Here is a 57,671-nt window from a genome sequence, read left to right on the forward strand (position 1 = left end):
TGGCAGGATTTCTGGCTGTATCAAGACTCCGCACTGCTCACTATAGGTCTAATTATCAATGAGCAGCATTACATCGAGAATCGTGTTGTTCAGAATCCGCACTACAAACAAACGGTCTTAGATACCGCACTGTTCAAAACACAAGCTTGGCTGCAGCTCAATCAAGTCGGATTCCCATTTCGTTCTTCATCCATGAATCCACCTCAGCCGCATCTTGCTGGCCTTATTCTTGAAAGCTTCACGAAGCTCACCGAGCGGATCGAATTCGGTAAAAGCTTATATGCCATCCTGTTTGGCGTCCCAGGTGTACTTCAAGGCGTCTTCGCCTTCGCCTCCGCTACACCGCATACGGGATCACGTTCCGACTACTGGCCTCATCTCTTCGCTCCCATACGAAAAGCCCCTCCTGATCGTAAGTATCAGGAGAGGCTCGATGGTTACAGCCTGAAGATAGGAGCTGCGCCGTTCTATAGTCCACCGCTTCACTCGGTATGGCCTGACAGGCCAATTGCACCCGTTGAGCGAAGTGATTGGTTTAAGCTCGAAGGAGAACCTTTACAGCATATTCGGAGCATAGAAGTTCCCAGCGCTTTTGATTTGACGCAGGATCTATGCCTAGGTTTAAGTAAACTGGAACTCGCTGTTGTAAGTGCACAAGCAATAAAGAATATCATTCGGTAACGTGTATGATACGGTTATGAACGTTTGAGTACACGACTCGCTTTCGCAATGAGCTTCTGGACAGGTGATGGGAAGTTCTTCACATCATCCTTCGTCACCACTCGCGTAATCATGAGCATAAGCGGATACATCGCTACGGTTAATCCGCAGATCAACACAGCTTGAATACCTTCATTCAAACGATACCAAGGCGTCGGTACCACATAGTTGTGCGTCAGCCATTCCGCTGCAAAGCCAACAACACCGATGACCAGAATCGTGATCATAAGGCCGCCGAAACGACGCCCCAGAATCGTGAACGATACTTCTTTACGGAGTGAACGTATGTTAAGCCATGACATCGCGATAAAGCAAAGTCCTGTAGAAATAATGATGCCATAAATACCAAACCATTGCCCTAATACATAGCTGCCAACCAGCTTAATCGCGATGCCTACACCTACATGAACCATCAACGGCTTCATCCGTCCCATGCCCATCAGAACGGCCCCTGAGGTCTGCATGACGATCTGGAACATTGCGCCTGCCGTCAGCAACGATATCATCGTAGGACCATGCGCAATGCCATAAGCGGAATCTTCATACCCAAACACGAAGAAATCGATCGGTCTAGCCGCAATACTAATCATAAGGACTGCAGGCAGACCAGATAAAATCGCGAGCTGCAAGACGCGCGTCGTCTGTTGTCCGACTTGTTTCAAATCTTTGCGTGAATACGCAGCCGAAATAATAGGGACAACGGATTGACTCAACGCGATGGCCAAAATAATAGGAATCCCCGCGAGCGATTGCGCGCGTCCACCAATGATCCCGACTAAACCTAAGGCTTCCGCGGCACCGATTTTATCTTCAAGCAATGGAATAATCATCGAGGTGTCGATCGCATACACCAGTGTGACGGTGACGGAGAAGACAACGATAGGAATAGAAAGCTTGAGCAAGCTGCGATAAATATCCCGATACCTGAACATTTCAGCCGGCTGATCCCCTGATCGAGTCGCTCCTATCTGTTCTGCCGCGGCTTGTGAAGCTGCCATGGCAGACTGACGCGATTGCGCATCACTTCGCTTTAGCTTCCTAGCGTAGTAGAGCATAACGGCTAGTGCCGCAATACCTCCAACAACGCCTCCGAAGGAAGCCCCCGCAACACCCCAGCCCAGCGAGATATTGAGCAAGAAGAAGGCAAGCAGAATCGAAGTGATCAATCGGAATATTTGTTCCACTACTTGTGAAATCCCGTTCGGCATCATATGTTGTCTGCCTTGGAAATAGCCGCGCATAATGGCAATGAGCGGGAAGAACAGCATCGCTGGAGCGATCGCTCTTGTTGCTAGCGTAGCATCTGGCCCACCATGCGAAATATTCTCAGCATAGATCGGTGCGAAGAAGTATAACAAGACGGTCATTGCAACACCTGCGACTACAGCAAACACGACTGCTGCCCGATAAATCCGTTGCGCTTCATGCGGTCGACCAATCGCGTTCTTCTCGGCAACCATTTTACTTAATGCACTCGGAATACCCGCCGTTGCGATAACGAGCAGGATCGAATATAGATTAAAAGCAATAGAATAGCTGCCCATTCCTTTTTCCTCAAGCAGATGCACCAGCGGAATACGCTGGAAAACGCCGAGAAACCGCGCTACAAGCGCGGCCACGGTGAGAATGAGCGTCCCTTTTACAAGGGAATCTTTGGTTACCTTCGTCAAGTCCGTTCCTTCTCTCTCTTACAGTTTTCTTATGTTCCTCTATGCCTCAAAAGATCCACAGGAAGAAAATAATGATCATAGCGAGCTGCAAAACAATTTTCACCACGGAGCTGGCAAAAAAGCCAAGCACAGACCCAATTCCTGCGCGAACAGCGTTCTGCCAGGAGGTTCCGGCAATTAATTCACCTACTACGGCGCCGATGAATGGGCCAAGAATGATCCCGAATGCTGGAATCACGAAAGGACCAATGATCAAACCAATGGTACTACCGACGATTGCCGGTTTCGAGCCGCCGAATTTTTTGACACCTAGTGCACTAACGGCATAATCTGCCACGATTATAATAACGACAATCAAGGTCTGAATTAACCAGAACCAGAAACCGAAGTGTTTCCAGGTGATCAGCCAGCCATAGATGAAAAAGGCAGCATAAATGGCCAGTACACCAGGCAGAATCGGATAGACGGCACCCACCATCCCGATGACAAATAAAAGAATAACGACAATCCAACCCAAGGTAATCATGCGCAGTTCATTCCTCCATTAAGCGTGAATGTGGAGCTTGGTCCTGGGCTAGGCAAGCAAGTAAGTTCGAATGATGTGTGCGACAGCATGTTCATCGTTCGTAACTGTCGTGATATCAGCGACCCTTTTCACTTCATCCTGGGCATTTCCCATAGCCACACCTAGTCCTGCTTCACGAATCATCGCAATATCATTTTCGCTGTCACCCATTGCAATCACTTCGGACATCGTAATGCCGAGAAGTTGGCACACGGTTTCTACGCCTGTGGCTTTGGAGATGCCGAGCGGGTTCATTTCTAAGTTCGACGGATGTGAATTGGTGATTTCAAGCGTTCCCCAACTCGACACCACTTCACGAATGCGTTGCAATTTCTCGGCATTGTCCGTAAAATAACCGAATTTCAACCATTCCTGCTCATTGATCTCCAGCCCTTCACTTTCCCGATTGAACACGCCTGCTACGGAATACGCCCACCACCAACAATCATGATCTACGGCTAGCTGGTGCAAATCGCGTATCGTTTCAATCGGTACTAGCGTGCGTTTCAGCAATGTATCGGGTGATGCCCACACTTCACTACCGTTCACCACTACAAGCGGCGTCGAGAGCCCCAGCTCCTTAATGTAAGGCATAGCGCTGACGGCACCACGCCCGGTGGACATGATCACCACTTTACCTTGTGCAATGGCTTCGCGAATCGCTGCTTGATTCTCTGCAGATATTTTCTTGTCCTCGTTTAGTAACGTGCCATCCATATCAAGTGCGATTAATTTATAGGTTCCCATACCCGCCAACCCCCATCTCTATGCTGCCTTCAATTGTCTTCCTAGTAAGCGGTGAGCACTCTCTTCGGCAGCTCTTCCATGAACGTTTTGTGCCATAGTGCAAAAATATAGAGCGTCCACAAGCGTCGTGCGTAGTCTCCTTGACCAATACGATGCTTATGCAGCATTTTCTCCACTGCTTCAATATCGATGTAATCCTCAATCCCGCTGGTTTTGATTTGATCCATCACCATATCGCCCATCGCGCCTTTCATCCAATCCCGCAGGGGTACTGGGAAGCCAAGTTTCGGACGATTCAGAATTGGATCCGGAATGATTCCTTCCATCGCTTTACGGAAAATGTACTTCGTAGTCCCATTGGCAATGCGATACTTTGCTGGAATACGGCGTGCCACTTCGAACAACTCCTTGTCCAGAAAAGGAACGCGCAGCTCCAAGGAATGCGCCATCGTCATTTTGTCGGCTTTCATGAGAATATCGCCAGGCATCCACAGATTCATGTCGATATACTGCATTCGACTTACAGGATCTAAATGCTTCGTTTTGTTGTAATAATCGCCGGCGATTTGCACGGGATTCTTGTAGGCGCGCAGCATCTCGCTATCGAGACGGAGCACTTCCGCTTTCATATCCTCGGAGAAAATTTTGGCATTCCCGAGGAAGCGTTCCTCTAGTGGAGTCGTCCCCCGCAACACATAGTTGCGGCCTTTCACTCCGCTCGGCAATATGCGTGCGAAGCGGTTCAGCATGCGCTTCACCGATGGCGGCAGCCCATCCAGCGGTTTGAGCGACTGCGGCTCGCGATAAATGCGATAGCCGCCGAACAGCTCGTCCGCGCCTTCGCCGGAGAGCACGACCGTTACTTGCTCGCGCGCAAGCTGAGCGACGTGGTAGAGGGCAATGGCCGAAGGATCGGCGACAGGCTCGTCCTGGTGCCAGATCGCTTTCGGCATGGTCGCGAAGAAATCATCCTGCGTGATGATTTTGTCGTAGTGCTCTGTCCCGAGCGTCGCTGCGGTCTGAGCAGCGATCGGCGTCTCGTTGTTGGCGCCGTCGAAGCCAACGGAGAACGTGCGGATCGGTTCGATATTCCGCATATGCGTAGCAATTGCCGTCGAGTCGATCCCGCTCGACAGGAAGCATCCGCGTTCCACATCACTGACCATGTGGAGCTTGACGGACTCTTTCAACCCTTCACGAATTTGTTCCACATAGTGGTCGAATGGTTTCTCTTCTGGCTCAAACATCGGATCCCAATACTTATGTAGGGTCATTTTGCCTTCGAACGTAATGGTGACTGAATGCGCAGGAGGCAGCTTATAGATGCCTTGGAACATCGTATGCGGTTCTGGTACATACTGAAACGTCAAATAATTCAGCAAGCTGTCCGTATGGATCAACCGATTCATGCCTTCCGCCGCAAGCAAGCTCTTGATTTCCGAGCCGAACAAGAATTGACGGTCACTCACATGATAATAAAACGGCTTAATGCCGAAATGGTCCCTCGCACCGAACAGCTGCTTCTTCTTACGATCCCAAATCACAAATCCGAACATCCCCCGCATGTGTTTTACACAATCTTCGCCGAATTCCTCATAAAGATGGACGATGACCTCTGTGTCACTCTGCGTACGGAAAATATGACCGCGCTCCTTGAGCATCGTGCGCAGCTCTTTGTAATTATAAATTTCACCATTGAAAATAATCCAAACAGTTTCATCTTCATTCGCTAATGGCTGATGACCTTCTTTGATATCAATAACGGATAAGCGCCTAAACCCTAAGCCAATGCGATTCTCTGTCCAGAAGCCCTCATCATTCGGCCCCCGATGAACAATTACATCCGTCATTTGCTTCAAGCTTGCCTCAGTTGGTTCTCTATCTTCAAAATACATTACACCCGTAATACCACACATGGTGAGACTCACTCCTCCGTACTCTCATCATTCTTTCTCTTGGACAACCGATATATTAGTATACCATATCCGCCCGTCTTTCAGGAAATACCGTGAGTGTACGAGAATCGCTGTATCTTATAGAAAAATGATGGAAATGAGAAGTCGTTTTAGAGAAGCAGATAACCGGCTTTTTTTCATGGGATTCGACCACCTTTCCTCTGCGCACAAAAGTTGACCTCGGGCAACATTTGGGGTGAACCCTGTTCCTCTCAAGTTCTACCCTTGGAATAGGATATGCCATAGGTGAGCAGCTGGTGCATGTTGCTTCGGATTTCGAATTCCCAAGTCGATCCCAGTAATTTAAGCTACACTCGCCAAATTAGCCCCCACCCCACTGTTCACTCTCAATTAACTGGAAAATGTACAGCTATTTTGGGAAAATTCACCCTACAAATCATAATAGATGGAAAAAATGAAGCTAATTCTCTCCAAACCTGACTGTTTTTATATAATTATCTGAGATTAACTGTATAATTTCCATCTATTGTTCATTTGAACTCATGTTACGAGGAATTAACTACAGGAAATCCATCTCTTTGCAAAAATGAGCATTGGCGGTCAGTTGGAGGGTGGTTGGTGGCGGGGTTTGGAGCTAAGCTCTACGCACGAATAGGAGGCAAGTCCTATCACGACAAAAAAGAGCCCGCCGCAGCAAGCTCCCTCTCATTCTTATCTTCTTCTACTATCTTCTTCAGCATACTTTACCAAGGCCGTTTCCCGCCGCCAAGCTTCGTCAGAATACCATCATACGCCGCGTCATACGCTTCGAAGATTTTCGCCGCAATCGGGGATGCCCCGTAGCGTCCGAAACCACCTTCCGGTACAACGACTGCTACGGCCAGCTTGGGATTTTCTACTGGTGCAAAGGCGATCAGAACGGCATTCTCAACTCTTCCGCCAGCTACATCCTGCGTGGATGTTCCTGTTTTACGAGCGACGTTGAAAGGTAATTCGTCAATGCCTTGCGCACCGCTTTTCATTCCGTGGATGATCGCATTCCAGTCTCCTTGTGAGAACTCCTTGGACGAATCTTCTAGAACCTCAGGCTCAACGGTTTTCACGAGATTGCCCTGATAATCACGTATTTCTTCGACAAAGAGTGGTTTCATCCGTTTCCCGCGGCTAGCAAGCGTTGCCGTATATTGCGCAAGTTGCAACGTAGTCGTTTTCTCATTCTGTCCCCAGGATGCGTAAACCATCGCGGATTGATAACTGTCCTTCTCCGCATTTTTGATAAAATCGTTGGATCCTGCGAACTCGCCAGGCAATCCACTGCCCGTTGGCACACCCATCCCGAACTTAGCCAGATACTCGGCCCATTTGGCTGTCACCTTCGAATTTTCTCGACCGTATTTATTCCAGAAAGGGATACCTACCATCGCCGACATATACGTATTCGAAGAAACCTCAATAGCTGAAGATGCGTTCAAGCTGCCATAAGCGTGTTTGTCGGAGTTTGAGATGGCACTATTGCCATCCCTACCGAAGGTGAAAGTACCTGTGTCATTGTAGTTCTGTACTCCCGCTGTAAAGAACTTCTCTTTCAATCCAATTAATACAGACAACGGCTTAATCGTGGATCCCATGAAAACAATGGAAGAAGGATGCTTGGCATTCTCTTTGGCATCTGGATATTTGGCTTTGGCTGTTGTGATCGTGCCATTCTGTATATAAGTCTCGATTTCCTTGTAAGTAGCTGTTGCCATCCCACCTGTCCAAGCGTTCGCATCGTAATCCGGGTAATTCGCCATGGTGATGACACGTCCTGTGTCCACTTCCATCGCTACTGCGAAGCCTGAGGAGGCCTTCACGCCATATTTCAAGTACGCATCATTCGCATTAGACGGTGAACGGAGATATTGGATATGATCATGCAGCATTTTCTCCGTCGCCTTCTGAACGTCCTTATTGATCGACAGATACAGGTTATTCCCCTTAATTGGAGCTGTAACTTCGGCTCTTCCAATGATTTTCATCGCGGCATTCACGGGATATTTCTTACTGCCATTCTTGCCGCGCAGCTCATCCTGATACATCCGTTCGATCCCATCGAAGCCGACATTCTCATTACTTAAATATTCTTCACTATTCGGATTATCCTTATAGATTTTTTTCGCTGTCTCCGTTGAAAATGCATTCGTATACCCGACTAATTGCGTGGCAATTGTCGTTTTGTCGTCTTCCACCTCATAGGTGCGGATGCTTTCTTCCGTGACTTCCAGCCCTTTGAATTCATCCCGGTGCTCCAATAAATACGCAATTTCTGCATTTGATAAATCCGCTTTAATACGGCGTGGTACGGAATAGTAGCTAGGGTCTTTCACTGGTTTTTTATTAATGTCATAGCCCAAGTCCATTGCAAGGACAATCTCTTCCGTTGTAGGACTGACAGTATTCGGTTTCGCAAACTTGTCAAATATTTCGCTCTTAATGCGTTTAGCCAAATCAATATTAGTATCCTTATCCTGGCCTGGTTCAATACGGAAAAATAAGGACTGTACAGGAATGGTATAAGCAAGCGGGGACCTCGTAGCATCATAAATATTGCCGCGAATCGGGGCGATCTTGTTCGTTGTATTCGTATTGGTGTTCTCTGCAGCCTTCAGATCCTTGGCTTGAACGAATTGAAGAATCGCTAACCTCACGATTAGCACCGAAAACAATAAAAAGGTGACGAAGAAAAATATATTGATCCGAAACGAAAAGTGCCGTTTTTTAGTAATTTCTTTTTTCTTCGGATCATCCATAATGGATGACTTCATGCGGGTTCATATCCTTTCTTACTAACGCTTAGGTCGTACTTCACCGGCCACCAACAGGCGCTTGAAACAATTCAAGCAAGGAGCGTATGCCTTCTCCCGTGTGATACGGGTATCGAATAATACGAATGGCATCAATGCCAACTTGATTGGGGGCCCAAATATCATTCGTCTCATGATCCCCGATATACAGTACATCACTTGCCTCAACGTCTGCCATCTGTAATGCAAGCTGAAAAATAGCCGGATCCGGTTTTTCTAAACCAACTTCAGTGGATACGAGCACAGGGTCAAAATAATGTAATACCCCTTTGTCGGCGAGAATGGCTTTCAACGTAGGTGCAAAATTAGAAATAATGCCAATCCGGAAACCTCGTGATTTCAGCTCTTCCAGAAATGGTTTCACGTCATCAAATAAATCATAATACTCCGGTGCTGTGAAAATTTCATACAACTCATGACAGCAATTAAAAATTTCTTCCTCGGTCCAATCTTCATGAACGCCTAGCTTATGCAGAACATAGTGGTATAGGTTAACCCAAAATTCACGATCCGACTCAGGGCTGCACACCACGAAGTTATCTTTTTTCTCAACATAATAAAATAGACGAAATGCTTCTGTAAAAAGTTCATTAATATGCGCTTCATCACGATCAACCGCGCGCAGCTGCAAGTATTGTTTCAGTATCGTTTGAGCTGCAGGAATCGTGACTAACGTATCACCGGCATCTAAGTAAATCATTTTATACGTATGTAACTCTCTTGGCATATTCTCTCCTTTAAACGTCCCTCACATGTGTTTGATCAAAATTCGGCGGATTGAACCAATTGGCTCCACTTGCCACCCAAGTTGAATCCAAAGGTACCCACTTATTCGTTTCCTTCAGGTACACTTCATTCCAAGCATGCGGGCCATATCCGCCCTGTCCATCATATCCTAGACCTGTGACAACCTTCACATCAAGTCCAATGGATCTGGCCATTTGTGCGTATAACCTTGAATAGTCAATACAAACGCCTTCTTTGGTATTGAACGTATCCTCTGGGGTCTGTTCTTTCCAAATTCGTTGTTCTTCGTATAGCTTCACTTTATTCCAATCATATTGGACTCGGGTTCCGACCCAACTGTATAGCAATTTAGCTTTTTCTTCGTCCGTGGTCGCATTCGCCGTAATTTCTTTGGCCGCATCTGCAATGTTACCTGGGATTTTGGCATCAAGGACTTCATATTTTCGTTGCAAAATATTCGTGAATTCTTGTTCGACAGCACGCGTGAAAACAGGTGCCTTCTCCGCTATGAAATCACCTGTGAAGGGTGAAATCACTTCTTGAGCTCCTTTTTGATACATATGCGAGGATTCAATATAAGGGGTCAGCATCGAGTGAGGGAACAAGGAGACATATATAAATAAAATCGCGATCAGCATGAGCGCTCTTGCAAATCCAGCTACGGATCCAATAGCGCCGCCTGAAACCGAGCTCAAGACGGAATGACTCCGTTTGGGCATGGCAAAGCGTTCAGCTAACCAACGCCCTAACACTAAATCAACCAAGTGATTCAACAATTGTTTAATAATCACATAGCCAACAATAAATAAAACACCAAATCGGAGTAATGGAAAATCACGCAAGCTAGTAATGACGGTATAATAAGCTTGTTTTAACGCACTTATGTCTACCGTCGGAATCTGCACATTCTGATCTTTCAACCATATTTGAATCCAAGGTGAAATCAATTGCACACCTTTCCAAGCTAGAACCATGGAGAGGATGGCAAGTACCGCTTCCACCAACATAGCCACGAAATGCCTGGCTGAACCAGAGCCGCCACGGAAAAAACCTTGCAATACAGACGTTGCAATCGTGAGAACGATCAAGATGGATATAAAATTGATTGAGGTTGTTTGAAACCACGCGTTATCCGTCATGTGTACTCACCTTCCTTTGATAGGCTAGCCCAGCTAACGACTAGGCATTTTTCTTCGCTTGCTCGATGAACGCATTCACAGCAGCATTGGCATTCATCTTAAATGTTTTACCCAAAAAAGTGACCTGAACCTCATCGGATCCTGGTTTCCCTTCTACTTGCAAGCTTTTCGTCGTAATTAAAAAGGAGCCATCCGGGTTAGCTTTGAATTTCGCTTCTTTGGCTTCGGAAGTCAAGGCGCTAACTGTCTTATCCTTGATGTCATCGCTGACTTGCGAAATAACGGTTGCCCCAATATCTTTTATTTTATCCTTATAACTCGCTCCATAAACGATGAGCGCCCCAACGATGACAAGGACGACAACCCATTTCACCACCGTTTTTACAATACCAATCACAATAAATAAAACGATAATAGCTCCTACAATTAAATACCAACGATCCTGTGCAAACGTAATCCACTGATCCATCTATAACCCCTCCTCATAATCCAAAAGTCCCTTCCTATCATACTACATGGACTCCTTAATCTTCATCTCTTTTTTTCCTTAACTGTGCTAGCTTCTCCTCAATTTCTTTGGTCTTATCTATGTTTTTTCCAGTCCTGCGATACGATTGTCTTAATCGAAAAACGAGAAAAATGCCTACTGCTGCCAAAAGTATAAAAACGATAGGATCCATAGTTCCTCCCAGTTTCGAATTTGTGTCATTTGTCCCGAACGGTCATATCCTTGGGACGAGCGGCGTAAAACTTAAGAAGAGATGAAACTAAAGGACCGAGGTGGTAAAACCGTGAGAACAGCCATATGGTTGTACTTATTTATGTTTGTGGCATTTTTTGACCTACACGCGCAATACCCGATTTTGTCTCCATTCGCCTTGTCGCTGGGAGCTGCTCCTTCATTTATAGGGCTCATCATGGGTGTATATTCGCTCACTCATCTTCCAGGCAATCTCATTGCAGGCTATGGTGTAGACAAATACGGCAGTAAACTGTTTATTGTTTTTAGTTTAATTGTAGCAGGGATCATCTTACTATTTCAATCCAACGTGAGGGATCCGTGGCATCTACTTTACATTCGTTCCATCAGCGGATTTGTACTAGCTTTCCTATCCCCTGCTTGTTTAACTCTACTCGCACGCATTGCACGTGATCGCATTCATCAGAGCAAGCTTATGGCAGGAAACGGGCTCGTTCATACCCTAGCATCTGTGGTTTCACCTGCTGCAGGCGCTGTCTTAGTGGCCAAAATTGGCTTTACAACTGCTTTTTCCGTGTTGGGCTGGGTCCTGATTATCACAGGTATTCTTGCCATTTTCGGTGTCAAAGAGAAGGAAATGCTCTCTCACAAGGCGGACAAGTTGAGCTCTAAGGCCATCTTAGACTCGCACGGTCACCATGCCTCTCAGGAAATTAAAGAAGATGAGGGTGATGGTGTTTCTATTCCCTGGCTCTTCTTCCTCATTCCCATGGCCCTCTCTTGCTCACAAGGGATTTTGTTCTTCGAACTGCCCTTAATGAAATCAGCACGGGAATCCATTCTTACTTCCGGTGTATTCTTTACCTTAGTCAGTTTAGGCGCACTGCTTAGTATCTCTTTCTGGTTTTTGAATAAAATATCACCATTTCTACGGACAATTGGCGGAAGTATCGGACTTGCCGCAGTATTCTTCGGATTAGCCATCCAGTGGCCCATTCCATTAACCGTATCCCTCTTCTTAATCGGTATGGCCAAAGGTGTCATTTATCCCGCGCTTGCCGCTTTACTTGCCAGTATTACTAGCAGCGCTCGATATGGTCGTGTGTTCTCACTGCTTTCGATTTCTTATTCGGTCGGTGCCTTTATAGGTCCGATGATGGCTGGTCAGCTTCGCGATCATATTTCCTCTTATTTCATTGCATTCTTCATTCTCATGTTAGCCCTGTCACTATTGCCGCTTCGTACGTTCAAATCACCTATGTTAACTTCATAATTTCACTTCTTTAACAAAGGCTTGATGTTTTCAGGCCTTTTTCATATGTCATACGCTGTAAATCCTTGTCATTTCCCAGGAAATATAGCACCTTCGCATGACTTGGATCGCTGCTCCAAACGGGGTATACTACTCTAAAAGGAGTGAGGGTGAATCCATGTCCATTACCATAATTGTTGAGGGGAAAAATGATAGAAGTCGCTTGAAGCGAGTCGTGGATGATACCGTCATCATCCATTGCACCTTCGGCACGCCAAGTTCCCTTACACTTGACTCGTTGCGCAAAAAAGTAGGCGATCTGCCTGTATACATATTCACCGACAACGATGCATCGGGCAAAAAAATCCGTTATTTGCTGCGCGATACATTTCCAGACGCCGAACACATCTATACCCGTAAAGGCTATGCAGGTGTAGAAGGAACGCCTGAAGAATATCTCATCGCGCAATTAGAAAAAGCAGGACTGGACGCATATATTGTCTACCCTGCGCCCAACCCTGCTTATGAATAATCTGATATTACTTCCCTTTCGATAGGGTAACAACGTCCTTAACGATATGATCCGCATCCAACTCTGGATTGCTTGCATCATAGTAATTTCTTAATTGCCCCTTCGGATCCACTAGCAAGATGGCATTTGAATGTGAGAAATTGCCGTCTTTCTCTTTGATCACCATGATACCGAAGTCTTCAGCAAGCTTATGTACCTTCGCTTCCTCACCTCTGAGGAACGTCCACCCGCCTGGAATCGGCTTCGATTCGAAGCGATTACCGAATGCTTTTAACACTTCAGCTGTATCTCGTATTGGATCAACTGTAATGGATAGGATTTCTGCTTTGGATCCGAGCAGATCCTTTTTCTTAAGCTCATCTTGTACTTGTGAAATTAGAAAGCTTGTTGGTAAGCACACATCTGGACAGAAGGAATAGAAGAAATATACGAGCCTTACCTTGCCTTCCATATCTTGAGAGGTCACCGTTTTGCCATCTAAATCCTGAAGCTGAAACGAAGGCGCCGCCTTCATGGCTGTTAATCTTTCATCCGGCTTACTGCCGTTCGACACTAATTTATAAGCGAAGGATGCAATCATCGCAATTAAAATCGCAGCAAGCGCTAGCTTAAACCAGTTTTTCTCCAAAAACGTCCCCATCGTTTTCGTCCCCCAGACTAAAGTTTCGCTGTCGTATCAATGACCATCAAGAACGATAACAGCGTTAGATATAAAAGGGAGAACAAGAACATGCGCTTTGCCCATACAATCTCTGCTTCCCCATTTGCTTTGAACCCTTTGACACTCATGAAAACCCATGTTAATCCAAGTATTGTAGATACAATCAAGAAGATTGTTCCTACGTAACCATACGCCGTTAACATTACCGTAACTGGTACTAATAGAACGACATAACGAACCATACTAATTTTAGTAACAAAAGTCCCTTTGACTACCGGCAGTAACGGGAAGCCCGCTGCACGATACTCTTCCATACGGCGAATACCAAGCGCCCAGAAGTGCGGTGGCTGCCATAAGAATAAGAAGAGGAAGATCAAGATTGCTCCTAAATCTACCGTGCCACTTACTGCGCAATATCCGATGACCGGTGGTGTCGCACCTGAGAACGCACCAACGAATGTACTCCAAACGGAAGTTCTTTTGAACCATGCTGTATAGAGCCACACATATAAAAACAATCCAAGTAAACCGATCAATGTTGCGAGTGGTGATTGCGCTCCGAAATATAGAACGCCTAAACCAATAGTCCCCAGTATGATCCCGTAGCCAAGTACGAAATTCGCGGTGAGTCGTCCGCTAGGAAGCGCTCTATTCTGCGTGCGCTCCATCTTGGCATCCATCTCACGGTCCAAGTAATTGTTCAGTACTGTACCGCCAGCCATTACCAATGCTGTTCCCAACATGGTCATAATCAGATGAATCCAGTCTACATCCCATTTCGCAGCTAACCAGTAACCAGCAAAAGCTGTCATCAAATTGGAATAAATAATGCCTGGTTTAACCAATTTGTAAAACTCTTTCAGGGTCACAGGCTCTGCTGCACCTCTCGCAAGGTTAGCATCTATAGAATCAGTTCCGACAGACTCTTGTGACGAGCCTTTCGAAACAGTTTCGTAGGTGACTTGATTTTCCATGTTAATTGACCTCCTCTATGTTGAATTTCCGATCCTGCATCTAAACGAACATTCTCATCATACCAACCCCTACATCATTTGACAATGAACGATAGACAGTTGTCATCAGATTGTCGATTCTCCCTTCCAGTATGCGTGGAAAATGAACTTACCATTCGATTCCATTTCGGAATACGTGAAAAAGTTGTGGAAATTCCGGTATGGGGCACCTTCCCCGACCCTCACTACCTCCCATAAAGCTATCTATTGCCACTATCCCCTTCGCTCAGATTTGCAAAATCCGAGAATCCTGAGCCAACGGGATAGTGCCCATAAGCTTTGGCATGAGACTAGTAGCCCGTCCCCCCAGCCGCACGCCAATAAAATAGGAAGGGGAGACAGGTTATAACCTGCCTCCTCTTCCTATTTATTCACTAGCAATGGCGTTACATCAAATAAGCTCCGCCGGATTTGATGCCACGCCTTCGTCAGAACATCTTGCATCTCCCAAGCATGCTTGCCCATGACAGTCACCACGAGCCCATGCTTATACGTTAGACTCGCTCCCATTCGGACCCGGCCATCATGTTCCAGTTGGCCTAATTTGTCAACAATGGCTTCAAGATGGCGTGGACCAAGCCGATCTGAGAAGACAAACAGATTGCCCATATGCGTCTCTTCTTCCCAGCAACCTGGCGATGACAGCTTCATGATCGCAGGTTCAATGCGCTGGTTTTGGTAGAAGATCAGCTCGCCTTCATACCAAACCTTCATTCTATTCACATATCGTGTATAGTGAAATATTTCCCCCCGCTGCGTGCGGCCAGGACAGAGGATATCGGAGAAAATCAATGCCGATCCTCTCGATAGATACGCTTCCGTTTCTGCTAATAAAACTGCGTCCTTATATAACATTAAAGGTTCAGGCACATACTCTAGCAGCGCGTCGACTTCAAGTCGAAGTATCTGATGCTGCGTGCTTCCTTGAGCTTCAGTCGAAGGATGAACTTTCGTGAACGACTGGTTTGTTAGAAAAACACGTGCGCCCTCTTCAAGGCGCACGTTAATTTCATAATGATCACCGGCCATCAGGCCAGGTGAACAATCCATCATATAGACGCCGAGTTGATCCAAGGGGGCGGCGCCTTCTGTCAACGTTTCGTTCTCGTAACGAAACGTTTTGGCTATTTTGAGCGGGGAGGCATGATATTTGTGTACGAGCCGTGTGAATCCGCTGCGCACTGCAAATTGTGCAGATATCTCCCCAGTCAGCTTAGGCATGGCTGTACTCCGTCTCCACCCAGGTCACGATATCATCTAGCCCAGTACCTCCCATTAAGTTGGAGAAGATATAGGGACGCTCACCGCGCATCTTTTTCGTATCGGAATCCATGACTTCCAGAGAAGCACCGACATAAGGAGCTAGATCGATTTTGTTAATAATCAACATATCCGAACGCATGATGCCAGGCCCGCCTTTGCGAGGGATTTTCTCTCCTTGGGCCACGTCTATAATATAGATGAAGCGATCCACAAGCTCTGGGCTGAACGCAGCCGCCAAATTATCGCCGCCACTTTCGATGAAAATAATATCGAGATTCTCGAATCGCTGCTCCAGCTCCTCAATCGCTTCGAAATTCATTGAAGCATCCTCACGGATCGCTGTATGCGGACATCCACCTGTCTCTACACCGATGATTCTCTCCTCTGGCAGAGCCTCAGAACTAATTAGAATGCGTGCATCTTCCTTCGTATAAATATCGTTCGTAATCACTGCGATACTATAGCGGTCGTTCAGCTTTCTTGCCAAGCGCTCTACAAGCGCGGTTTTACCTGAACCTACGGGACCGCCGATCCCAATTCGCATAGGACGCGTCCGATCTACAGATGGTTTCTCCCATTGATGGTGATGATGATGACCGTTACCTTGACACATTGTCATTCCTCCTCAGATCTATTGAAATGTCATTAGGACATAAATAACCGTGAATATAATGTTTCATGCTGCATCATCGCAAGATCTGCCGACGGAGAATTCGTGTAAGCCTCCATGGGATCGAGCTGTGAAACGCGCTGCCATTCACTTCCTGTCAGTGGAACGAGCTTCGCAAGCAACATCTGACCTTGTGTTTGTCCAATGGACATCAGTCTGAGCGCACTATTGATGCACGTCATGATGCAGGTATATAGATAGCCTTCAGCAGCCTGGTTCAATGGAACGCCTAAATGGTAGCTCACCCAACCATGAACAACCGGGTGATTTGCGCTGCATCTCCCCGCACTTACCGCATCATCGAGCGGCTGCCAATTCAGCCCCGGATACAGCGAACGCGATAATTGGAGCAATCTGCGCCCCATTTTTTGAACGCCGCTCCGCGTCTCACTCCCTACCCGCTGCACATGCAGCATATGGTCGATTTCCCACAGCCGCCCTAGCTCCCCTTGAGGAATGTACAGATAAGCCGCTTTGATCACCATGGCATCTGAGGATGCCCAACTGCACGCAAGCATCGACCGAATATAAGCTTCCAGTTCGGAGATTGTCGTCAATCTCCCTTGTTGAACAAGGGTTTCCAATCCAAATGAATGTGAAAACCCACCAATGGGAAGCGCCGAATCCAACAGCTGCTGATAGGCTAACCAATGGAACGGAGGCTTTTCTGCTGCCCTCAATGCCCTCACCTCAATCGGGTCTTTCTTCTACGCTATCTAAAATAAAAAGTACAACTGAGCCATTGGCAATTCCGTCGCAGGCTCACAAGTCACGGCTTCCCCATCAACCTTAACCTCGTAGGTTTCCGGATTCACTTCTATAGAAGGTGTTTCATGGTTATGAATCATATCTCGTTTCGAAATGCTCCGGCATCCCTTCACCGGTTCAATCCGCTTCTGCAATCCGAATCGTTCACGAATTCCATTGTCATACGCCGCCTGAGAAACGAAGGTAATCGAACTTTGCGTTACTGCCTTCCCAAATGCAGCGAACATCGGTCTACCGAAGACAGGCTGCGGTGTTGGAATAGAGGCATTCGGGTCGCCCATTTGCGCATATGCGATGCTGCCACCTTTGAGAACGAGATCCGGCTTCACACCGAAGAACATCGGACTCCAAACGACCAAATCAGCAAACTTGCCTGGTTCAATCGACCCCACAAGATGCGAAATGCCATGGGTAATTGCTGGGTTGATGGTATATTTCGCGATATAGCGTTTGATTCGGAAATTATCATGTTCTTCCGTATCGGGGCCTAGCGATCCGCGTTGTTTTTTCATTTTATCCGCCGTTTGCCACGTTCGAATTATGACCTCGCCAACTCGCCCCATCGCTTGGGAATCGGAGCTCAGCATACTGAATACGCCAAGGTCATGCAAAATATCCTCTGCTGCAATCGTTTCAGGACGAATCCGAGAATCTGCGAAAGCGACATCCTCTGGAATTCGGCTATCCAAGTGATGGCACACCATCAACATATCCAAATGTTCTTCGATTGTATTAATCGTGTACGGACGAGTCGGATTGGTCGAGGAGGGTAAGACATTCATCTCGGCAGCCGCTCGAATAATATCCGGTGCATGACCGCCACCCGCTCCCTCGGTATGGTACGTATGAATGGTACGTCCCTTGATCGCGGCAAGCGTATCTTCAAGAAATCCCGCTTCATTTAATGTATCCGTATGAATCGCCACTTGCACATCATAACGATCTGCCGCTTCCAAACACATGTTAATCGCTGCAGGCGTTGTTCCCCAATCTTCATGAAGCTTTAAGCCAATAGCGCCTGCTTCAATTTGTTCCGTCAGAGGTTCCAAGAATGAAGCGTTCCCTTTGCCAGTAAAGCCCAGATTCATCGGAAATGCTTCAGCTGCTTCCAACATCCGCTGCATGTGCCATGCACCAGGTGTACAAGTTGTGGCATTGGTCCCCGTTGCCGGCCCCGTCCCCCCGCCGATCATCGTCGTCACACCAGAGGAAAGCGCAGTTTCAATTTGCTGCGGACAAATAAAATGGATATGCGCGTCGATGCCGCCAGCCGTTACGATTTTACCTTCACCCGCGATAACTTCAGTGCTTGCACCTACGATCATCTTCGGATGCACGCCATCCATAATATCGGGGTTACCTGCTTTGCCAATAGCAACAATATGACCGTCCCGAATACCGATATCGCCTTTGACAATGCCCCAATGGTCAATAATGACAGCATTCGTTATTAAGGTATCTAGTACACCCTGTGCACGAGTCGCTCCGCTGGATTGCCCCATGCCGTCACGGATAACTTTCCCCCCGCCAAATTTACATTCATCCCCATATACGGTGTAGTCATGTTCAATTTGCGCCCAGAGCTCCGTATCTGCTAATCGGATGGCATCACCCGTTGTGGGGCCGAACATGAGTGCATAATTCTTACGATCTATTCGACTCATCGAACATCCCCTCCCAGGCCTGCCATCTTGCTCTCGTTTCTTCCGGCATTTTATCTTTCTCTGCCAAACCTTGACTCAAATTATTCAGCCCATAAGATAGTTTCGCTCCACCTAATTCAACAAGTTGAACGGGTTTCTGCTCACCAGGCTCGAAACGGACAGCTGTTCCCGCTGGAATGTCCAGCCGCATCCCAAAGGCTAACTCTCGTTCGAAATCCAAACCCCGATTAACTTCAAAGAAATGAAAATGCGACCCCACTTGAACTGGTCGATCTCCTTTATTCGTAACAATGATTTCTATTGTCTGTCTGTTGGCGTTCATTTCTATATACCCTTTGGCTGTTCGATATTCACCGGGAACCATGGAAGCGCCCCTCTCATGATTAATTAAGTAATTGGTTCATGCACTGTAACTAATTTCGTGCCATCAGGAAACGTTGCTTCCACTTGCACCTCATGAATCATGTGAGGTACACCCTCCATTACCTGATCTGCCCTCAATATTGTGGTACCCAACGCCATGAGCTGTGCAACCGTCAAGCCATCCCTAGCTCCCTCCATAATTTCGGAAGTCAGCAACGCGATACTTTCTGGATAATTCAGCTTTAACCCTCTGGCGAGCCTTCGTCTAGCTAAGTCAGCAGCTACGGTGATGAGTAACTTCTCTTTCTCTCTTTCCGTTAAATGCACGAATCTCACCTCTTCGAAATCCGAATAATGGTTATCCTTTACACTCATTATATTCGTGTATTTCATGATTGTAAATCACTAATGTTATATTTAGTTACATAAAAAGTGAAAATTTGTACCTTATCCATCGTGATTTATGTGATTTTCACAATACCCTTGTTTGAATTTGTGCGTTTTTACCAAAAAAATCTATTTTAGTGTCACCTATATTGACATTAACTTGTATCGCCATTTATCATAAGCCGTGTAATCCAAATCTTGTAAGGCAAGGGAGTGGGACGTGAATGAGAGAGATAAGAAACAAGGGTAAGCTTACAGTTGCACTAAGTATGGCTTTGATGTTAGTAGCGGCCGGCTGTGCGAAGACAGAAACTACCACCTCAACAACGACTGCACCTGTAGCTGGGGCAACATCAGGCGACACCGTACCCGTGGGTATTCTTCACTCACTAACAGGTACAATGTCCATCAGCGAAGTATCCGTACGAGATGCTGAGCTTATGGCGATTGACGAGATTAATGCAGCTGGGGGACTATTAGGCAAAAAGATTAAACCCGTGATCGAAGACGGGGCATCGGATTGGCCAACTTTTGCAGAGAAGACAAAGAAGCTCCTGCAGAAGGACAGCGTAGTAACAATTTTCGGTTGTTGGACATCGGCTAGCCGTAAAGCCGTCCTACCGGTCGTCGAGCAAAACAAAGGATTATTGTGGTATCCGGTTCAGTATGAAGGCGTGGAATCCTCACCGAACATTTTCTACATCGGCGCAACAACGAATCAACAAATCATCCCCGCAGTCACATGGCTCCTGCAAAACAAAGGCAAGAAATTCTTCCTCCTTGGTTCTGATTATGTCTTCCCTAGAACAGCCAACAAAATCATTAAAGAACAGTTGAAAGCAGATGGGGGAACTTTGCTTGCGGAAGAATACACACCGCTTGGACACACCGACTACAATACAATCATCAGTAAGATCAAAAAGGAAAAGCCAGACGTCGTCTTCAACACATTGAACGGTGATAGTAACGTCGCCTTCTTTAAACAATTGAAAGATGCAGGTATCACATCCAAAGATTTAACAACTATGTCCGTGAGTATTGCCGAAGAAGAAGTACGCGGTATCGGCGCATCCGTTCTTGATGGTCACTACACAGCTTGGAACTACTACCAAACAACAGATACACCTGAAAACAAAAAATTCGTCGAGGCTTACAAAGCCAAATACGGCAAGGACCGCGTAACGGATGATCCCATCGAAGCAGGCTACACAGCTGTGTATCTATGGGCAGAAGCTGTGAAGAAAGCCGGTTCCTTTGACGTAGAGAAAGTAAAAGCAGCAGCCAAAGGCATCGAGTGGAATTCACCTGAAGGTAAAGTCACGATTGATGGTGAGAATCAACATATTTACAAGACAGCACGTATCGGCCAAATTGCAGCAGATGGTCAAATCAAAGAAATTTGGAATTCAGGCAAAGCGCTCAAGCCCGATCCATTCCTCAAAACATACCCTTGGGGCGCAGAAGTAACGAAATAATCCATACCGCTGCACGTTGGTACTCAGAAACCAGGACTGCCTCACCGCAGTCCTGGATTTCATCATTTTACTCCGGATTCTGAAAGGAGAGGTATTCATGAGTTTGCTGCTGCTTCAAATATTTAACGGACTCAGCTTAAGCTCCATCCTGCTTCTGATTGCCATCGGTCTCGCTATCACCTTTGGTCTCATGAACGTTATGAATATGGCGCATGGCGAATTTATTATGATCGGTGCTTATATGGCATACCTCGTACAGAAAGGATTCCAATCCTATTTGCCTGCCTCTGCCTTCGGCTGGTATTTCGTCGTTTCACTCGGCGTAGCCTTTGTCGTCGCATTCGCCATAGGCTGGCTGCTCGAAATTGTGCTCATCCGATTCATGTACGGCAGACCGTTAGACAGTTTATTAGCGACCTGGGGTGTCTCCCTTGCCTTGCAACAAATTGCGCGATCCATCTTCGGCGCTCCCAATGTCGCTGTGAAAGCACCGCAATGGTTAGAAGGCGGCTGGCATGTAACGGCAGACTTGATCCTTCCATATAAGAGACTGTTCATCCTTGGACTTGTAGCCTTATGCATCTTGATCATCTATCTATATCTCTACCACTCTGCTGGCGGAAGACGTATGAGAGCCGTTATGCAGAATCGCCAAATGGCTTCGTGTCTAGGAATATCCACGCGTAGAGTCGATGCGCAATCATTTGCTTTCGGTTCCGCTATGGCAGGCATCGCTGGTTGTGCGCTCTCTTTACTTGGACCCATCGGTCCCACCATTGGGACCTACTATATTGTAGATGCCTTCATGGTCGTCGTACTTGGCGGGATCGGCAAGCTAATCGGAACCGTAGCTGGGGCACTTGGCATCGGTGTTTTCAATACGGCATTGGAGTATACAACCAGTGCTACGCTCGGTAAGGTGCTTGTGTTTACGCTGATTATTGCCTTCCTACAATGGAAACCAATGGGACTTGTAACGATGCGTTCGAGATCCTTAGATTGAAGAAAGGATGTGACTTCCATCTATGCTTTTGGCTAAACAATCTAAGCTTAAATTGACGATCTATGGGATCTGTCTACTTCTCATTGCGCTTGCCCCCCTATTCTTGTCTGACTTTCGTTTATCCTTACTCGGCAAATTCCTGGCTTATGCCATTATCGCGATCGGAATAGATTTAATTTGGGGATATACCGGTATTCTAAGCCTGGGCCATGGTGTTTATTTCGGGCTCGGGGCCTATTGTATGGCCATGCACTTGAAGCTGGCTTCCACGCCTAATCAATTGCCTGATTTCATGTCCTGGAGTGGGGTCAAAAGCTTGCCATGGTTCTGGATGCCGTTCCACAGTCCAGCCGCCGCATTCCTATTAGCGCTCATTGTACCGATGATCGTCGCCTTCATCCTTGGCTATTTCACGTTCCGCAATCGGATCAAAGGCGCATTCTTCTCCATTTTGTCCCAAGCCTTAGTCATCATTACAGTGACACTCTTCGTTGGGCAGCAGGGGTATACAGGCGGAACGAATGGATTAACGAACTTCACGTCTTTTCTAGGTCTGAATCTGCAATTACAATCAACTAAGCTGTTGTTCTTCTACCTCACCCTAGCTGTTGTACTCGTTGTATTAATCCTAAGCACCATGCTCGTTAGCAGCCGCCTTGGCAACATTCTGACTGCTATTCGGGATGGTGAGAATCGGGTTCGCTTCATCGGTTATAATCCCGTTACGTATAAGGTGTTTATCTACTGCCTCTCCGCGGGGTTGGCTGGACTTGCCGGCGTACTCTTCGTACTTCAAGAGGGGATCATCTCCCCTGCACAAATGGGTATCGTACCGTCGATTGAAATGGTACTATGGGTGGCCATCGGCGGTCGTTCGACGATTGGCGGCGCTGTTCTTGGGGCGTTAATTACGAATGCAGCTAAAACAACCTTCAGCGAAGCCTATCCGGCTTGGTGGCCCATCATGATGGGCGCCATGTTTATCATCGTCGTCCTGCTGCTTCCAAAGGGAATCGTCGGCACATTGACCCCTTATTTCTCCAATTGGAAAAGAAACAGAACTAAGCTTCCGAAGCCCATCTCTGCCTCGCAAGAAGTTATAGAAACATGACTATGTAAACCGGAAAGGGGAACATTTCAATGCTAGGACAATTAGCGAAACAACAACCGACAACTGACGAGACCATCCTGAGCGTCAAAGGACTTGAGGTGAACTTCGACGGTTTCAAAGCCTTGCGTAACCTTGACTTCTCGCTACAACAAGGTGAACTTCGCTTCCTTATCGGTCCGAATGGTGCTGGTAAAACAACGCTGCTTGATGTCATTTGCGGCAAAGTAAAACCATCCCAAGGACACGTCATATTCAAGGATTCGATCGATCTCACCAAGCACCAGGAGCACCAAATTGCCCAGCTTGGAATTGGGCGCAAATTCCAAGCGCCGACCGTTTTCTCCACGTTAACCGTGTTTGAGAATTTGGCGCTGTCCATGAAACAACAGCGCGGCCTCCTCAGCGCACTATGGGCCAAAACGACAAATGAACAAAGAGAACGACTACACCTCAGACTCGACATGATTGGTCTGACAAGCAAACTCAACGAACGTGCAGGCTCCCTCTCCCATGGCGAGAAGCAGTGGCTTGAAATCGGCATGCTGCTGATGCAAGAGCCTGATCTCTTACTGCTCGACGAGCCTGCTGCTGGCATGACGGATAGGGAAACAGAGAAGACGGGCGAGCTCCTTCATGAAATAGCAGCCAATCAAACCATTATTGTCGTCGAGCACGACATGGCCTTCGTACGCCAATTCGCAAGAATGGTAACGGTTCTCCATGAAGGAACCGTCCTGCGCGAGGGCACTATGCAAGACATCCAAAATGACGACAAAGTAGCGGAAGTCTATCTCGGAAGGAGAGTTGAACGCGGTGCTTAAATTACGAGGCATAGAATCTGGCTATGGCGAAAGCATGGTCATCCGTAACGTCAACCTCGAAGTAAGACCAGGTCAAATCGTTTGCCTAATGGGGCGCAACGGGGTTGGGAAATCAACCCTAATGAAGAGTATCATGGGGCTCATTAAGCCTCGTTCTGGTTCCATCCACTACATGGATGCAGACCTCACTTCTTCTTCACCAGATCGCCGCGCCAAGTCAGGTATTGGCTATGTGCCGCAAGGCAGGGAAATTTTTCCCCAGCTCACTGTCGAGGAAAACCTTTTGTTAGGCTTAGAAGCTTCATCCGATCGCCGCAAGAAATTACCAGACACGATCTTCGACACGTTTCCTGTCCTTCGGCAAATGCTTCATCGCAAAGGCGGGGACCTCAGTGGCGGTCAGCAGCAGCAGTTAGCCATTGCAAGGGCATTGGCCCCAGGCCCCCAGCTGTTGCTTCTAGATGAACCTATGGAAGGGATACAGCCATCTATCGTCATGGAAATTGAGGCCATCATTGAAACGATTAAACGCAATCGTGAAATTGCCGTTCTTCTAGTAGAGCAAAGCTTAGAATTTGCTACGAGCATTGCTGATTACTACTATGTACTCGACCGCGGCACCATTGCAGCGGAAGGGAAAGATGCGCTTCTGAGCGAAGATCTCGTCCGTAAGCATTTGACAGTATGATCGTGCCCCTTCATATCCCCCTGATTGAAAGAAGCTGACTTCCTTGACCTGAGAAGAAAGGTTCAAGTAAGAATCAGCTTCTTTCTTCTGTTTGAAAAAAAAAGTTAAAACTGGACGTCACAAAATGGATAGGATAACATGTCATATAGATAGGATCGATTATTGCGGGAAGGCATATCGAGCACCTAGCCTTTTAAAGAAAAAGGAGGGGAACCTGTATGTCCAAAATTTTAATCATCGAAGACGATTTAAGTATCGGTGAAATGATGTCCATTTACTTATACGAAGATGGCTATGAAGTGAAGCGAGCAGAGAACGGCCGACAAGGCGAGGTCTTATTCCGGGATTTTCAACCTGATATGATTATTCTTGATCTCATGCTGCCTGATATGGACGGGATCCAGCTATGCACAGCAATTCGTCAAACCTCCACCATCCCCATCTTGATGGTATCCGCCAAGAACGAAGTTTCGGATCGTGTGAAGGGCCTTCAAACAGGCGCTGATGATTATATGTGCAAACCTTTTTCGATGAGAGAGCTATCGGCCAGAATACAAGCCTTATTTCGACGTTCCAACGCCTACCCACCACAGATCCCATCGCCATCTGACGCGCTTCCTCCAGAAGGTATCCACCTAGATTTAGAAAAGCGTTGTCTCTATGTAAGCGGCAAGAGTATCGAGACTACCTTCTCTGAATACGAAATCATGAAGCTTTTCTGGCAAAATCAAGGCAGGGTTTACAACCGAGAAGAGTTGTTAAATCGTGTTCGCGGCTTTGATTCCCAGGTAACAGAGCGTGCCATCGATGTACATATCGCCAACCTTCGCAAGAAAATCGAGGATGATCCTAAAGAACCCAAGCACATCAAGACCGTGTGGGGTGTCGGTTATAAATTTCTACTATGATAAAGCTCCTTCGGGAGCTTTTTTGTTTTGCAAAAATGCCCACAAAATTCGTCACCAAATAGGCAGAAGCACAATATGATGATTATGGAAAATGACCTTTTGGATCGTTACATCACATTAATATGAAGAAAGCTTTCTTATCGAAAGCTCAAGGAGGAAATGATCATTATGTTGAATAACCCTTACAAAATAGGTAATCAAGCAATGCCCCAAGGGCAATACGGCAACCCTTACCCGGCATTCCCTGTTCCAACCGCCATTACGAATAAAGTTGTTCCCCAAACCCCAGCTGGATCTGTGCTCACTCCACCAGGAAGCGGTCTACAAACAGGGGTGAACGTTCCAGGACTTCCAGCACTCGAGGAATCCTACATCGAAAATATTCTTCGTCTCAACCTTGGTAAAATGGCAACCATCTATATGACCTATGAGAACAACTCCGAGTGGAATGCCAAAATTTTCAAAGGAAGATTAGAAGCTGCAGGGCGAGACCATATCATTATCAGCGATCCTGTTACTGGCATGCGTTTCCTTCTACTTATGGTGAACTTGGATTACATTACATTTGATGAAGAACTCAATTACACCTACCCCTTCCGTGGCGGAGCATTCTCTAGATAATTTCTGAATCGCAAACAAAAAAACGTCGCTCTGATAGAGCAACGTTTTTTTTGTTTAAGTATACGTAACGGGTGAGAAATGCCACATGTGCAATTTGGAGATGCCACCTTTGATCCATTGCTCCCAATCGCCATGTTGCCCATCTCGTAATCGCTCAACATTCAGTCGTTCCTCCTTCATGCACAGATAGTCTTCATACGTTACATCATGCCAAATTTCTACATAAAGTCCTTCTTGATCGGTTCCCTCCAACAGCTCCAAACGCCCTTCCCGCAGCTGTTGGTTCTGCATATAGATGAGAAAAGAAGCTCGAAATTCGGATTTTATGGCATACTCTACAAAAACTTTAGACATTTTTAGATCTCCTTCTGATTTATTTTTTGCTCTAAAATGGTAAACTAAGAGTAAGTTGTAAATTTGCCCCTCAGATCAGATACTGAACAAACCATGTGTACAGAACACTTAGGAGGATAACCAGTTGGATACAGGCACTCATCTTGTCATTGGCTTAGGATTAGCAGGGCTCTCACAAATTGATCCTAGCATTTCCGCAAATTCTGCTGCAACAACTGCTGTTTTCATTGGAACTGTCGTCGGCTCTCAGATTCCCGATATTGACGGACTGCTGCGATTCAAGGGCAATGCCCTCTATATTCGCAATCATCGCGGTCGCTCTCACTCCTTGCCTGCCCTTCCCTTATGGACGTTGTTGATTACTGGTGCTCTTGCGCCATTTTTCCATGGCATATCTTTCCTACATCTCGCTATGTGGATCGGTATCGCGGTTTGCGTTCATGTATTCACTGACTGTTTCAACACCTATGGTACGCAGGCCATTCGACCCTTTTCGCAAAAATGGGTGTCCTGGAACATCATTCACATCTTCGATCCTTTCATATTTACAAGTCACATCGCCGCGATCTTCATGTGGTCCTTTCATCTAGCGAAGCCGCAGCTCATTTTCCCAACCTTATACGGCTTACTTGCGCTGTATTACATCTGGCGGACGCTAGACCATGCTATTATTGAAAAAGGTCTCTATCGCAAAGATGCCACTTACCAACCGGGTGATAAATATACCCTTATTGTAACATTCAATCTCTATGTCTGGAATGTCGTGAAAGAGCGCGCAGACGGGGCCTACCAGCTAGGCGAGCTCAAAAATGGCAAACTGAAATGGCTGGACACCGTCACCAGCTCTAACCACCCCGCCATCGAGGTTTCCAAACAGCACGAAGACATCCAAGCGCTGCTCTACTTTTCCTCTTTCACTTGTGCGGAAGTCAAAGAACATCGGTGGGGCTATGAAGTAAGATGGGCAGATGTCCGCTATCGCCATCGTAAACAGTACCCGTTCGTTGGCGTCATTCGGATGGATCGCAATTTTCAAACGCTTGATTCTTATGTAGGCTGGGTGAATGATACGAAGCTTGAGAAGAAGCTGAAGGTTGATCTATATTGAATATATTAGCGGAAATTGGCCCTTGCATAGCTGCAGGGGCCTTTATTCTATGCTTGGCGACACGCCTACCTAGCTGAACGCACCAAAACCCAGGAGCTATTTAGGCTCCTGGGCTTTATTATTACATAATTCGGTTATGCTAGTACGAAGACTAGTTTCTAATTAACGGAAATTAGAACCAGATTGTCCCGCTAGCGTTTGCTCGGCGATTTGTACCAACCGGCGAGTGATTGCTCCACCGATAGAACCAGTGTCGCGAGTTGCCATGTTTCCATAGTAACCATCTTGAGGAATTTGAATGCCCAGCTCTTGAGCTACCTCATATTTCAATTGATCTAGAGCTTGAGAGGATTGAGGAACGACTAGAGAGTTGCTGTTGTTGTTACGAGATGCCATCAGGATCGAACTCCTTTCAGTCAGCTATAATCTTTGATGTATTTGCAAGCTTGCAAAGATAGTATGTGGAGGAAATGAATTTATATGCACAGCGCTCAAAAAAGTTTAATATAAGAAGATGTCATGAACTTCAAGAAAGTAGGTCGCTGATATGAACAAACCACTTGCACTCCTATTCGCAGTTGTTGGTACGCTGCTGCTCGCTAGCATTTCCCTATTCATTGCTCTGCGCGAGCCTTGGATGGCACTCCTCTTTACCCTCATTTCATTAGGGTTTATCGGTTACGGATTCGCAATGAAAGCTAAAATGCGTCGGAAAAATAAGCCTTCCGAATGAACAAAAAGCTCAAATCCCCAAATAGTGGGATTTGAGCTTTTTGTATGTGTAGCCCTGTGCTTAGCGAACAATAAAGCCCATCCGCTTCTTGACTTCAAGCAGCGTTTGATTCGCCACTTCTGCAGCTTCGTCCGCACCCCTTTTCAAAATATCAAAAATGGCTCCCGAACTGCGAATCTCACGATAGCGCTGCTGAATCGGCTCCAGAACAGAAACAATCTGTTCAGCCAGTTCCTTTTTGAAAGGACCATAACCTTGCCCCTCATATCTCGCCTCTATCTCAGCTAAACTCATCTCCGCAAAGTGGGAGTAAATCGACATTAAGTTACTGACCTCAGGTTTATTCTGCGGGTCATACTTCACTTCACGTCCAGAATCCGTAACAGCACGACTTAGCTTCTTACGAATAACATCTGGCTCGTCAAGCATTGCGATGTAACTGCCGGCATTTGGACTGCTTTTGCTCATCTTCTTGGAAGCATCATCGAGTGACATAATGCGTGCGCCCACTTCAGGCATATACGGCTTCGGCATAACAAACATGTCACCGAAACGGTTATTAAAACGGTTAGCCAAATCTCGCGTGAGCTCCAAATGCTGCTTTTGATCGTCTCCAACCGGAATAAGATCTGCGTTATATAACAAAATGTCTGCAGCCATCAGAGATGGATACGTAAATAGCCCTGCACCTACGGATTCCTTACCTTCGGACTTATCTTTGAATTGCGTCATGCGCTCAAGCTCGCCCATATGCGTCAGCGTCGTCATAATCCAGCCTAGCTCTGCATGCGCGTGAACATGGGACTGCAAGAAGACAGAAGCCTTATTCGGGTCTAGACCCGAAGCGATGTATAACGATGCGATGGATTCGGTTTGTTCCCGCAGCGCGGCTGGATCCTGCGGTACTGTGATCGCATGCATATCGACTACCATGAAATAACAACGATGCAGTTCTTGCAGCTTCACAAAGTTGCGAAGCGCCCCAATATAATTGCCAATCGTCAGCTGACCGCTGGATTGCATACCTGATAATACACGTTTCATTCGAAAACCCTCCAATTCGTATAGGTAAAAAAAGACAACAAAAAGGCCTCCCTCCGCAAGGGACGAGAGACCGTGGTACCACCCTAATTTGTCTACCTGCCTAACATAAAATTAAGCGCATGTAAACCTTCAGGCTCTGATAACGGAGAGCTACCGTTTAGCATAATTAACTGTGGTTGGAGTCCGGCCTAGGTTCCGGTAATTCTATACACAGTGTTCAGCTTCAAGCTCAAGGATCCATTCGGTCTGCTTGTTTCACCGGTTCGCACCAACCACCGGCTCTCTGAGAAACGGGAGACAAACTTACTTGTTCCTGTCATCGCAATTGATTTCCTATTATTATACACCCTTAAGTATCAATGTCAATCAAGGACATTGTCCTAGATAGCCTAGCATGTACATAGGATAGTTACATACCAATTCCTTCGGCAAAGGGGTGTCAACGCATTGTCCTCAACTCTATACCGGTGGAGCCTTCCCGTCTCCACGGTGATTTGCGCTTTTCTCTTGTTTCTGATCGTCACAACAAGACAACTCCCCCCTATGGGGATAGTCATGGAACCTATCAAACATATTTTCCTGGCTTTTATGGACATCTTCTTAGATGCGCTTCCATTCATGATTCTCGGCGTACTGTTATCTACGATCGTTGAGAACTTCATTCCTGAAGGGGTTATTGCACGATTAACTCCCAAGCACCCTCTCGGCGGCATCCTATTCGCCTGTGTGCTGGGAATTATGTTCCCCCTCTGTGAGTGCGGTATGATTCCTTTCGTACGCAGACTGATGCGCAAAGGCATGCCGGTCTACATCGCTGTCATTTTCATCCTAGTGGGGCCTATCCTTAATCCTATCGTCTTTGCCTCGACTTGGATGGCTTTCCGCGGCAACCCAGCCATGGCTTACTCACGAATGGGGCTCACCTTCGGCGTGGCCCTAGTCATTGGCTTCCTGCTCACGCGTTTCCTCAAGAGTAACCCATTGCGGCATCCAATTGAACCCGCAGCAACAAGCTTAACACATACCCATAATCACACACTTGGAAATCAACCCATCGAACAACATGATCATCATCACAGCCACGATCATAAGCATGATCACAAACACGATCATAGTCACAATCACTCGCATGACCACCATGGACATGATCACCATGGTCACAATCACGTCCACGGAGGCAGCCGGCTCATGACCATGGTCAGCCATGGCTCCTCTGAATTGTTCGAGATGAGCAAGTATTTGATGCTAGGCGCCCTTTTGACCTCATTAATACAAACATTCGTCGCACAGGACAGCCTGAGCGCCATCGGTCAAGGCGCCTTCGTCTCTCATGTGTTCATGATGGGCTTCGCTTACCTGCTCTCATTATGCTCAACCACAGATGCCTTCGTCGCAGTCTCCTTTGCCAAGTCATTCTCGCCTGGCTCCCTACTCGCCTTCCTAGTGTTCGGCCCCATGATCGATGTAAAGAGCACACTGATGATGCTGTCAATCTTCAAAGCACGATTTGTATTATCACTTTCCATAGCTGTTGCGATAACAGTTTTGAGCGGATCTCTTCTGTTTATGCACTTTTTTCTAGCTTAAGTGGCGTGGATAGTCCGTCGAATTATTCTATGGCCACTATCCCCTTCGCTCAGTGTGTCGTCTCCAATGTGCTATACTGAGCTTAGGGGATAGTGATGTTAGAAATCTTTCTAACTCATAGACATTCGCCAAAAAAAGCCCTACCCGAACAAGTCGGATAGGGCTTTTATCTTGAAAGCAATTAGATTTTCAAAATAGCGCCAGCACTAGCGTTTGTTACCATTTTGGTATAACGAGCTAGGTACCCAGAAGTAATCTTCTGTTGGAATCCTGCCCATGACTCACGGCGTTTAGCAAACTCTTCCTCGCTGATTTGCAATTCGATTTTGCGTCCATCCATGTCTACATCGATGATGTCACCATCATGTACGAAAGCAAGTGGTCCGCCTTCGGCAGCTTCAGGGGACATGTGACCTAGTGAGATACCGCGGGAAGCTCCAGAGAAACGTCCATCCGTAATCAAGGCTACTTTCGCGCCTAGACCCATACCTACGATTTGGGATGTTGGTGCCAACATTTCTGGCATACCAGGTCCACCCTTCGGTCCTTCATAACGAATGACAACAACGTGTCCTTCTTTTACTTTACCGTTTGCGATACCGTATAGAGCTTCGTCCTGGGAGTCGAAACAGATCGCTGGCCCTACGTGACGTCCGCCAACGGACTTATCAACAGCACCAACTTTTACGATACTGCCTTCTGGCGCCAAATTACCGAATAGAACAGCTAATCCGCCGCGTTCACTGTGAGGGTTCGTAAGTGGACGAATCACGTCAAAGTTCTGAATTTCACGACCAGCCACGTTCTCGCGAAGTGTTTGTGCTGTAACGGATAGACAGTCACCATTGAAAGCACCTGGTTTTTTGAGCAACTCATTGATTACTGCACTCACACCACCAGCCAAATGAACATCTTCAATGTGGTAATCGGAAGCTGGAGCGATTTTCGCAAGGTGAGGAACGCGCTCTGCTACTTCATTAATACGAGCGATTGGGTACTCGATACCTGCTTCTGCCGCGATAGCCAATGTGTGAAGAACCGTGTTCGTGGATCCACCCATCGCCATATCCAAAGCAAATGCGTTATCAATCGCATCAATCGTTACGATATCACGCGGCTTGATGTCTTTCTCGATCAGAACCATCAATTGCTTCGCGCAATCTTTAACGAATTGCTTGCGCTCTTCTGCAACAGCAAGAATGGTTCCGTTACCTGGCATAGCAAGTCCAAGACCTTCAGCTAAACAGTTCATGGAGTTCGCCGTGAACATACCAGAGCATGATCCACATGTAGGACAACCATATTGTTCAAGCTCTTCCAGACCCGCTTCATCCAATTTGCCCGCTTGGAAAGCTCCAACGCCTTCAAATACGGAAGAAAGGGAAATGGATTTACCGTTTTTATCTTTACCGGCTTTCATCGGTCCACCACTTACTAACATCGTTGGGATGTTAACGCGGAGGGCACCCATGATCATACCCGGTGTAATTTTGTCACAGTTAGGAATACAAACCATGCCATCAAACCAGTGCGCGTTAACGACTGTTTCCAAGGAATCCGCAATAATCTCACGGCTTGGCAAGGAATAACGCATCCCGATATGACCCATGGCAATACCATCGTCAACCCCAATAGTATTGAACTCAAAAGGAACACCGCCAGCTTCGCGGATCGCTTCTTTCACGAGCTTACCAAATTCTTGTAAATGAACATGTCCAGGAATAATGTCTATATAAGAGTTACAAACCGCAATAAACGGCTTGCCGAAATCTTCCTCTTTAACGCCGGCTGCACGTAGTAAGCTACGGTGTGGAGCGCGGTCAAAACCTTTTTTAATCATGTCACTGCGCTGTTTTGGATGTGCCATATTATATTCCTCCTAGAATTCATATCTGTTATGAAAAGAATGAAACTATCATACCACACTTCTCGCAATTTTTCTCCCTTTAGTGTGATGACGCATCAACGTACGAGAAACACCGCGCACAACATCCTTTAAGCTTTTCGACGATTCAAATGAACGAATGTAATTGCTAGCGCCAAAACAAGCACGCCGCCCTTAACAATATCGAACCCGAAATATGGAACGTTGAGCATCGTGAGTCCATTCAAAAGTACCCCAATTAGTACAGCTCCAAAAAACGTACCAATTACATTAGGTTTCCCTGCTCCTAGAACAGAATACCCTACGAATACAGCGGCTACTGCTTCCATCAACAGCGGTGAACCGGCATCAATTTGCCCAGAACCTACACGAGATGCGTACAGAATACCGCCAATTGCTGCAAAAATACCAGAAAGCACATAAGCCGCAAATCGGATTTTGTTAACAGAAATACCGGATAAACGAGCCGCTTCGCGGTTCCCTCCTGTAATATACAGCTGGCGACCCCAACGTGTGTAAGTAAGGAACACATGCACCGCAATAACCGCAACAAGCATAATAACAACAGGAACAGGAACACCTAATAGCTTGCCTTGTCCAATCCATAGAAATTCGGAAGTAAATTTCCCTGGTGCCACCGTGCCATCTTGGAATCTCATATTGTTGTATATCGAGAAACCTTTGGTATACGTTTTTTGGATTCCACCAATGATATACATCATGGCTAGTGTGGCTAGTAGATCGGGAATACGCACTTTCACGATCAACACAGCGTTTAAGAATCCGATGATTGCACCGATAAGTAACGGCACTAGAATAACAAGATAGAACGGTTGGTCGTACCAAACCATCATGGCTGCCGCTGATACGGTAGCTAATGACACAGTTGACCCAGCGGATAAATCGAAACCATCGACAATCTGAGATAATGTAACACCGATCGCGACAAACATCACAATCGAGATCGAGCGTAAAATATCCGCGATATTGTCATACGTCATAAAGTTTTCATTGATAATGGAAAATATAATAAGAACAAGTGCAATAATAAACAAAGCACCATATTTAAATGAAAAATCCAAGCTTTTTTCCTTCAAACTATTCAGCCTCCCCCGCGCTCGCATACGTTAAAATGAGATCCTGCGTCGCTTCCGCGCGGGACAGCTCCTTCACCACAGACCCATAGCTCATCACGATGATGCGATCGGCAATTCCTATAATTTCATTCAGTTCACATGATAAATAAATAATTCCTTTACCTTCCGAAGCCAGCTGACCGATTAAGCGATAGATATCGCTTTTGGCGCCGACATCAACCCCTTTGGTCGGCTCATCAAACATGTACACGTCAGCGTTTGTCGGCAGCCATTTGCCTACCGCCACCTTCTGCTGATTCCCGCCGCTCAGGTGCTTCACCGTGCGATTGGGATCGCCTGGCTGTACGCCTAGCTGACTGACCATTTTCGCAGCGTACGCATTTTCCTCGCTGCGCTTCACGAAGCCAAGCGTGCTCAGCTTGCGCAAAATCGGCAGCGACAGATTGCGCTTCACTGTCTCTTCCACGAGGACGCCCTGTTTGCGACGCTCCTCAGGCACGAGCGCAATGCCGGCGCGCACGGCATCCTCCGGCTGGCGCAGCGCGAGCTTGCGCCCGTTCAGCCACACCTCGCCGCCGTCCGCGGCGTCGGCGCCAAAGATCAGTCGGCTTAACTCTGTTTTGCCGGCGCCGACTAGACCGACGACGCCGAGGATTTCCCCTCGGCGGAGGTCAAAGGAGACGCCGCGCACCTTGGTGCCGCGGCGCAAGCCCTTCACCTCGAGGAGGGTACTGCCAATGGGCACATTGGCTTTGGGAAATTCCTCGGTGAAGGTTTTACCCAACATCGCCTCGATGACGGAGGCGATGTCCATGCTTCTGGCCGCCTGTGTGAGCACATGTCGGCCGTCGCGCATAATCGTGATCCGATCAGCAACACGGAACACTTCTTGCAAGCGGTGGGAGATGAAAATAATTCCCACGCCTTCTTGCTTCAAGCTTTCCATAATGCGGAACAGCCGCTCAGACTCTTCCAAGCTCAGCGGTGCCGTCGGCTCATCGAAGATAATAATCTTTGCTTTATGCGCCATAGCTCTTGCAATTAACACTAACTGCTTCTGCGAAATGCTCAACTCATCAATTTTGCTCCGCACGGAGAACGTCGCGCCAATTTTCGCCAGTATTGCCTCAGCTTCCTTATGCAGCTTACGCCAGCTCACCCAAGCTTCTCCTTGGACGAGTTTATCGATCATGACATTTTCCGTAACCGTTAATTCCGATACTAAAGCTGTATCCACCTCTTGATAGACACAATAGACACCGTGATCCATAGCATCCTTTGGTGTACGAATGACCAACGGTTGATTATGAATAGATAGATGCCCCGTATCGTGCGTATAAGCACCGGATAATATTTTCATCAAGGTACTCTTACCTGCACCATTAGCCCCGAGCAAGGCATGAATTTCTCCCGCTTGCAGGTCGAAATCCACCTCCTGAAGTGCCTTCACACCTGGGAAGGATTTTGTAATCTCCTTCATTTGCAATAATGAAGTTAAGTCTTCCTGATCCTTCAGCATCTAATTTCACCTCGCTTCTTAATCTGAAAGTCCCACCGCAAAGTAGCGATGGGACTGCATAGAAAACCTTATTTTTTTTCTGCTGCTTTCATCCAGTCCGTATAGCCTTGTTGGCTTCCGCCCCATCCTTTTACGTACTCGCTAAGTTGAGTAGTGTTGATTTGTTTGTCTTTAGGCAGTTGGTCTCTGGATACATAAACAGGCTCCAAAACCACTTTCTCAGGCGTTTGATCGCCATGCAGCTTTTGATACAAATAACGAACTTGTACACGACCGATATCTTTTGGATCTACGGCTGAAGAAGCTACCCAAGGGCTTTTCGGATCTTGCAAAAGCTGTAGATCTTCGTCACTTAAGTCGATACCGTAAACTTTAATTTCGGTACGCCCTGCTTGTTGAATGGCTCGTGAAGCGCCTTTTGCGAACTCATCCCATGCCGCCCAAACCGCTGTAATATCACCTTTGTTCGGGTACTTTTTCAAAATCGCTTCCATTTGTGTTTGTGTATCTAATGCCGGATCTTTCGCTGTTCCGAAAGCGGCTACTTCTTTGATATCCGGATATTTCTTTTGGAAAGCTTGGTAAGCCAGTTGTCTGCGCTCCATTGGTGCGAAGCCAGCTACCCATACTTTAACGATATTCCCTTTGCCACCAGCATCTTTAGCAAGTTGCTCCAGCGTGGCATCCGCCATTTTTTGATCGCCTTGCTCCAGGGATGTCACATTAGGGACTGTTAGGATCGAGTCAAAGCTAACAACAGGAATTTTCTTCTCTACCGCTTTCTTCACACCAGCTTCAAGTGCTTCTGCTGTACCATGATCGATAAGGATTCCATCGAATTTCTGGTTAATCGCAGCATCTAAATTAGAAGCCATTTTTGCCAAATCTGTATCTGCTACGAAAACCGTAACCTTGCCGCCAAGTTTTTCAACTTGCTCTTTCACACCTTCAACATACTGTGAAGAAAACGTTCCTGTATTGAATTGCATAACAAGGGCAATTTTTTTACCTGATAAGTTCGATGCACTTGCACTTGCTGCAGGAGTTGCTGTTTCACTTGCACTATTTTTTTGTCCGCAAGCTGAAAGCACACTTCCTACTAATGCTAAACTAATGAAAACGTTAAGTAATTTGGTTCTTTTCATGAATTTCCCTCCCGATCATACTCTCACTATTTCCCACTGAATCTATCGGATTATTATACCGAGTCATCTACTAGGAATTTAGATTATAGTAGCATTAGAGGGAACTTCCGTCAATATAATTCTGTATCTTTTCGACAATATTCTACAAGAGGATTGTGTTTACTTACTTCCTCCCAAAATCCGCCTTGATCTCGCCCCATTTTTTCGTGTCCCACTTGACGATCTTATTGGTATACGTATTCGTATGCAGCCATTTTAAGGCGCGATCCACTAAGGTCCATATTTCCGCCGTAGACGCATCTCGCACCAAATTAGTAGATACTTCCTTCTTCCGAATCCAACTTAGTGCTGTAACCGAATCAGTATAAATGGTTTGTTTACTTCCTTTTTTTTGCAGGTAAGCCAGTCCATGTACGATGGCTAGGAACTCGCCAAGATTATTCGTTCCCTTCGATATCGGTCCTTGGTAAAAAATGATCTCACCTGTCCGTGTATCAACGCCCTTGTACTCCACAATTCCTGGATTTCCGGAACAGCCTACATCTACTGAAATACTGTCATAATCTACCTCAGGTGCCGACTCCGGAGTCGCTGACTTTTTAGCAGCCCCTTGCGCTCCGCCAGTTCCTTTTGCCGCAAAATTAAGTGACTTCTGCCACCCTTTCTCTAGTGCTTGTCGAGCTTCCCCTTCGGATTCATAAGACTTGAACTTGGCTTGTGGGTAGCCATTCGTTTGCGCTTGGCATTCTGCCCATGAACGATACACACCTGGCTTGTGCCCAACCCAAACCACATAAAATTTCGATGCAGCCATATTATTCACTCCGTAATGTAAGTTGTAATTGCTGAACCAACTCTTCGACGACCTTCACGGTATCCTGAAAATACGGACGGTAATCCAAATCTGCAACAAATCGCAAATAGGTTTCCCCAATGTCTACAAGTTGTTCCCGATATTCGCGAACTGGGATAACATGTGTCTCTAGCTCACGATACGAACCATTCGTTCGCTCTTCAACAGAAGAGAGCTCCAATTGCTCCCCAGGCAAATGCCTAACAACAAAGGAGAAGCCTCTGCACTCAGGGTCACCGCACCCGCACACAAAGAACGGCATCCGCTCCCATTGATCGGCAGGGGCGAAACGGTTCGGTGCTGTGTCATGCAGTGCGCTGTGTAACAAAGCAGGAAGACCAACATCAATGCATAAAGGTTCTTCAATAATCAGACTATCTTCCACAGACATATGAACATCCGCTTGAATGATTTGCAAATCTTTATCTAAGGACCAGCCCTTAATTGCTAGTTCAAACATGCATTCTCCCCGCTTTCCTGACGTCCATTTCTCCATTATAACAAAGTCGAAACATTCCTGCTTTTACGCTTTATAAAAAGGATTAAATTTCCAAAAAAAGTGTGAGTAATATTTACAAAATTGTTCATACTACCTATTACTGGAGGTGATATCAGATGGCTACAGGACAATCTCGCAGCAGTAACAACAATAGCAACAGTAACTCCCTTCTAGTTCCACAAGCATCATCAGCCCTAGACCAATTGAAGTATGAAGTTGCTCAAGAATTGGGCATCCAAATTCCTCAAGATGGTTACTATGGTTACATGACGTCTTATGACACAGGTTCTATCGGGGGCAGCATCACGCGTCGTCTCGTTCAAATTGCTGAGCAACAACTTGCTGGTTCAAGCAATACATTCAGCAGATAATTTCGCTCCAAAATACTTAGGTAACAAAAGGGCTCTCATCCGGGTAGATACTCGGAGAAAGCCCTTTTTTTCAACCTATTTAATGTCGTAGATTTTGTACAAGTCATCCAACATAATGTTAGCTGATCGAACGCCGCCACCCGTATTCCAAGTAGCATCATTTACCTTGACAAGTTTATTTTCTTTTACTACTTTTAGGTTTTTCCAAAGCGGATCATTCATCCACTCTTGCTCTTGTTTATTGCCTTTGCCATCGCCGATTTCATACGTAAAGTAGAATACGCGATCTGCGGCATCCAGCTCAGTTAAACGTTCTTTCGTAATATCTTCGAACGATTTTTCGCTACTTTTTGCATCCGAACGAGCAAAGCCTAGCTGTTTGAAGACAACACCTGAGAACATATCATCAAAGTAAAATCTCGTTTTACCACCCATAAACCGGACGACTGCTACTTTTTCCTTCAGCTTATCGCCTGCTTTGGCTTTGAAATCATTGATTCGTTTATCGAAATCAGCGATGACTTTATCGCCTTCTGCTTTCTTATTAATTGCGTCTGCATACAGGCTGAAATTATTTTTCCATTCGCCGCGCAGCGTTTCGGAGAAAACGGTTGGCGCAATGGCTTTCAATTGCTCGTATACTTTCTCTTGACGAAGCTTATTACCAATAATTAAATCAGGTTTCAATGATGCAATAACTTCCAAGTTCGGTTGACCTTCAACACCTAGCGTGGTCACGCCTTGCATGTCCGCTTTAAAATGATCATACCAAGGATTACCATAGAAGGATTCAACAGCGCCAACCGGCTTAATTCCTAGAGCAAGCAAAGCTTCTGTTCCTTCATTTGTTAAAATAACAACACGTTTAGGATTAGCAGGAACTGCTGTTTCTCCCATAGCGTGCTTAATTGTGCGAGGTGCATCCGATTTCGCTGTTTCTTGTGGTGCTGCGGATCCAGTCGTAGTCGACTCAGATTTCGCTCCACAAGCGGCTACAACCATGCTCAATACGAATAAACATGCAATAAGAGCCCAAGCTCTTCCTAGTGTGCGACGTTTTTTACTTACCATACTGTTCGTGTTCCCCCTTAGTTGACTATAAACATGATAACGATTCTCACTACTTTGCACATATTACTAGAATAATAGCAGGTTTGTCAATATATTTGATAATGATTCTCATAATCGTTGACTTCAACATCGGTAAACTTTAAAATAAACGAAGCGAGAAAGTAGGAAGGAAGCAGACAATCACCATGCGTACATCAACGACAGAACGGCTCTCTCATTTTTACAAAAGTATCGGTTTACTAGCGGCAGTATGTGTACTCATCGCATTAATGCTCAGCAGTGTCCGATTCGGCATCAAAACGTATACTTGGGATCAAATCACCACCTCCTTTGATCCTTCTGATAAACCCACGAATGAATCCATTATCATTCAAACAGTGCGAATACCTAGAGCCTTGATTGCTGCTCTTGTTGGCGGAAGCTTAGCCGTCGCAGGTGCCTTAATGCAAGCGATGACTCGAAATCCACTCGCTTCACCCAGTATTTTCGGAATCAACTCTGGTGCCGCATTTGCGATTGTTGTAGCTGTCAGCTTTTTCAATGTATCCAGCCTCACGCAATTCACTTGGATTGCTTTTCTAGGGGCTGCCGTGAGTGCTACATTGGTCTATGGGCTTGGGTCGCTAGGTCGCGACGGCTTAACACCGATGAAAATCACGCTGGCAGGTGCTGCGATGACGGCTTTTTTTGCTTCACTCACACAGGGCATATTGCTAGGTAATGGCAAAGCCTTCGAACAAGTACTCTACTGGCTTGTAGGCTCTGTCGAAGGGCGCACAATGGCTATGCTGCAATCCGTGTACCCATATATGCTGCTCGCTTGGATCGGAGCGCTCTTGCTATCCCCCCACATTAATGTCTTAGCCATGGGTGATGATATTGCCAAAGGATTAGGACAACAGACCGTGTACATCAAACTAATTACAGCACTTATCATTATTATTCTTGCTGGTGGATCTGTAGCTGTTGCGGGTCCGATTGTATTCGTCGGCTTGATGATTCCTCATATTGTTCGATTTCTTGTCGGGATTGACTACCGATGGGTTATTCCTTATTGCGCTGTGCTAGGCGGCATTCTGCTGGTTAGCGCCGATATTGGCGCTCGCTTCATTATTATGCCGAAAGAAGTTCATGTTGGTGTCATGACCGCAATCCTAGGTGTTCCATTCTTCATCTACATCGCACGCAAAGGGGGACTCCTGAAATGAGTACTTCTAAGCGAGATATTATGATTCGAAGTAAGCGTTACTCTTTTTTAATTAGCAAAAAAGCCATTATCATTACGTTAACTCTATTCCTTGCCCTCATCCTCATGATGATCATAAGCACAGGTGTCGGCAGTATTACAATCAAACCTATGGATGTCATAAAAGCTGTATTCGGCTATGGAGCGGACTCAAGTATGATGATCGTTCGCACATTGCGTTTGCCTCGTGTCATTGTAGCTGTCCTCATTGGTGCCTCATTAGGTGTTTCTGGTGCTATCCTACAAGGGATTGTACGAAACCCGCTTACATCACCAGACACGATTGGAACAACTGGAGGCGCAACGCTAGGCGCTGTATCGTTCTTCTTCTTTTTCTCAGATAAACTCAGTATTCATTGGCTGCCAGTCGCCGCTATCCTAGGGGCATTCCTTGCAACCCTGCTGGTTTACCTCTTCTCTTGGAAAAATGGCATCACACCGCTGCGACTTGTCCTCATTGGAACGGGACTAACTGCTGCAATGAGCGCAGTATCATATCTCATGATGCTTACTGGGCCAATTGTACTAGCTCAACAGTCTCTAACTTTCATGACTGGCAGCATCTATGGCGTATCATGGGCCAAAGCGGTTTATCCCCTGCTCCCTTGGGTTGCAGTATTAATTCCCGTTATCTTCTTCTATTCACGGCACATTACAATTCAATCACTTGGTGAAGATATTGCACAAAGTGTAGGAAGCCATGTACAGCGCCAACGGTTTCTATTAATTATGCTTAGTGTTGCATTAGCCGGAGCTGCTGTCGCCTTTGGCGGTGCGATTAGCTTCATTGGGCTTATGGCTCCACATATTTCACGTAAACTCGTCGGTCCTAGCTTCGGCTCCTTAATTCCTGTATCTGCACTCACTGGCTCTCTACTGTTGCTGGTCGCGGATTTATGTGGTCGTTCCCTATTCAAACCACACGATATCCCAGCAGGCGTTTTCACAGCAGCCATTGGCGCACCTATTTTCATCTACGTCCTATACCGCAGTAGAAATCGCGTATAATCAGCATTTGCACGACAAAGGAGAAGAAGCTAATGACAACCTCAGACCAAGCACTCGAAGCCCAGTCGCTTCAATTGACATATGGCGATTCAACCATTTTCCAAAGTTTAAATCTGACCATCCCGAAGGGTAAAATAACCGTATTTATCGGCAGTAATGGCTGTGGTAAATCCACGCTGCTACGCTCACTTGCTCGACTCATGAAGCCTACTTCGGGGAGCATATTATTGGACGGAAATGAGATCGCTAAGCTTTCCACCAAAGAAGTTGCAAGACGAATGGCGATCTTACCTCAAGGGCCAACAGCTCCGGAAGGTCTCACTGTCAGACAGCTTGTCAAACAAGGACGCTACCCATACCAAAGCTGGCTGCAGCAATGGTCTGAGGAAGATGAGAACAAAGTGATGAAGGCACTCGAGCTAACCGATATGAAAGAATTTGCTGATCGTACCGTGGATTCACTTTCTGGTGGGCAACGTCAGCGCGCTTGGATTGCCATGACCTTAGCGCAAGATACACCTACTCTACTGCTCGATGAACCGACCACCTATCTCGATCTTACCCATCAAATTGAAGTATTGGACTTATTATTTGAATTAAACGAGAGAGAACAGCGCACCATTGTCATGGTTTTGCATGACATTAATCTAGCTTGCCGCTATGCGCACCACATTGTAAGCATACAAAAAGGCACCGTATATGCCGAAGGCAAGCCAGAGGATATCGTCAATGCATCTTTGTTACGCGAAGTGTTCGCTATGGATTGCCAGGTTACAACTGATCCTATCTTTGGGACACCGATGTGCATCCCGTATGGCAAAGGTCGTATATTAGTAAGGAAAGAACCCCAATCACAAGCGTGATCGGGGTTCTTCTTCCACGAAATATGAAGGGTATGAGTGCTAAATCGTACGTGCGTAAGAGGCCATATTGTAATTGCTTTCAAACATGATGCTTATTGAAATCATATTCTTTCTTACCGCGAAGTCGAACATGATCTCTCCATGCGTCCAGCTCTTCTTGCGCTTCAGGGATTCAATAGCCATTTGACGAAAAGTTTGAAATTGTAATTCAGTCAACCCCGCGTTATCAACTGCTGACAATACACCATCTGAGCTTTCAAACGGCAAATGTTTAATCCCAAATTTGCCAATGTCATTGTTGCGGATATGAACAAAAACCGTGCCTGAATTCACATGAGAAAGCTCATCTTTAATCTTACGAAATACCACATCAATTTGTCTCGCGAGTGTCAACTGTTCCAATTTTGTATTACTCCTCCTTAAATTACGCTAATTTACTAATTATGTTAATTTTTGTGACTGTAGACCTATTATACCTAGTCATTTTACATAATTCAACAGTTTATTTCCAATATTTGAATAATTCTCTATATTCTTTATATTCACTTAATATAATTTCCAAATTTCTTGTAAATACCGAACGATTGTTGTCGAAAAACTGTAGAATGTTTCCATGTTCGGTGATATAATTTTCAAATACACCTATTATTTTTCTCCATAAGTAAACAAATTTTGCAGAGGAGTCGGTCTGATTGGAACAAATCTCATCCTTATCGTTCAGAAAGAAACTACAACTTGGTTGTTTTGCACTAATTGGTTTAAACTCGCTTTTCATGTTAATTGTAACTTTCGCCTCAGACTGGAACCGCTTACTTGGCATTATTTTCCTAGTTATCATTGTGGCTGGAAGCTTTCCCTTCATCCGCTGGTTTGAAGGTCAACTCACAGAACCCATCGATGGTATATCCCGGATTGCCCTTAACATTTCCAAAGGTGACTTCTCGCAAAAGGTGGAAATCACGACTGACGATTCACTCGGTCAACTGGGCCAATCCTTTAATAAAATGATTGACAAGCTCCGCGATATTTTACGTGATACGGGATCTATTTCCAAACAAGTTTTCCAAACAAGCCGTGATATCTATGTGAAGAATGAAAACTTTCGCAATGTTCTTGAGCAGGTGAGTATTTCGGCCCATGAGCTTGCAGCTGGTGCGGGGCAAATCTCCGAGGAAATTTCCGACGTATCCATCACTTCCAAGGATATTGAAGTGAAAATCGTCAATTATGCGGGATCAGCTAAAGAAATGAAAAACCGTTCCGATCTAATGATGACGCTTGTTGAAAAAGGACGCACGTCGGTTGAGAGCCAAGGCGTCGGTATGAAGCGAAATGTAGAGGTAACGAAACAAGTATCTGAAACCATCGACATGCTAGCTCGCCAAGCTGCAGGGATTACGAACGTTACGCGCTCCATTTCCGAGATTGCTGAACAAACCAACTTATTGTCGCTTAATGCTTCCATCGAGGCTGCTAGAGCTGGTGAACATGGCCGCGGTTTCGCTGTCGTAGCGCAAGAAGTTCGTAAGCTTGCCGAAGAGTCCACTTCCCTCACACGCGAAGTTTTCGGATTCGTTAAGAGTATTGAGCAAGGCATTCAAGATGCCATTCGCAGCATTGGGGTCAATGAAGATGTCGTTAAGAAACAAACGGTCCTCATCGATCAAACCGAAATTGTATTCGCTGAGATTGTTGGCAGCGTTGGCTTCATTTCTGAGGAAATTACACGCTTCGCCGAAGAAAGTGAAAGCATGCTTCAAAGCTCCGGACAAATCGCTGCAGCGATGGAGAATATATCTGCAATTACAGAAGAGTCCGCGGCTGGTACGCAAGAGGTATCCGCATCCATGAATGAGCAAATTTCAACGGTACAGGGCATCGTCTCGCAAGCGGAAGAAATGACGCGGGTCGTGACCCAGTTGCAACAAACGATTCAGATCTTTAAGCTATAATTTTTGATGTGGAACTGAAAAGGACAGTCAGGATGATCCTGACTGTCCTTTTCTTGTTTACGTGAAAATTGAATTACTTTTATTCAATCGGGATGTCTTGTAGGCGCCGTTCTACACCGAGATAGTCGAGTTTTTCGACTATCTCACCCTCGCGGGCGCCCACTTACGACTCACTCAGTACCTTTTTATTACACGCGCACCTTCGCTTCAGTTAACTCCATGAATTGCTTCACATCTTGTGCCGCCATGTCGACAGCGCTTTGCCAGAAATCCGGCTGCGTGAGATCCACACCCAGATGCTTCTGTGCGAGTTCCTCTACGTTCATGCTTCCTGTATCCCGAAGCAAAGAGATGTACTTGTCTTCGAAGGATGCACCTTCCTGCACAGCTCTTGCATAGATGCCAGCACTGAACATGTACCCGAACGTATAAGGGAAATTGTAGAACGGCACATCTGTCGCATAGAAGTGCAACTTAGCCGCCCAGAAATGCGGATGATAGCTGCTCAAGGCATCCTTGTATGCCAGTTTTTGCGCATCGACCATGAGCTCATTCAAGCGCTCCACACTAACTAAGCCTTGACTGCGTTCCGCGTAGAAGTTCGTCTCAAAAATAAACCGCGCATGAATGTTCATGAAGAACGCGATCGCTCTTTGGATTTTATCCTCGAGCAACACAATGCGCTCGTCATCCGTCGAGGCACTTTTCACAACTGCATCGGCAACGATCATTTCAGCAAACGTAGACGCCGTTTCCGCCACGTTCATCGCGTACTCCTGCGCAAGCGCCGGCATATCCGTCATCACGTGCTGGTGGTAACCATGTCCTAGCTCATGAGCGAGCGTAGAGACGTTATTCAGCGTCCCGCCGTACGTCATGAATATCCGTGTCTCACCTGCTAACGGGAATGAGGTACAGAAGCCGCCAGGGCGCTTGCCAGGGCGATCCTCCGCTTCGATCCAGCGCTTCTCGAAAGCTTCCTCAGAGAAGGCAGCAAGCTTCGGACTAAACTGCTTGAACTGCTCAATAATCAGACTCGCACCCTCGTCATAGGAAATCTTCTTCGACGTATCCCCTAGCGGTGCATCGACATCTACCCATGCCAGCTTATCGACGCCAAGCAGCTTCGCTTTTCGATTAAGGTACTCCACGAAAAGTCCCTTGTTGCGGTCAATAACGTCCCACATCACGTTCAGAGTCTTTTCTTCCATGCGGTTGATAGCTAGTGGTTCTTTATGTATGCTTTTCCAGCCTCTTGCCTTGTATACCTGAAGACGGAAGCCAGCCAAGTGATTTAATGCTTCTGCACAGTATTCTTCTTTAGCCGTCCATGCCTGTTCCCATTTATCAAATAGGTCTAAACGTTCTTCACGATTCTCAGTATGCAGTTTATTGAAAGCTTGACCTGCTGATAATTCTACCTGCTTACCGTCAACTTCAACGGCCATACTGAATTGACCTACGGTCGAATTATACAAATCGCTCCACCCATGATAACCGTCAACGGCCAAATCATTAATCAAAGCTTCTTGCTCTGGCGGAAGTTTCTCCTTCGCCAATGCGCGGCGTTCATCGAGCGAGAAAGCGATAGCTTGAAACGGCTCTTGTCGTAACACTGCTGCCCAAACCTGATCGGGAACCCCTGTCAGAATTTGATCAAAGTGAGTAAGGGAAGATAAATGCTCGGCATATAAGCTTTTGACTTGCCCGCTTAACACAGGTGCCTTCTTATCCTTCTGGTTGTCCGCTTGTAAACACCCCACGAATGAATCTGCCTCGTGAATATGCATCACATTATGCTGAAGCAATTCAATCAATTGTGCCAAAGCAGAGGTATCCTCTACAGTTTGCGGAGAAGCTGTTCGACGTACTTGCTCTTGAAAAGAGGCAATCGACTCCTGAAGCTCCTTCAAGTGTGCAGCGAATGCAGGAGAATCACTTCCTCCAGGGAAAAATGTTTCAAGATTCCATGTTTGATTGAGAGGTAATGTTAACAATGCGATCACCTTTCCTTTCCACTTTTAATTAAATCATATCCCACTGCCATTCGCCAACTATCCGCATCTTCCTCATTGCTTCTCTTCACAAAGTATGATTCAATTATGTATAGTTCCTTCGGACTAAATCGGAACAGGATGGGTGATTACTCAAATGAAACCGTTACAAATTTCTCCTGAAACAGCTGTTAAGTTAGCGGAGCAGCTTAAAGTACCTTTAGAACATCTCATGCATATGCCACAACATATTCTTCTTCAGAAATTAGCAGAGCTCGCGAAAAGCACATCGTCAGACACGAGCGATTCGGAATCGAAGTAACTCTTGATTCCTTTTGCCAACACTTGGCCTTACGACATTATCATGAAGGACATTTACGTGGCCCAATGTCCATTCTGTCTAAGCTCCAATGTCTTGCTGCCGCTCAGAATTCATGAACTTCAGTCCATACACGAGGGTAAGAAGAAACTGCTTGTCTTCCCTTGTTGTCATAACAAATTGACACTCGTGGATACAGATCGAGATTATTTACTAGCGGACACCGCGATACGAAATAAACATAATTCGTAGTTCATTGCAAGGAGCAAACGAACCTTTATGAATGAGTACCTCGTTCCTTTGACAAGCGCATGTACATTAGTGACTTTAAATTATTTGGCCTTGAAAGTGAATAGCAAGATGTTAATTGATTCACACGAACATCTATTCGCCTCGTTGCTTACGGGATTAGCCAGCATCATTATGATGCTGGTTCCTCTTCCAGAGACATTCGGCCTGATTGATCTGCGCTCGTTACCCATCTTCATGGCTGGACTGCGATATGGACTACCCGTAGCCCTCTTCTCGACGTTACTGCCTGCTGGTTCTAGCCTGATCTCTCAAGAAAGTCAAACTTGGTTCATCATCGCACAAGACCTCATTGCTCCAGCCTTCATTAGTTCCTTTTTCCATAACAAAGAATACCGAAATGGCTTCTTAGACATCCCTATTCGAATTGCTCTTCAAATTTGTGGATTCGTTTTCATTATGCGTATACTAACCCACAGTTTCCTCGAACGCAGTTTATCTTGGTCTTATACGCTTGACCAACTGTTCATGTTTGCGATTACATCCGCCACCCTCTTCATGATTATCATTATGGTGAATGATGAGAACAATAATTGGCGATTGCAACGCAAGCTCGAAATGCAAGCAAATCAAGATGGGTTAACGAAGCTCCCTAACTTAAGAAGCTTTATGCCCATCGCGCAGAGTACCTTACATAAGCGTAACATATCTATCATGATGATTGATCTCGATAATTTCAAACTATACAACGATCGATTCGGTCATTTAGACGGCGATCAGCTGCTTCAAGAAGTTAGCTCAGTGCTTCGTCAATTAATTCATGAGCAAGATTACCTTGCGAGGTATGGTGGGGAAGAATTCATCCTGCTCTGTACCGAAACAGATCCTGATCGCGTTCTTAGCTACGGTCAAACGTTGTGTACCTCCATAGCGGAATTATTTCTCTACAAAAAGAACGGCCTGGAAGCAGCCCCCATCTCTATATCCATCGGGATCTCAACGGCTGACTCCCCGCACATGGATCTTAAAACACTCATTTCGGAAGCCGATCACGCTCTCTACCAATCCAAGCACACTGGCAAAAACCGTCCCACATTGTTCAAACAACCACAGGGGATCGCACAAAAAATGAACGCTTAACCATCCGGTCGAAAACCGTTTCATGGCTAAGCGTTCATTTATTGTATTGCCCTCTATCGCAATTATGTAGCTTGTTTCATCTCTTCAGGCAGTTCTAGACGCATAGCCAGCATATCTTCTCGTGTAGTAACCCATTGTTCACGACTTGCCCTAATCATCCCGGCATCCATAATCTTACGGTCATTAATGAGCCGCGAAAACCATTTAACAGCATCTGAGAAACGTTTTAGTCTCCGGTTCAATTCACCAATGAGATACATAAGCTTCGCATTATTTAAATCCATACCTTCGGTTTCGAACACATGCACATACGCATCTAGGGCGAATGAAAGGAATCGTTCTTCTTGCTGCCAGTCCCCTTTGGCCCGGTAATGCCAAGCCAAATGATGCAATAAACCAGCAACTACGCGTGACTTTTCGTTTTTAATTTGCGCGCTTAAAAGCGCTAGCTTAAAGCACTGAATGGAATCTTCCCACGTTCTTTCCTTGCAATAATCGCGTAACGACCAGTTTTGGGCAACTCTTTCATCGAACATGGCTCGTTCCTCAGCCGTCCATCGATCCGAGAAGTTCTCCGTATGTGCATACCCACAAAAAGGACAGATTCGCACAACATAGTAGTCAGGATTAATTTCCTTATAATGGACACAGAAATCCGCATCTGTTTTGCTTGCCTTCTTGAAGCTAGGCCGAACCTTCTTCGACTTAAATGTATTGGTACAGTAGGTGCATGTCACTGATATCTCATATAAGGGTTCGACCACTTGAAATCCCGCCTTTTTCCCTAATTCATTTAGTAGGAAGATCGGACTAGTCTTCCTCAGGTGTGTTGATGAAATGATAGGCAGAGCCTCTAAGCCGTTCTATAAGAAAAGCCTGTAAATCATCCGGCATGCCGATGTCAGTCATTGCTTCTTTCATACAAGACAACCATGCATCCGCACGCTCTCTCGTAATCGGGAAAGGCATATGCCTAGCTCGCATCATCGGATGACCATGGCGATCGGAATACAAAGTAGGGCCACCGAAGAATTGAGTCAAAAACAATGTCTGTTTCTCTATGACTGGGTCTATGTTAGCTGGGAAAAGCGGCGAAAGTAACGGATCTTGCTGTACTCTCGGATAGAAGGCCTCTACCAAACGACTTACCGTTTCCGCACCCCCCATTAACTCATATATGGTTCTATTTCTGCTCTCGGACATTAGGTAAAACCTCGCAATTCCTATTCAATAGTTCTCTAAATCCTCGTCCCCTGATTGCATGAGCGTTTCTCGAATGACAAACACGAACATACAAACAACCAATCCGGCAATGACACCTGTCATTTGAATCACTCCCGACGTATAGGATTAAAGTTTTACTAGTTCTATTTTACCATAAAAACAAGGACTGAACAGTCCCGCAACCTAAAATAAACAGATACAAGGTCCTACTTCGCCCGTGCATGTGTATCTACTTACTATGCCAAGAAATTCGGGACGGTATGTATGTCCAAGCTTATTCATATAGTTGAATAAGAGGAGGTATCTACCGTTTATGCCGAAACAAAACTTCACCCCAGCCTTACTTCTGTCATTGGTTACAATAGCCATCCTTGTATGCCTAATCCTGTTTCCGCATGACGGGTTTCAAGCCGCTTTGCGCGGCGTTTCCATTTGGTGGGATGTACTCTTCCCAGCCCTTTTCCCTTTCTTCGTTATCTCCGAAATTATGCTTGGCTTCGGGATTGTTCATTTCTTCGGTACACTGCTTGATCCGATGATGCGTCCCGTCTTCCGTATCCCTGGGATTGGCGGTTTCGTAATGGCCATGGGCTTTGCAGCCGGATATCCTGTCGCGGCCAAGCTAACAGCCCAGCTTTGGGAACAAAAACTGGTCAATCGGGAAGAAGGTGAACGGCTCGTCGCCTTCACAACGAGTTCAGACCCGATATTTCTGATCGGAGCTGTTTCGATCGGATTTTTCCACGACGCCACCCTAGCTTTTATTTTGGCCATTGCCCACTATGGAGGCTCGTTCATGATTGGCCTGATCATGCGATTTCACGGCAGGAAAGCCTTACCTACTCCCGGACCAGTCAGAGAGAGGGGGTCCATATGGAAACAAGCCTTCCAGACGATGCATAACGCAAGATTACAGGATGGAAGATCTTTAGGTATTTTATTAAGTGAATCGATTCTCCACTCTCTCCGGTTAATGTTCGTTGTAGGTGGACTTGTTGTCTTCTTCTCTGTCGTTCTAGAAGTACTTACCTCTGCCCAAGTTATGAATGTGTTCTATCTATTGATTACTTCCCTTTTATCCATTACAGGGTTACCTCACGAGCTCTCGCAAGCCGTCATGAATGGGTTATTCGAAGTCACGCTCGGTGCAAAAGCTGCAGGGAGTGCCCCTGCTTCGCTTGCCCTTTCCAGTAAAGTCGCAATAGGCGCCTTCATTCTCTCCTGGGCCGGTATGTCCGTCCACGCTCAAATTGTTAGCTTGTTAAGCCATACGAATATGCGCTATCTCCCCTTCCTATTTGCCCGCCTCCTTCATGGCATTCTCTCTGGGGCTATTGTTCTCTTGATTTGGGAGCCTATGCAGCAATTTCGAAGTCAACAGGCTGTATTCTTGCCACTCTACGAAGCGAACTCACCGGTACTTAGCTATTTAAAACTGATTTTCCCGATAAGTGCGATGGTCTTTGTTGGTGCTTTTGCTGTCATCATGAGTCTCTTTCTTGCATATTCCTTACTTAGACTGGTGTATGAAAAGGTTGGTGGAACAAGATAATATGGGTAACTACGATCATGTTTATAAAGGGAGAGAATATTCAGATATGATAGCAGCCGACCCCCAAGAGGCCAAAGGTTTACCGCAAGCAATTGAGCGACTTCGCGAGCTAGCTTATAATCTATGGTTCAGTTGGAACCATGATGCGCTGCAGCTTTTTGAGAATATGGATCCTGGCCGCTGGAAAGCCCTTGGTCACAATCCCGTTCGATTGCTCCATGAACTAGAAACTCCCCAGCTTGAAGCATTAAGCCAGAACAGTGATTTTGTCGAGCGCTACCGCCAAGTCATGTTAAGATTCGATACGTATATGAATGAACCCGGTTGGTATTCAAATAACTATGCTGCCGAAACAGACGTGAACATTGCTTACTTCTCTGCTGAGTTTGGTTTTCATGAATCGCTTCCGATTTATTCAGGCGGGCTTGGCATTCTTGCCGGCGATCACATCAAATCTTCGAGCGACCTAGGCATTCCACTTTCAGGTGTAGGCTTACTCTATAAAAAAGGCTATTTCACGCAAAAAATCGATGCGAGCGGCAGTCAGCAAAGCGAACTATTCCCTTATGATTTTGAGCAATTACCGATCCGTCCGGTACTTCAAAATAATCAGCAACTCACCGTATCGCTCGACATCTCTGGGCGCCAAATCACCCTTCTGGTTTGGGCTGCAAAGGTAGGACGCAATCTCGTCTTTTTATTGGATACCGACCATGAAGCCAATACTGACGGAGATAAAGCATTGACAGCGCAGCTGTATGGAGGTAATCAAGAGATGCGGATCGCTCAGGAAATGGTGCTGGGCATCGGTGGTGTCAAGGTACTCCGAGCACTTGGCATCTACCCGAATGTGTATCACATCAATGAAGGTCACGCAGCTTTCCTGACGTTAGAACGGTTGAAAGAACTGCTTCACTTGGGCCTTCCTTTTCATGTTGCGGTAGAGACTGTACGCTCCGCCACCGTTTTCACGACCCATACACCTGTTCCAGCAGGTCATGATACGTTCTCCACCCAGATGGTGGAACACTATCTCAGTCACCTCTTGGGTGAGCTGCCACAGCATAGACAGAGCATTCTTTCATTAGGACTTGATCATAAGTCTGGTCAATTCAATATGACGCATTTGGCGATGAATACCGCAGGTCTGCGAAATGGTGTCAGCAAGCTGCATGGGCAAGTGTCACGCGAAATGTTCAAGGAATTCCATGGGCATATCGATGCCGGTGAGGTCCCCATCAGTTCGATCACGAACGGTGTTCACTTGGACACTTGGACTGCCCCTGCTTGGAAGGAGCTCTTTGATCGATTCCTGCCTGGCACATGGCGTGAGGAGCAGTCTAACGAGCATCAATGGGCGCAGATCGAGGTTATTCCGAGCGAATCGATTTGGAAGGTTCATCGGCATTTGAAAGAAGATTTGGTACGCTATGCGAGAAGTAATCTCATGGAGCAGCGCAGACGTAACGGGGAATCCGAAGAACGGATTGAAGAGGTTCGGAAGTATTTAAACCCTAAAGCCCTTACAATTGGGTTCGCTAGACGCTTCGCTACCTATAAACGAGCGAATCTCATTTTCAATGATTTGTATCTCCTCAAGAAACTAGTCAACGATCCGGAGCGACCTGTGCAATTTATTTTTGCCGGCAAAGCCCACCCTGCTGATTACCCTGGCCAAGATCTCATACGAGAGATTTACCGCATTTCTCAGTTAAAAGAGTTTCTCGGTAAAATCGTTATTCTCGAGAATTATGACATCAACATGGCCCGCTATCTTGTTCAGGGCGTCGATGTCTGGCTCAATAATCCTCGCAGACCGCTTGAGGCAAGCGGTACCAGTGGCCAGAAAGCTGCCATGAACGGCGTTCTTAATTTCAGTGTGCTTGACGGTTGGTGGGAGGAAGGCTATGACGGCAACAATGGTTGGGCGATCGGATCCACAGGAGCCGCGGACTGGGCCGCACAAGAGAAGGAAAATACGAAAGCGATTTATCACCTTTTGGAGCATGAGATTATCCCTCTATACTACAATCAAGGTGAGATACCCCATCAATGGATTGGACGCATGAAGCGATCCGTTCAATCGCTCAGCCCGGTCTATAACACGCACCGCATGGTGCAGGACTATACGAATCTTTCGTATGTACCAACAGCCAAGCGTGCTCGTCTTTTTGTAGCAGATCATTATGACGTGGCGACCAAAGTTGCCGATTATAAGCAATTCATCCGCAACAATTGGCATCAGGTTCGAATTATCAGCATTGACGACCATGCCGATAAATCGACTTCGGACGTTCCCTTGGAAGAGATTCAACCCTCTATGAAAGAGATCACGGCGCAAATCCATTTTGGCCCTATTTGGCCGCAGGATACGGCAGTAGAAGTCATTTATTATGCAGAAAATGGCGAAACGTGGGAACAGAAAATTATCCTCATGGCTCCAATAGGGGAACTTATTGAGCAATCCCAGCATTTTCAAGCCACCATTCCGTCCCATCTTGTTCATGGGCCTCACTTTTCCATTCGTGTACGCCCCATTTCAATCAACTTTGCGCATTCGTTTGAACTCTCACTCGTTACCAGCACCTTAACTTCATAGTAAAAATCGAATAACCTCTGTTAAAGCCCCGTTTGGGGCTTTTCTTATTGACTTAGATAACTTATGATGAGAAGAGAATTTACAGGATGTACAGGCAGATGTGAATGTAAATCTAACGACTTGGTGATGCTATGGATTGGAATAAGGTACTAGAAATGGCTTCTTTTTCGCCAAATCAGGATTGTCATATTATCATTGTTGGCGAATGCAAAGATGGACAACCTTTCTGTTTTGAAGATAACTTTGCCCTCGACAAAATAAGTGAAGATTCGATAACTGTATGTCTTGAACAATTAGGCGTTTACCCTTTCGACAAACTCGAACATGTTTCTTTCGTTGAATTTTCATTCAAAGATGGTGCCATTTTATATTACGCTTATGTCGATTTACTCGGGCTTGAACTCAAAAAGACAGTCTGCTTCCTGACATTATCCCTTCCTGAAGAAGTTTTTCAACATCAAAACCGCAGACATCCGCGTACTAAGCTTACACTGCGCACACCGATTACGCTGCGTGTCGCTGGCATTCGAAGCTTATCTGCCCAGAAGGGTGTTGCTTTTACAGGACAGCTCCTCGACATTAGTGTTGGGGGATTATCCTTTGTTACATCCAATCGGCTTTTCTTTCCTTTGATTCTGGAGTTTAGCTTCATTCTGCCGAATGTCTCTGCTCCCATCACTGTTTATGGTGAAATTGTAAGAGTTACGCATTTCAGCAACGACAGCTATCGGGTTGCCGCAGAAATCCGGTACACACCTGAATCCATTCTCCAAGAGATTGACGCCTTCTGCTCTAATTATTAGAAACCATTGTGTGAATACTCATTCCACGCTTACGAAGAAAGTTTTGCTCATGCAAAGCTCTTAGGAGGAACAAGTTTGAAATATAACGTCATTGAACGAGGCGATGACATTTCCAAGGAGCTGACCGAACGCTTCCACGCTCTCGCCGCTAAGCAAGGCATGCCCAGGGATGAAGATCATCCCGATATCGTCCTGTCCATTGGCGGGGATGGTACGATGCTCCAAGCTTTTCATAAGTATGTCGACAAATTGGATCATATCGCTTTCGTTGGGATCCATACGGGGCATCTTGGATTTTTTGCAGATTGGAAGCCGGATGAGTTAGATCACCTAGCTTCACTCATGTTCAGTGTCGCTACACCAGAGGAGCTGCACGTTGTGCGCTACCCTGTTGTCGAAATTGAAATTACAACGGACAAAGGCGTTGAAACACACCTTGCCCTTAACGAGTTTACGATTCGAGGGATCGAAGTATCATTAGTCGCTAGACTTCACGTCAACGATGAAATGTTCGAAATGTTCCGCGGTGATGGTATTTGCATCTCATCTCCCGCAGGCAGTACCGCGTACAACAAGAGCTTAGGCGGCGCCATGGTCCATCCGTCCCTTGAAGCTATTCAAATTGCCGAGATCGCGTCGATTAATAACCGCGTGTACCGTACATTGGGTTCATCGATGATTTTACCAAAACATCACCACTGTGACATCTATCCGAAGGCCCAGCAGAATATGCTGCTATCTTTGGATCATAAATATATGCAGCGAGCCGATGTCGTATCCATTCGCTGCCGTGTTGCTTCCCATGTTAAAGTGAAATTTGCTCGATTCCGCCCTTTCCCGTTCTGGAATCGTGTTCGCGAGGCATTCGTTGGGCTTGAAGTCAAATAGCTTCATGAACAACATAACGCCATCTGCGCTCCATACTATTGGAGTTCAGATGGCGTTATTTTATTTACCCTGCCTAGTCTGCTTAGACTGTAGTTGAACTGATGACTTCCGCTGGCGTTTGCTGTTTAGGTGCATTTACTTTCTCGATAATAAAGTAAGCACAGCCGAAGTTGCAGTACTCGTTCAAGTAATCTTGAAGAGCTGCGATGGAGGATTCTTTGGTGGCCTTCGGGTGAATTTCTTTGAAAAAACCCCGTAGTCGCAATTGACTATATCCCCAATCCCCTACGATATAATCGTATCGTTCCAATACTTCGCTGAAGCGTTCTTTGAACACCTCAAAATTCCAACCATTCTTGTGGTCAGTTACAAGCTCGTATGTTTTATTGGCAATATGAATCATGGTGGTAGGAAGCTCTCCTTTCTATGATCCGTTCATTGAATGCACTAAACGCTTGATGCTGCTTTCACCTGTTCGTGTGCATGATAGGAACTACGTACAAGCGGGCCTGATTCCACGTGCTTAAAGCCCCGTTTCATGCCCTCTTCCTTCAACATGGCGAACTGTTCAGGCGTGTAATACTTCGATACAGATAAATGTGTCGTAGACGGTTGTAAATATTGACCGATTGTCATAATATCACAATCCACTTTCCGCAAGTCCTCCATCGTCTGAAGCAACTCGTCCCACTCTTCTCCTACGCCAATCATGACACTAGATTTCGTTGGAATGTTAGGGGCTAACCGTTTAGAACGCTGCAGTAACTCGAGTGAACGTTGGTATTTCGCTTTAGAACGCACCCGATCGGACATCCGCTCGACCGTTTCCATATTGTGATTCAGAATGTCTGGCTTGGCCTCAAGCACAGTAGCCAGTGATTCTTCGCGACCTAGGAAATCAGGAATTAACACCTCAACTGTACACATCGGCAGTTTACGACGGATCGCTTTGATCGTCTCTGCGAATATCATGGCACCGCCATCCGTTAAATCGTCGCGTGCCACCGAAGTAACAACACAATGACGAAGCCCCATTTGCAGCGCTGCGTCTGCAACACGTTCTGGCTCTTCCAAATCAAGCTCAGTAGGAAGACCTGTTTTAACTGCACAGAAGCGGCAAGCCCGCGTACAAATATCACCTAATATCATAAAAGTCGCTGTCCGATTCGCCCAGCATTCATGAATGTTCGGACACTTGGCTTCTTCACAAACTGTATGCAACGTCTTGGAACGCATCATAGATTTAATTTCTTTGAAATTCTCGTCGGTTTTCAGATTGATTTTTAACCAGTCTGGTTTTCTCTCTAATACTTTTCTAGGCACTGTAATTCCCGCCTTTTTATTTGGTTTCTCAATGATGTTATTATAACATGAATGACTGACAAAACAATCCACTTTGGGGGTCACTTGTGATACACTTGTTTAGATGGACCAAAACAGCTCAGCTTACTACATCAAGGCTGTATGGGAGGAAAGAAACATGAGCATAACTGAAGTGACGCGCGAGAAAGATCGCAAGCTTGGTGAAATTTTAAGAAACATGGGCCGTGTCATCGTCGCCTTCTCCGGAGGGGTAGACAGTACATTCGTCCTCAAACGTGCACAGCAAGAGCTTGGAGATCAAGTACTTGCCGTTACCGCAGCATCAGAAACGTTTCCCACGAGGGAGTTCGATGCCGCTGCACAACTAGCAGAGCAATTTGGCGTTCGCTTGCACAAAACAGAGGTAAAGGAATTGGAGAATGCGAATTTCGTAGCCAATAATCCTGACCGTTGTTACCACTGCAAGACGGGGCTTTATTCCCATTTGCAAGACATTGCCAAAGAACTGGGTTATCCCTATATCCTAGATGGCTCCAATGTAGATGACTTAGGCGACTACAGACCAGGTCTTCAAGCGAAGAATGAGCAAGGCGTTCGCAGTACACTGCAAGAAGCCGGCTTAACCAAAGACGAGATCCGAGCGCTTTCCAAAGAGCTTGGTCTACGCACATGGAACAAACCTTCTTTTGCCTGCTTATCTTCTCGTATACCGTATGGTACGCAAATCGAGAAATGGAAGATTGACCAATTGGATGAAGGAGAATACTTCTTATCCCAGCTTGGTCTTTATCAAGTTCGTGTACGCCACCACGAGAAAATTGCCCGAATTGAAGTCATGCCAGATGAAATTCATAAGGTCGTTGAACATCGTGATGCGATCTATGAGAAATTCAGCAAGCTTGGCTTTACGTATGTCACCCTAGACCTGCAAGGCTACCGTACGGGCAGTATGAATGAAGTGCTGTCCCAAGAAACCAAAGATAAGGTGAAAGAAGCTT

The 57,671-nt window shown here is 46.1% G+C and carries 58 protein-coding genes and 1 other annotated feature (2 of these 59 running past the window's edge); of the genes, 26 read left to right on the top strand and 32 right to left on the bottom strand.

Annotated features, from left to right (window positions below):
• Positions 1–681 carry the 3' portion of a DUF2515 family protein gene (locus AC58PV_RS22110; protein WP_497434602.1) on the top strand. Its footprint begins 627 nt before the window's first position, so the window shows 681 of its 1,308 coding nt (coding positions 628–1,308); the start codon falls outside the window, past its left edge; the stop codon is at positions 679–681.
• A gap of 14 nt (positions 682–695) precedes the next feature.
• Here the strand turns inward: AC58PV_RS22110 and AC58PV_RS22115 are convergent, their stop codons facing one another.
• From AC58PV_RS22115 to AC58PV_RS22150, 8 genes are all read right to left on the bottom strand, one after another.
• Positions 696–2,390 (bottom strand): putative polysaccharide biosynthesis protein, encoded by a 1,695-nt coding sequence (locus AC58PV_RS22115; protein WP_497434603.1) that lies wholly within the window; start codon positions 2,388–2,390, stop codon positions 696–698.
• Between the two features lie 46 nt (positions 2,391–2,436).
• Entirely contained in the window at positions 2,437–2,916 is a 480-nt protein-coding gene (locus AC58PV_RS22120; protein ID WP_497434604.1) for a DUF456 domain-containing protein, read from the bottom strand.
• A 48-nt stretch (positions 2,917–2,964) separates the two neighbouring features.
• A complete protein-coding gene (locus tag AC58PV_RS22125; protein WP_497434605.1) occupies positions 2,965–3,702 on the bottom strand; it encodes a Cof-type HAD-IIB family hydrolase in 738 nt (245 codons plus the stop codon).
• Between the two features lie 41 nt (positions 3,703–3,743).
• Positions 3,744–5,618 carry an asparagine synthase (glutamine-hydrolyzing) gene (gene asnB / locus AC58PV_RS22130; protein ID WP_497434607.1) on the bottom strand — a complete coding sequence of 625 codons (1,875 nt, stop codon included), beginning with the start codon at positions 5,616–5,618 and terminating at the stop codon, positions 3,744–3,746.
• Positions 5,619–6,361: 743 nt separating this feature from the next.
• A complete protein-coding gene (locus tag AC58PV_RS22135; RefSeq protein WP_497434608.1) occupies positions 6,362–8,422 on the bottom strand; it encodes a peptidoglycan D,D-transpeptidase FtsI family protein in 2,061 nt (686 codons plus the stop codon).
• A 40-nt stretch (positions 8,423–8,462) separates the two neighbouring features.
• Entirely contained in the window at positions 8,463–9,188 is a 726-nt protein-coding gene (locus AC58PV_RS22140; protein WP_497434609.1) for an HAD-IA family hydrolase, read from the bottom strand.
• A gap of 10 nt (positions 9,189–9,198) precedes the next feature.
• Complete coding sequence (locus AC58PV_RS22145; protein ID WP_497434610.1) at positions 9,199–10,347, bottom strand: transglutaminase domain-containing protein; 1,149 nt, start codon at positions 10,345–10,347, stop codon at positions 9,199–9,201.
• A gap of 40 nt (positions 10,348–10,387) precedes the next feature.
• A complete protein-coding gene (locus AC58PV_RS22150) occupies positions 10,388–10,816 on the bottom strand; it encodes a hypothetical protein (protein ID WP_497434612.1) in 429 nt (142 codons plus the stop codon).
• A gap of 322 nt (positions 10,817–11,138) precedes the next feature.
• On the opposite strand from AC58PV_RS22150, the gene AC58PV_RS22155 reads away from it, so the two are divergent.
• Together AC58PV_RS22155 and AC58PV_RS22160 are read left to right on the top strand one after the other, a co-directional pair.
• The gene (locus tag AC58PV_RS22155; RefSeq protein ID WP_497434613.1) at positions 11,139–12,320 is read left to right on the top strand and encodes an MFS transporter; all 1,182 of its coding nucleotides are present in this window, start codon (positions 11,139–11,141) and stop codon (positions 12,318–12,320) included.
• Positions 12,321–12,477: 157 nt separating this feature from the next.
• Complete coding sequence (locus tag AC58PV_RS22160; RefSeq protein ID WP_497434614.1) at positions 12,478–12,831, top strand: toprim domain-containing protein; 354 nt, start codon at positions 12,478–12,480, stop codon at positions 12,829–12,831.
• Between the two features lie 7 nt (positions 12,832–12,838).
• Here AC58PV_RS22160 and AC58PV_RS22165 read toward each other — a convergent pair whose 3' ends face one another.
• The 8 genes from AC58PV_RS22165 to AC58PV_RS22200 all read right to left on the bottom strand — a co-directional run bounded on the left by AC58PV_RS22165 (position 12,839) and on the right by AC58PV_RS22200 (position 19,560).
• Positions 12,839–13,471, bottom strand: a complete 633-nt coding sequence (locus tag AC58PV_RS22165; RefSeq protein WP_497434615.1) for an SCO family protein — start codon at positions 13,469–13,471, stop codon at positions 12,839–12,841.
• Between the two features lie 17 nt (positions 13,472–13,488).
• Complete coding sequence (gene cyoE / locus AC58PV_RS22170) at positions 13,489–14,466, bottom strand: heme o synthase (RefSeq protein WP_497434616.1); 978 nt, start codon at positions 14,464–14,466, stop codon at positions 13,489–13,491.
• A gap of 402 nt (positions 14,467–14,868) precedes the next feature.
• Entirely contained in the window at positions 14,869–15,726 is an 858-nt protein-coding gene (locus tag AC58PV_RS22175) for an urease accessory protein UreD (protein ID WP_497434618.1), read from the bottom strand.
• Complete coding sequence (gene ureG, locus AC58PV_RS22180; protein WP_068668130.1) at positions 15,719–16,381, bottom strand: urease accessory protein UreG; 663 nt, start codon at positions 16,379–16,381, stop codon at positions 15,719–15,721. Before ureG ends, AC58PV_RS22175 begins: the two co-directional genes overlap by 8 nt.
• A 32-nt stretch (positions 16,382–16,413) precedes the next feature.
• A complete protein-coding gene (locus tag AC58PV_RS22185; RefSeq protein ID WP_497434619.1) occupies positions 16,414–17,118 on the bottom strand; it encodes an urease accessory protein UreF in 705 nt (234 codons plus the stop codon).
• A 36-nt stretch (positions 17,119–17,154) separates the two neighbouring features.
• Positions 17,155–18,870: an urease subunit alpha gene (gene ureC / locus AC58PV_RS22190; protein ID WP_497434620.1), complete on the bottom strand. Its 1,716-nt coding sequence runs from the start codon at positions 18,868–18,870 to the stop codon at positions 17,155–17,157.
• A complete protein-coding gene (locus AC58PV_RS22195; protein WP_497434621.1) occupies positions 18,851–19,234 on the bottom strand; it encodes an urease subunit beta in 384 nt (127 codons plus the stop codon). The genes ureC and AC58PV_RS22195 overlap by 20 nt, the downstream gene beginning before the upstream one ends.
• 23 nt (positions 19,235–19,257) lie before the next feature.
• Entirely contained in the window at positions 19,258–19,560 is a 303-nt protein-coding gene (locus AC58PV_RS22200; RefSeq protein ID WP_497434622.1) for an urease subunit gamma, read from the bottom strand.
• Positions 19,561–19,844: 284 nt separating this feature from the next.
• Here AC58PV_RS22200 and urtA point away from each other — a divergent pair, with 284 nt between their 5' ends.
• The 7 genes from urtA (at position 19,845) to gerQ (ending at position 26,247) form a co-directional block, all read left to right on the top strand.
• The gene (gene urtA / locus AC58PV_RS22205; protein WP_068668139.1) at positions 19,845–21,095 is read left to right on the top strand and encodes an urea ABC transporter substrate-binding protein; all 1,251 of its coding nucleotides are present in this window, start codon (positions 19,845–19,847) and stop codon (positions 21,093–21,095) included.
• Positions 21,096–21,192: 97 nt separating this feature from the next.
• Positions 21,193–22,098 (top strand): urea ABC transporter permease subunit UrtB, encoded by a 906-nt coding sequence (urtB, locus tag AC58PV_RS22210; protein WP_497434624.1) that lies wholly within the window; start codon positions 21,193–21,195, stop codon positions 22,096–22,098.
• Between the two features lie 22 nt (positions 22,099–22,120).
• A complete protein-coding gene (gene urtC / locus AC58PV_RS22215) occupies positions 22,121–23,209 on the top strand; it encodes an urea ABC transporter permease subunit UrtC (protein WP_497434625.1) in 1,089 nt (362 codons plus the stop codon).
• Positions 23,210–23,238: 29 nt separating this feature from the next.
• Positions 23,239–24,030, top strand: a complete 792-nt coding sequence (urtD, locus tag AC58PV_RS22220; RefSeq protein ID WP_497434626.1) for an urea ABC transporter ATP-binding protein UrtD — start codon at positions 23,239–23,241, stop codon at positions 24,028–24,030.
• Positions 24,023–24,718, top strand: a complete 696-nt coding sequence (gene urtE / locus AC58PV_RS22225; RefSeq protein WP_497434627.1) for an urea ABC transporter ATP-binding subunit UrtE — start codon at positions 24,023–24,025, stop codon at positions 24,716–24,718. Before urtD ends, urtE begins: the two co-directional genes overlap by 8 nt.
• A 218-nt stretch (positions 24,719–24,936) precedes the next feature.
• Positions 24,937–25,626, top strand: a complete 690-nt coding sequence (locus AC58PV_RS22230) for a response regulator transcription factor (protein ID WP_497434628.1) — start codon at positions 24,937–24,939, stop codon at positions 25,624–25,626.
• Between the two features lie 168 nt (positions 25,627–25,794).
• Positions 25,795–26,247, top strand: coding sequence for a spore coat protein GerQ (gerQ, locus tag AC58PV_RS22235; protein ID WP_497434630.1), 453 nt, complete (start codon positions 25,795–25,797; stop codon positions 26,245–26,247).
• Between the two features lie 54 nt (positions 26,248–26,301).
• Here gerQ and AC58PV_RS22240 read toward each other — a convergent pair whose 3' ends face one another.
• Positions 26,302–26,601 (bottom strand): hypothetical protein, encoded by a 300-nt coding sequence (locus tag AC58PV_RS22240; RefSeq protein ID WP_497434631.1) that lies wholly within the window; start codon positions 26,599–26,601, stop codon positions 26,302–26,304.
• A 124-nt stretch (positions 26,602–26,725) separates the two neighbouring features.
• Here AC58PV_RS22240 and AC58PV_RS22245 point away from each other — a divergent pair, with 124 nt between their 5' ends.
• Complete coding sequence (locus AC58PV_RS22245; protein ID WP_497434632.1) at positions 26,726–27,709, top strand: metal-dependent hydrolase; 984 nt, start codon at positions 26,726–26,728, stop codon at positions 27,707–27,709.
• A gap of 162 nt (positions 27,710–27,871) precedes the next feature.
• Here AC58PV_RS22245 and AC58PV_RS22250 read toward each other — a convergent pair whose 3' ends face one another.
• On the bottom strand, positions 27,872–28,105 hold the full coding sequence (locus tag AC58PV_RS22250) for an alpha/beta-type small acid-soluble spore protein (RefSeq protein WP_204787635.1): 234 nt from the start codon (positions 28,103–28,105) through the stop codon (positions 27,872–27,874).
• A gap of 151 nt (positions 28,106–28,256) precedes the next feature.
• Here AC58PV_RS22250 and AC58PV_RS22255 point away from each other — a divergent pair, with 151 nt between their 5' ends.
• Positions 28,257–28,442, top strand: a complete 186-nt coding sequence (locus tag AC58PV_RS22255; RefSeq protein WP_497434634.1) for a DUF5325 family protein — start codon at positions 28,257–28,259, stop codon at positions 28,440–28,442.
• Positions 28,443–28,502: 60 nt separating this feature from the next.
• Here AC58PV_RS22255 and trpS read toward each other — a convergent pair whose 3' ends face one another.
• Entirely contained in the window at positions 28,503–29,486 is a 984-nt protein-coding gene (trpS, locus tag AC58PV_RS22260) for a tryptophan--tRNA ligase (RefSeq protein WP_497434635.1), read from the bottom strand.
• A 55-nt stretch (positions 29,487–29,541) separates the two neighbouring features.
• Positions 29,542–29,815 (bottom strand) — a binding site (T-box leader).
• 226 nt (positions 29,816–30,041) lie between these two features.
• Between trpS and AC58PV_RS22265 the strand changes: the two genes are divergently transcribed.
• Entirely contained in the window at positions 30,042–31,073 is a 1,032-nt protein-coding gene (locus AC58PV_RS22265) for a permease (RefSeq protein WP_497434636.1), read from the top strand.
• A gap of 181 nt (positions 31,074–31,254) precedes the next feature.
• On the opposite strand, the gene ilvD is transcribed toward AC58PV_RS22265, so the two are convergent.
• The 6 genes from ilvD to AC58PV_RS22295 all read right to left on the bottom strand — a co-directional run bounded on the left by ilvD (position 31,255) and on the right by AC58PV_RS22295 (position 38,032).
• Positions 31,255–32,940, bottom strand: coding sequence for a dihydroxy-acid dehydratase (ilvD, locus tag AC58PV_RS22270; RefSeq protein ID WP_497434637.1), 1,686 nt, complete (start codon positions 32,938–32,940; stop codon positions 31,255–31,257).
• Between the two features lie 128 nt (positions 32,941–33,068).
• Positions 33,069–34,055 (bottom strand): ABC transporter permease, encoded by a 987-nt coding sequence (locus AC58PV_RS22275; protein WP_497434639.1) that lies wholly within the window; start codon positions 34,053–34,055, stop codon positions 33,069–33,071.
• Between the two features lies 1 nt (position 34,056).
• Complete coding sequence (locus AC58PV_RS22280; protein WP_497434640.1) at positions 34,057–35,574, bottom strand: sugar ABC transporter ATP-binding protein; 1,518 nt, start codon at positions 35,572–35,574, stop codon at positions 34,057–34,059.
• 68 nt (positions 35,575–35,642) lie between these two features.
• Positions 35,643–36,719, bottom strand: coding sequence for a sugar ABC transporter substrate-binding protein (locus tag AC58PV_RS22285; RefSeq protein ID WP_236288887.1), 1,077 nt, complete (start codon positions 36,717–36,719; stop codon positions 35,643–35,645).
• Between the two features lie 163 nt (positions 36,720–36,882).
• The gene (gene rnhA / locus AC58PV_RS22290; protein WP_497434641.1) at positions 36,883–37,533 is read right to left on the bottom strand and encodes a ribonuclease H; all 651 of its coding nucleotides are present in this window, start codon (positions 37,531–37,533) and stop codon (positions 36,883–36,885) included.
• A gap of 1 nt (position 37,534) precedes the next feature.
• A complete protein-coding gene (locus tag AC58PV_RS22295) occupies positions 37,535–38,032 on the bottom strand; it encodes a hypothetical protein (RefSeq protein WP_497434642.1) in 498 nt (165 codons plus the stop codon).
• 155 nt (positions 38,033–38,187) lie between these two features.
• On the opposite strand from AC58PV_RS22295, the gene AC58PV_RS22300 reads away from it, so the two are divergent.
• Positions 38,188–38,442 carry an alpha/beta-type small acid-soluble spore protein gene (locus tag AC58PV_RS22300; protein WP_497434644.1) on the top strand — a complete coding sequence of 85 codons (255 nt, stop codon included), beginning with the start codon at positions 38,188–38,190 and terminating at the stop codon, positions 38,440–38,442.
• 75 nt (positions 38,443–38,517) lie between these two features.
• Here AC58PV_RS22300 and AC58PV_RS22305 read toward each other — a convergent pair whose 3' ends face one another.
• A complete protein-coding gene (locus AC58PV_RS22305; RefSeq protein ID WP_497434645.1) occupies positions 38,518–39,513 on the bottom strand; it encodes an ABC transporter substrate-binding protein in 996 nt (331 codons plus the stop codon).
• A 185-nt stretch (positions 39,514–39,698) separates the two neighbouring features.
• Between AC58PV_RS22305 and AC58PV_RS22310 the strand changes: the two genes are divergently transcribed.
• Genes AC58PV_RS22310 through AC58PV_RS22320 form a run of 3 tightly spaced genes read left to right on the top strand, consistent with a single transcriptional unit; the run spans position 39,699 to position 42,630 of the window.
• Positions 39,699–40,721, top strand: a complete 1,023-nt coding sequence (locus tag AC58PV_RS22310) for a FecCD family ABC transporter permease (RefSeq protein ID WP_497434646.1) — start codon at positions 39,699–39,701, stop codon at positions 40,719–40,721.
• Entirely contained in the window at positions 40,718–41,767 is a 1,050-nt protein-coding gene (locus AC58PV_RS22315) for a FecCD family ABC transporter permease (protein ID WP_497434647.1), read from the top strand. The genes AC58PV_RS22310 and AC58PV_RS22315 overlap by 4 nt, the downstream gene beginning before the upstream one ends.
• Positions 41,768–41,799: 32 nt before the next feature.
• Positions 41,800–42,630, top strand: coding sequence for an ABC transporter ATP-binding protein (locus AC58PV_RS22320; protein WP_497434648.1), 831 nt, complete (start codon positions 41,800–41,802; stop codon positions 42,628–42,630).
• 39 nt (positions 42,631–42,669) lie between these two features.
• Here the strand turns inward: AC58PV_RS22320 and AC58PV_RS22325 are convergent, their stop codons facing one another.
• Positions 42,670–43,032, bottom strand: coding sequence for an O-methyltransferase (locus AC58PV_RS22325; RefSeq protein WP_497434649.1), 363 nt, complete (start codon positions 43,030–43,032; stop codon positions 42,670–42,672).
• 290 nt (positions 43,033–43,322) lie between these two features.
• Here AC58PV_RS22325 and AC58PV_RS22330 point away from each other — a divergent pair, with 290 nt between their 5' ends.
• Positions 43,323–44,582, top strand: coding sequence for a methyl-accepting chemotaxis protein (locus AC58PV_RS22330; RefSeq protein WP_497434651.1), 1,260 nt, complete (start codon positions 43,323–43,325; stop codon positions 44,580–44,582).
• A 188-nt stretch (positions 44,583–44,770) separates the two neighbouring features.
• Here the strand turns inward: AC58PV_RS22330 and AC58PV_RS22335 are convergent, their stop codons facing one another.
• Positions 44,771–46,588: a M3 family oligoendopeptidase gene (locus AC58PV_RS22335; RefSeq protein WP_497434652.1), complete on the bottom strand. Its 1,818-nt coding sequence runs from the start codon at positions 46,586–46,588 to the stop codon at positions 44,771–44,773.
• A gap of 145 nt (positions 46,589–46,733) precedes the next feature.
• On the opposite strand from AC58PV_RS22335, the gene AC58PV_RS22340 reads away from it, so the two are divergent.
• The 3 genes from AC58PV_RS22340 to AC58PV_RS22350 are packed head-to-tail and all read left to right on the top strand — an operon-like array spanning position 46,734 to position 48,284.
• A complete protein-coding gene (locus tag AC58PV_RS22340; RefSeq protein WP_436234689.1) occupies positions 46,734–46,898 on the top strand; it encodes a YycC family protein in 165 nt (54 codons plus the stop codon).
• A gap of 3 nt (positions 46,899–46,901) precedes the next feature.
• On the top strand, positions 46,902–47,147 hold the full coding sequence (locus AC58PV_RS22345; protein ID WP_497434653.1) for a hypothetical protein: 246 nt from the start codon (positions 46,902–46,904) through the stop codon (positions 47,145–47,147).
• A 27-nt stretch (positions 47,148–47,174) separates the two neighbouring features.
• Entirely contained in the window at positions 47,175–48,284 is a 1,110-nt protein-coding gene (locus AC58PV_RS22350) for a diguanylate cyclase (RefSeq protein ID WP_497434654.1), read from the top strand.
• 62 nt (positions 48,285–48,346) lie between these two features.
• Here the strand turns inward: AC58PV_RS22350 and AC58PV_RS22355 are convergent, their stop codons facing one another.
• A complete protein-coding gene (locus tag AC58PV_RS22355; RefSeq protein WP_497434655.1) occupies positions 48,347–49,048 on the bottom strand; it encodes a DUF2225 domain-containing protein in 702 nt (233 codons plus the stop codon).
• Between the two features lie 46 nt (positions 49,049–49,094).
• A complete protein-coding gene (locus tag AC58PV_RS22360; protein WP_497434656.1) occupies positions 49,095–49,487 on the bottom strand; it encodes a globin domain-containing protein in 393 nt (130 codons plus the stop codon).
• Between the two features lie 334 nt (positions 49,488–49,821).
• Between AC58PV_RS22360 and ylbJ the strand changes: the two genes are divergently transcribed.
• From ylbJ to AC58PV_RS22380, 4 genes are all read left to right on the top strand, one after another.
• Positions 49,822–51,060: a sporulation integral membrane protein YlbJ gene (gene ylbJ / locus AC58PV_RS22365; RefSeq protein ID WP_497434658.1), complete on the top strand. Its 1,239-nt coding sequence runs from the start codon at positions 49,822–49,824 to the stop codon at positions 51,058–51,060.
• Between the two features lie 46 nt (positions 51,061–51,106).
• Positions 51,107–53,659 (top strand): alpha-glucan family phosphorylase, encoded by a 2,553-nt coding sequence (gene glgP, locus AC58PV_RS22370; RefSeq protein ID WP_497434659.1) that lies wholly within the window; start codon positions 51,107–51,109, stop codon positions 53,657–53,659.
• Positions 53,660–53,790: 131 nt separating this feature from the next.
• A complete protein-coding gene (locus AC58PV_RS22375; protein WP_497434660.1) occupies positions 53,791–54,462 on the top strand; it encodes a PilZ domain-containing protein in 672 nt (223 codons plus the stop codon).
• Positions 54,463–54,537: 75 nt separating this feature from the next.
• A complete protein-coding gene (locus tag AC58PV_RS22380; RefSeq protein ID WP_497434661.1) occupies positions 54,538–55,350 on the top strand; it encodes an NAD kinase in 813 nt (270 codons plus the stop codon).
• An 82-nt stretch (positions 55,351–55,432) separates the two neighbouring features.
• Here the strand turns inward: AC58PV_RS22380 and AC58PV_RS22385 are convergent, their stop codons facing one another.
• Together AC58PV_RS22385 and lipA are read right to left on the bottom strand one after the other, a co-directional pair.
• Positions 55,433–55,753 carry a YutD family protein gene (locus AC58PV_RS22385; RefSeq protein WP_065850742.1) on the bottom strand — a complete coding sequence of 107 codons (321 nt, stop codon included), beginning with the start codon at positions 55,751–55,753 and terminating at the stop codon, positions 55,433–55,435.
• Between the two features lie 44 nt (positions 55,754–55,797).
• Entirely contained in the window at positions 55,798–56,757 is a 960-nt protein-coding gene (gene lipA / locus AC58PV_RS22390; RefSeq protein WP_497434663.1) for a lipoyl synthase, read from the bottom strand.
• Positions 56,758–56,830: 73 nt separating this feature from the next.
• On the opposite strand from lipA, the gene larE reads away from it, so the two are divergent.
• On the top strand, positions 56,831–57,671 hold the 5' portion of the coding sequence (gene larE, locus AC58PV_RS22395) for an ATP-dependent sacrificial sulfur transferase LarE (RefSeq protein WP_497434664.1). 8 nt of this gene lie beyond the right edge of the window; 841 of the gene's 849 nt are visible here — the first part of the coding sequence; its start codon is at positions 56,831–56,833; its stop codon lies beyond the right edge, outside the window.

This window comes from Paenibacillus sp. J22FR83, assembly GCF_059691955.1.

Excerpts from the sequence above, each read along its gene's own strand:
- AC58PV_RS22280 (WP_497434640.1), bottom strand. The coding sequence starts at position 35,574 with ATGCTGAAGGATCAGGAAGACTTAACTTCATTATTGCAAATGAAGGAG.
- AC58PV_RS22295 (WP_497434642.1), bottom strand. The coding sequence starts at position 38,032 with ATGTTTGAACTAGCAATTAAGGGCTGGTCCTTAGATAAAGATTTGCAA.
- AC58PV_RS22350 (WP_497434654.1), top strand. The coding sequence starts at position 47,175 with ATGAATGAGTACCTCGTTCCTTTGACAAGCGCATGTACATTAGTGACT.
- AC58PV_RS22255 (WP_497434634.1), top strand. The coding sequence starts at position 28,257 with ATGAACAAACCACTTGCACTCCTATTCGCAGTTGTTGGTACGCTGCTG.
- AC58PV_RS22165 (WP_497434615.1), bottom strand. The coding sequence starts at position 13,471 with ATGGGGACGTTTTTGGAGAAAAACTGGTTTAAGCTAGCGCTTGCTGCG.
- AC58PV_RS22160 (WP_497434614.1), top strand. The coding sequence starts at position 12,478 with ATGTCCATTACCATAATTGTTGAGGGGAAAAATGATAGAAGTCGCTTG.
- AC58PV_RS22195 (WP_497434621.1), bottom strand. The coding sequence starts at position 19,234 with ATGGTTCCCGGTGAATATCGAACAGCCAAAGGGTATATAGAAATGAAC.
- AC58PV_RS22125 (WP_497434605.1), bottom strand. The coding sequence starts at position 3,702 with ATGGGAACCTATAAATTAATCGCACTTGATATGGATGGCACGTTACTA.
- AC58PV_RS22385 (WP_065850742.1), bottom strand. The coding sequence starts at position 55,753 with ATGATTCATATTGCCAATAAAACATACGAGCTTGTAACTGACCACAAG.
- urtA (WP_068668139.1), top strand. The coding sequence starts at position 19,845 with ATGAGAGAGATAAGAAACAAGGGTAAGCTTACAGTTGCACTAAGTATG.
- AC58PV_RS22315 (WP_497434647.1), top strand. The coding sequence starts at position 40,718 with ATGAGTACTTCTAAGCGAGATATTATGATTCGAAGTAAGCGTTACTCT.
- ureC (WP_497434620.1), bottom strand. The coding sequence starts at position 18,870 with ATGAGTCGAATAGATCGTAAGAATTATGCACTCATGTTCGGCCCCACA.
- AC58PV_RS22340 (WP_436234689.1), top strand. The coding sequence starts at position 46,734 with ATGAAACCGTTACAAATTTCTCCTGAAACAGCTGTTAAGTTAGCGGAG.
- AC58PV_RS22300 (WP_497434644.1), top strand. The coding sequence starts at position 38,188 with ATGGCTACAGGACAATCTCGCAGCAGTAACAACAATAGCAACAGTAAC.
- rnhA (WP_497434641.1), bottom strand. The coding sequence starts at position 37,533 with ATGGCTGCATCGAAATTTTATGTGGTTTGGGTTGGGCACAAGCCAGGT.
- AC58PV_RS22265 (WP_497434636.1), top strand. The coding sequence starts at position 30,042 with ATGGAACCTATCAAACATATTTTCCTGGCTTTTATGGACATCTTCTTA.
- AC58PV_RS22175 (WP_497434618.1), bottom strand. The coding sequence starts at position 15,726 with ATGCCTAAGCTGACTGGGGAGATATCTGCACAATTTGCAGTGCGCAGC.
- AC58PV_RS22230 (WP_497434628.1), top strand. The coding sequence starts at position 24,937 with ATGTCCAAAATTTTAATCATCGAAGACGATTTAAGTATCGGTGAAATG.
- urtC (WP_497434625.1), top strand. The coding sequence starts at position 22,121 with ATGCTTTTGGCTAAACAATCTAAGCTTAAATTGACGATCTATGGGATC.
- AC58PV_RS22285 (WP_236288887.1), bottom strand. The coding sequence starts at position 36,719 with ATGAAAAGAACCAAATTACTTAACGTTTTCATTAGTTTAGCATTAGTA.
- trpS (WP_497434635.1), bottom strand. The coding sequence starts at position 29,486 with ATGAAACGTGTATTATCAGGTATGCAATCCAGCGGTCAGCTGACGATT.
- AC58PV_RS22145 (WP_497434610.1), bottom strand. The coding sequence starts at position 10,347 with ATGACGGATAACGCGTGGTTTCAAACAACCTCAATCAATTTTATATCC.
- AC58PV_RS22360 (WP_497434656.1), bottom strand. The coding sequence starts at position 49,487 with ATGTCCGAGAGCAGAAATAGAACCATATATGAGTTAATGGGGGGTGCG.
- urtB (WP_497434624.1), top strand. The coding sequence starts at position 21,193 with ATGAGTTTGCTGCTGCTTCAAATATTTAACGGACTCAGCTTAAGCTCC.
- AC58PV_RS22150 (WP_497434612.1), bottom strand. The coding sequence starts at position 10,816 with ATGGATCAGTGGATTACGTTTGCACAGGATCGTTGGTATTTAATTGTA.
- ureG (WP_068668130.1), bottom strand. The coding sequence starts at position 16,381 with ATGTGTCAAGGTAACGGTCATCATCATCACCATCAATGGGAGAAACCA.
- ylbJ (WP_497434658.1), top strand. The coding sequence starts at position 49,822 with ATGCCGAAACAAAACTTCACCCCAGCCTTACTTCTGTCATTGGTTACA.
- urtD (WP_497434626.1), top strand. The coding sequence starts at position 23,239 with ATGCTAGGACAATTAGCGAAACAACAACCGACAACTGACGAGACCATC.
- AC58PV_RS22240 (WP_497434631.1), bottom strand. The coding sequence starts at position 26,601 with ATGTCTAAAGTTTTTGTAGAGTATGCCATAAAATCCGAATTTCGAGCT.
- AC58PV_RS22310 (WP_497434646.1), top strand. The coding sequence starts at position 39,699 with ATGCGTACATCAACGACAGAACGGCTCTCTCATTTTTACAAAAGTATC.
- gerQ (WP_497434630.1), top strand. The coding sequence starts at position 25,795 with ATGTTGAATAACCCTTACAAAATAGGTAATCAAGCAATGCCCCAAGGG.
- AC58PV_RS22140 (WP_497434609.1), bottom strand. The coding sequence starts at position 9,188 with ATGCCAAGAGAGTTACATACGTATAAAATGATTTACTTAGATGCCGGT.
- glgP (WP_497434659.1), top strand. The coding sequence starts at position 51,107 with ATGATAGCAGCCGACCCCCAAGAGGCCAAAGGTTTACCGCAAGCAATT.
- ilvD (WP_497434637.1), bottom strand. The coding sequence starts at position 32,940 with ATGGCACATCCAAAACAGCGCAGTGACATGATTAAAAAAGGTTTTGAC.
- AC58PV_RS22375 (WP_497434660.1), top strand. The coding sequence starts at position 53,791 with ATGGATTGGAATAAGGTACTAGAAATGGCTTCTTTTTCGCCAAATCAG.
- AC58PV_RS22135 (WP_497434608.1), bottom strand. The coding sequence starts at position 8,422 with ATGAAGTCATCCATTATGGATGATCCGAAGAAAAAAGAAATTACTAAA.
- AC58PV_RS22320 (WP_497434648.1), top strand. The coding sequence starts at position 41,800 with ATGACAACCTCAGACCAAGCACTCGAAGCCCAGTCGCTTCAATTGACA.
- cyoE (WP_497434616.1), bottom strand. The coding sequence starts at position 14,466 with ATGGAAAATCAAGTCACCTACGAAACTGTTTCGAAAGGCTCGTCACAA.
- AC58PV_RS22120 (WP_497434604.1), bottom strand. The coding sequence starts at position 2,916 with ATGATTACCTTGGGTTGGATTGTCGTTATTCTTTTATTTGTCATCGGG.
- AC58PV_RS22250 (WP_204787635.1), bottom strand. The coding sequence starts at position 28,105 with ATGGCATCTCGTAACAACAACAGCAACTCTCTAGTCGTTCCTCAATCC.
- asnB (WP_497434607.1), bottom strand. The coding sequence starts at position 5,618 with ATGTGTGGTATTACGGGTGTAATGTATTTTGAAGATAGAGAACCAACT.
- AC58PV_RS22305 (WP_497434645.1), bottom strand. The coding sequence starts at position 39,513 with ATGGTAAGTAAAAAACGTCGCACACTAGGAAGAGCTTGGGCTCTTATT.